The sequence below is a fragment of the Gordonia sp. NPDC003422 genome (genome assembly GCF_053588675.1).
The window spans coordinates 57,672-115,342 of record NZ_JBSFQL010000019.1; the positions used below are offsets into that span (position 1 = coordinate 57,672).

Here is a 57,671-nt window from a genome sequence, read left to right on the forward strand (position 1 = left end):
TCCGACGAAGAGGTACACCGTGGCGACATGCCAGAACTGGGCGTTCTCGTCCCACGTGAGCATCGCGAACAGCAGACCGATGATGCAGGAGGTATAGCCGCACAGCAGCGTGAATCGGGAACCCTTGGCCTCCACCAGCTTTGCCGACCGCGGCGCGGCGACGATCATCGCCGCGGCGCCGACGAGGATCGTGGCGCCCGACGCCAGCGTCGAATAGCCGAGCACGTTCTGCATGAATTGCTGGCCGATGAACATCGCACCCATCAGGGTGCCGAACACGATGAGGCCACCGACCGCGGCCACCCAGAACGTCCGCCGGGACGCAATCCGCAAGTCGAACAGCGGAACCCGCACGTGAAGCTGGCGGAACACGAATGCCACCACGGCGATCAGGGCGACGCCGAACAGGATCAGCACGACGGTCCGCATGTCCGCGTCGGGAGCGAAGTTCAACGCGAGCACCAGCGCCCCGACCATGAGTACCGACATCACGCCACCGAGATTGTCCACGGGCGCGGCGTCGTCGCCACCGTCGGACGGGATCAGCCGCCAGGCCGCGACCAGCGCGACCAACGCCAAGGGCAGCGTCACCAGGAACACCGAACCCCAGTCGAAGACCTCGAGCAGTGCACCCGACAGCAGCGGACCCATCGCCGAGATCGCCCCACCGATCGCGGACCATGCGGCGATCGCCTTGGTACGCCGCGGGCCTGACCAGAGCGCGGTGATCACCGCGAGCGTCGTCGGGAAGGCGAGACCCGCGGCGATACCGCCGACGAACCGCGCCCCGAACAGCACCTCGAAATTGCCCGCAAGACCCGCGACCAGTGACGCCGGAATGGTGAGACTCATACCGATGAGGACCATCATCTTGCGGCCGTAGCGATCGCCGAGCGCACCGAAGTACAGGACCGACGAGGCCAAGCCCAACGAATAGCCGACGGCGATCAGGTTGAGCTGCGTCGAACTCGCGTCGAGCTCCTTGCCGATGTCCGGGAGCGCGACGTTGGCCACGGCGAGGTTGATGTTGGCGACGCCCGCGACGAGGATCAGCGCGGTCAGCACCAGCTTCGCCTTGGGGGGCGCGGTTCCTGCGTCGACGGTGTCGGTTGTCGAGGTCACGTGGAGAGCCTACGACGCGAAGGGCTGGTGAAACACCATACTTTCGGTATGGCGTTGCTAAGGTCGGTCGGGCCCGTGGCGCTCACTTGTGTGTCGAAAGGTCGGCCATGCTCGCACTCATCCCGCCAACACAGCGTCGAACTCTTGACGAGCTGACCGATCGGCTCGATTTCTCGGTCGGCGACAGTTCCTCGAAGCGGTCCGCGTTCTGGATCATGCTCACGTTGTCCGGGATCATCGCCGTGTCGGGTGTGGTCGCCGACAGCACCGCGACGGTCATCGGAGCGATGATCGTGGCTCCCCTGTCGACCCCGATCCTGGGCATCGGGCTGGGCATCGTGACCGCCCGCGGCAAACTCATCCTGCACAGCGTCGGCTATGTGCTGGCCGGTGTCGTCCTGGTGACCCTGCTGGGCGTCGTGATTGCCCAGTTGCTCCCGAATCCCACCAATGTCCTGTCGAACTCGCAGGTGCTCGGTCGGACCTCGCCGACGATCGTGGATCTGCTTGCCGCCATCGCGACCGGCTTCGCAGGAGCGATCGCCATCACCCGCCGCGACGTCGGCGACGTACTGCCGGGCGTGGCCATCGCCATCTCGCTCGTACCGCCGCTCGGTGTGGTGGGTGTCTGCCTCGGCTCCGGCGCACCGTCGTTGGCGCTCGGCGCTTTTGTCCTGTTCGCGTCGAATGTCGTGGCCATGGTCATCACCGGGGTGCTCGTCCTCACGGTCGCCAGTTACGGTCGCGAGGCGATCGCGGAGGCCGCTGAGGGACAACGACATCCGGCGCGGCGGGCCTACCTCGTGCTGGCGGCAGCGCTGGTGGTGGTTGCAGTTCCGATGGTGATCAACTCGCTGACGTCGTTGTGGGCCAGGCAGGTTGCGACGGCCACCACCTCGTGGCTCGAAGCCGGCGGCGCCACCAACGCCGAGGTCACCGGCGTGAGCTGGAGTGGGCAGACGGTGACCGTGAGTGTGCTTGCGCCAGGAGAACTACCACCGGTGAACACGCTGCAACAAACGGTCGACGATCTGGTGCCGTGGAGTCCGGAAGTGGTGGTCATCCACACCACCGGGCAACGAGAGTCGGCGAGCTGAGCACCTCGGTGCCCAGACTCGTGTAGTACGGATTGAAGAACAACCGCAATCCACATCGAGGTGATCAGCATGGGTAGCCCCGAGGCCGCCACCGCAGCAATTTCCGACGCCAACGCGCAAGCTCGAAGCGATTTGCCGTTCTCCGACACCGCCGATTTCGACGCGACGACCAAGGGATTCATCGCAGCCCTCGACACCGCGGTCATCACCGACGACAACGGAAAGCCGGTGTGGGACTGTGCCGAATTCGACTTCCTCGCCGAGGACTGCCCACCCACCGCGAATCCCAGCCTCTGGCGGCAGTCGGAACTCGTTGCGCGCCACGGGCTCTATGAGGTCACCGATCGCATCTGTCAAATCCGAGGCCTCGATCTCTCGAATATGACACTGATCGAGGGCGACACCGGTGTGATCGTCATCGATCCGCTCATCTCGGCGGAGACCGCTGCAGCCGGGCTGGCCCTCTACCGTGAACACCGTGGTGACAAGCCCGTCACGGCGGTCATCTACACCCATTCCCACATCGACCATTTCGGCGGCGTCAAAGGTGTGACGACCCAGGAGTCCGTCGATGCCGGCGACTGCGTGATCGTCGCCCCGTCGGGCATGGTCGAACATGCGGTTGCCGAGAACGTCTATGCGGGAACGGCTATGGGCCGACGCGCCGCGTACATGTACGGTGCTGCGCTGCCGCGTGGACCGCAGGGTGCGATCGGTGCGGGTCTCGGACAGTCCACCTCGACCGGTACGCCGACGCTCATCCTGCCGACCCTCGACATCACCACAACCGGACAGACCGAGACCATCGACGGCGTGGAGATCGAGTTCCAGCTGACGCCGGGCACCGAGGCGCCGGCGGAGATGAACTTCTACTTCCCACAGATGCGCGCGCTGTGCATGGCCGAGAACGCCACGCACACCCTGCACAACCTGCTGACGCTCCGCGGCGCTCTGGTGCGTGACCCACATGTGTGGTCGAAGTACCTGACCGAATCGATCACCACGTTCGCCGGGCGCAGCGACGTCCTGTTCGCCTCGCACCACTGGCCGACGTGGGGCACCGACGAACTCACCGGATTCCTCGCTCAGCAGCGGGATCTCTACGGCTATCTGCACGATCAGACCCTGCGGATGCTGAACCAGGGCCGCACCGGCATCGAGATCGCCGAGGACATCCAGCTCCCGCCCGCACTGGAGAACGTGTGGCACACCCACGGCTACTACGGGTCGGTCAACCACAACGTGAAGGCGATCTACCAGCGCTACATGGGCTGGTTCGACGGCAATCCCGCACGACTCTGGGAGCACCCGCCTGTCGAGTCGGCCAAGCGCCACGTCGAGTTCATGGGTGGCGCCGACGAGGTGATCCGCAAGGCCCGCGAATACTTCGACAACGGCGACTTCCGCTGGGTCGCACAGGTTCTCAACTATGTGATCTTCGCCGACCCGTCCAATGCCGGCGCCAAGGCACTACAGGCCGACACTCTCGAGCAGCTCGGCTACGGGTCGGAAAACGGCACCTGGCGCAACTTCTTCCTCATGGGCGCGTACGAGCTGCGCAACGGTCCGGTCGGCACTCCGACCACCACGGCGGCCCCCGATATCGTCGGCGCGCTGTCGGTGGAACAACTCTTCGACGCAGCTGCGCTCCGGGTCAACGGACCGGCGGCCTGGGATGCACACATCACGCTGGATTGGATCGTGTCCGACGCGGGTGTCACCCACCGCACCGAACTGCGCAACGGTGTCCTCGTGCACCACGAACTCCCGGACGGGGCCGAACCCGCAGCCACCGTATTCACCTTGCCCAGGACGGCACTCCTCGGCATCGTACTCGGTGCGGTGGGTCTTCAGGACGCGATCGACGGCGGTTCGGTGACGGTGTCCGGGCCGGTCGAGCCGTTCGTCGAACTCGTCGGCTACCTCGACAACCCGGATCCCGATTTCGCCATGGTGACGCCCTGATCGGAATGCGGATCAAGCTGTCCCGGCCCCGGCCCGCAGACGCGGTGTCGGGGCTGGTAACTGCGCTGTTCTCGATCCCGGAGGGCATGGCCTACGCCAGCATCGGCGGCTTCAACCCGGTCACCGGCTTGTACTCCGGCATGCTGCCGACGCTCGTGTCGTCGGTGTTCGCCCGCACCGTACTCATGGTCACCGCACTCACCAGCGCGATCGCCCTGTCGGCGAAGAGTGTTCTGGACTCGGCCGGTCTCGACCCGACCCGCGTGGAGAACATCGCGATGCTCACCATCGCGGTGGGCATCATTATGCTGCTGTTCGGTGTGTTGCGATTCGGTGCCGCAATGGATTTCGTGTCGGGCGCGGTGATGACCGGTTTCACGCTTGGCATCGCGGTGCAGATCGTCGCGGGAGTCATCAAGGATGTCACGGGATACAACCCCAGCGTTCACAACACCGTCGGGAAGTTCGTCAACGCCGTCGCCCACATCGGTGACTGGGAGATCGCCCCGCTCGTGGTGGCCGGCGCGACCGTGGCGGCGTGGGCCGCACTCCGACTCGTCAAACGGATCGAATCCTTCGCGACCCTCCTCTCGCTCGTTGTCGTGACCGTGGTGACCGCCATCCTGCACACCGACGTCGAGACCGTCGGCGACATCGCCGCTGTCCCCAGTCACTTGCCTCCGCTGACCATGCCGGACCTGTCGAAACTGCCCGAACTGCTGCCGGGCGCGCTGGCCATCTCGCTGGTCGCACTGGCGCAGGCCGCGGGCATCTCGGCGGCCGTTCCCAACCCGGACGGCTCACGCCCCAACGCTTCTGGCGATTTCTCCGCGCAGGGTGCGGGTAACCTCGTCGGCGGATTCTTCGGCTCGCTACCGGTCGGCGGTTCACTGTCGCGGACCGGCGTCGCGGTATCAGCGGGAGCGGCCACCCGCTGGGCAGGAATCTTCGCCGGCGCTTGGCTCATCGTGCTCGTGTTGCTGGTCGGCTCGGTCGCCGAGTTCATCCCGATGGCCGTGATCGGCGGATTGCTGATCGTCATCGGCGGCGAGCTGGTCGCCGGACGATGGCCCGACATCATGCTCGTGGTCCGGACGGCACCGCTGAGCGCCGTCGCGATGGTCCTGACCTTCGTCATCACCACACAATTCCCCCTGCAGGACGCAATCCTGATCGGCGCCGCCGTCTCACTGATCCTCTACTGCGTGCAGGCTGCCCGGTCGGCCCGCCTCATCTCACTGGTCCGCGACGACGACGGGTGGACGGTCGCCGACGTCCCCGACACCTTCCCGGCCGAGCGCATCACCGTCCTGCACCATTCCGGTGTCGCGCTGTTCGCGGAGGTGCCCCGCCTCGCCGAATCCTGGCCACGCGTCGGCGACGACAGTTCGAGAAGCGTACTCATCCTGAGCGTTCGCACACTGCCCGACGTGCCGTCCACTACGCTGCAGAAGCTGCTTCGGGCCCAAGCGAAACGGCTACGGGACAAGGGTGGACGATTCATCATCGCGGGCGTGACACCGCCACTCGCTCAACGACTTCAGCGATCTGGCTTCACCGAGGAGATAGGTGAGGAGGCCATCTTCATGGCCACCGGAACGATCTTCGAAGCGCTCGACGATGCCTATGCCGAAGCACAGCAATGGCTGGCCGCACCGCAGGGCTCCGACGACGGCTGATCGTCCGTCAGATGCAGATGGAGATGCTGATCGGTCCGATCGGCACGCCGAAGCAGATCGACAGCGAACCAACGGCCGGTGTCGGGGCAGGCGCCTGACCGGTCGGCGACGCCGAGGCGACGGCGGGAGCGGCGAGGGCCAGCCCGAACGCGGCGGCCACGGTGGCAACACTCAGCGAAATCCTGCGTTTCATGCCGGGGAGTCTACTCCCCTCACCGTGGTTGTCTCCCGTCGAGCCGAACGGCCCAACCTGTGCTTGTGTGGTTCGAGTGAGTACGACGCACCTCGGGCACATCTTCCACATCGCCGGGTCACCGACCGTCGAGCGGGCCGCTGATGCGCTCGTCGAATTGCCCGACGGCGCACTCGTGGTGTCCGACACCGGGACCATCGAGTACTGCGGTCCGCGCGCCGAGCGGCCGACGCTGCCCGGCGAGGTGGTGATCGACCACGGCTCCGCATTTCTGATGCCCGGATTCGTCGACACCCACATCCACTTCCCACAGGTCTACTCGACCGACGCGTATGGCGGCGGCCAGCTTCTGGAGTGGCTCAACAACTGCATCTTCCCGGCAGAGGCACGTCTGGCCGATCCGGAGTTCGCGCAACAGGCGGCACGCGACTTCACCGACCGCCGGATCGCTTCGGGCACCACGGCCGCGATGGTGTTCGGGTCGGCCTTCCCGGCCGCGCAAGATGCGTTGTTCGCCGAGACCCAGCGCGCGGGGTTGCGCATCGTCAGCGGCCGCGGCATCCAGACCGCCGGTCCCGAGACCGCGGCCGCGCTGATCACCTCCGAATCCGAGGCGATCGCCCTGACCGCCGAGGAGATCGCACGCTGGCACTGCGCGGACACCGGGAATCCGCGCACCGCGCATCTCCAAGTCGCGATCGTCCCCCGGTTCTCCCTCTCGGTCACCACGCACACGCTGAGGTCCCTCGGGGAGCTCTACGACGACGTACGCGATCGCGGTGTCTACGTGCACAGCCATCTCAACGAGAACAACCGGCCGGGAACCGGTGAAATCGACACGGTCAAAGCACTTTTCGGCGTCGAGTCGTACCTCGACACCTACGACGGCAAGTTCCTGCCCGGCTCGATGGTCGGTGGCCCCGGACTTCTCGGGCGTCGCACCATCATGGCGCACGCGGTGCACTGCACCGACGATGAACTCGCCCGGATGGCGCAGACCGGCACCTCGATCGCGCATTGCCCTGTCTCCCAACTGTTCCTGGGCTCAGGAACGATGCCGTGGAAGCGGACGATCGCCGCCGGGGTGACCGTGGCCGCGGGCACCGATGTGGGCGCCGGTGACGAGTGGCTGATCTCGCGGGTGCTGTCAGACGCCTTCAAGGTCCACATCACCGAACCGGGCGATGACAGCGTCTCGCTACACCCGGCCGAACTACTGTTCACCGGCACTCTCGCCGGGGCCCGCGCCCTCGACATGGAGGACCGGTTCGGCAACTTCGACGTCGGCAAGGATGCCGACTTCCTGGTGATCGAACCCGGCCGCTGGCCACCCCTGGCCGCGACCATCGAACGCGGGATCCGCTCCGACGATCCGGACCATGCGCGCGATCAGCTCTTGTTCGCGCTGCTCATGGGACTGCGCGAGCCCGCGATAGCCGAGGTGCACGTGGCCGGTCGGCGCGTGGAGGTCAGATCCGATGACCATCCCACTCGTGGTCGTGCATGAATCCTTCTGCCAGACCGACCTTGTAGCGGAAGCAACTTCGCAGGATGCCCGCATAGGCGATGGGCAACATGATGGCCGGTTTCTCGTCGCCGCGGCAGGTGATCACATCGTCGGACGACCGGAAGTCCCGCCAGAACTGACGAATCGTGTTGTCCCCCCGGCCCGCTCGACGCCATCCGTAGAGCAGCATGCCGAGCCCGATCATCCGGTTGACGTCGGCGTCGGGCTCGATGACGGGTGCGTCCGGGTCGTTGTCGAAGAAGGCGCGGTCGACGCGGTTGTGTGGCGAGAACATCATGATGCCGCTCGTCGCGCGGGGATTGCACTCGATGCAGAAAAGTCCGTTCTCGTCTTCGATGAAGTCGAAGCCGATCTGCCCGGTGAAGCCGATGTCGGCCACGAAATCGGTGACCCACGAGAAGATTCCCTCGTGCCGTGCCGAGGTGAAGTTGAGGCAGGAGCTGCCGTCGATCGCATAGTCCACCGGATAGGTCGCGTGGGCGCGGACCCGACCCTCGTGGCACACCGAGTAGGTGCAGTATTTGTCCCCGGACGCCCATTCCTGTGCGATCCACGGGTTGTCGGCGTCGTGCTCGAGCCAGGTCAGCGGTTCACCGGGAATCACCTTGTGTACCTTCTGAGATCCGCGTGAGTACACCTTCTTCAGCGCGAATGGGGCCGTGAAGTCCAGTCCCGGAACATCTTCCGGGCCGATCACCTGAGCGTACTTGCGGGTGGGGATACCGCGCTCGGTGAGGAATCGCTGGAACTCGTACTTGTGGTGAAGGCGGTTCTCGAGCTCGAAATCCGAAAGGAACAACCGACATTCCGGCGGAAAGATGTCGGTCACCATCGCGATGATGTCGGTTTCCTCGTGGATCGGGATCAGCAGGTCGATCTTCTCCGCCTCCATGATCCGCGCCAGCGCGTGACAGTACTCACGAGGAGCGAACTTCGGTGGCGGCACTCGATGAAACGACGACACCGCATTGGAGAAGCGCCCGACGCCGATCGGAATGCTGTCCACGAGGGTGACGCGATGGCCACCGGCCGCCAGCAACCGCGCCAGCTCCAGGGTGAGGAATGACCGGCCGAAAGTGATCAGGACGCGTCGAGAATCCCGCTCGTGCGCGCGTTGGAAGGAGTGCACCGGGGCGAGTGTAGACCGAGGGCGTGTAGAGATTATGTAGGGCAGCGGAATATCCAGTACAGCGCTCGCCGTTGTGTTGCTAGGTTGCTCGTCGGTGTCCGATTTGTCGGGGGCACCCGGGAGAATAGGTGGGCGTGGGGACCCAGTAGCCGATGACCTGCGGGTATTCGGGTAACAGCGGAAGGTGGGGTCATGTTCCTGGTCGGTGTCATCTCGGCGTGTCTGGCTGCGGTGGCATATGGTATGTCGACGGTGCTGCGCGCGCTCGGAGCTCGGCGCGTGGCCACCGAGGCACGCGAGGAGGGCGAGGACCACACCAATTCCGCGGGCGGACCCACGCTGCAGTCGACGATGTCGACATTCGTCGACCCGGCGTTCATCCTCGGCACGATGATGGTCGTCATCGGCTTCGCCGGCGGCGCGATCGCGGCCCGATTCCTGCCGTTGTTCCTGTCGCAGACCATCGTGTCCGCCAATCTCGTGGTGACGGCGCTGCTCGGCACGATCATGCTCAACATCGCACTACAGACCCGCGACTGGATTGCTATCTGGTTGGTGGTCCTGTCGCTGTGTCTGCTGGGGGCGTCGTCGTCGCATCAGACCGGCGGCGGCGAGGAACGCGCCTTCCACTGGGGTCTGTTCTTCGCCACGCTGGTGCTCTGCGCATTCGCGCTCTTCGGTGTGTATCGCCTCGGCCCACACGGCGCGATCGTCGGCGGCGCGGCCGCGGGGTTCCTGTTCGGCGTCATCGCGATCTGCGTCCGCGTCTTCGACGGCGTGCACCCGTTCGACGGTGTGGCACTCATCACAGATCCAGCTGCGTGGACGATCGCGGTGGCCGGCGCCACCGGGTTCTTCGTGCAGACAGTGGCCCTCCAACTCGGAGCGGTGAACGGTGTCACCGCGGTCCTCGTCGTCGGTGAGACCGCCGGCCCCAGCCTGGTGGGTGTGCTGTTCCTGGGTGACACCGCACAACCCGGACTGGGCTGGCTGGCCATCGTCGGCTTTGTGGGCGCGGTCATCGGAGCGGTGCTGGTGGCCTGGTACGGCTCGGGCGATCCCGATCACTTCGGGGAGGCACCGCCGATGAAAGGCGGCTGGCGGCGCGGCCGCGAAGAGGCACCCGAACCCGCCGTGTCGGCCCGCGAGGACGACATCGACAGCCTCCCCCTCGACCCCTTCGGAATGCCGATCCGGCTGACGCCGCGCACCGAACCGGGGTCCACCCGCGACGGGGACCCCGAGCCGGACTGATCCGACGGTGTTGACACGGTGAGCAGTCTTGACGACTGTGGGAACCGTGTCAGATATCACCGCGTCGCGCAGCGCCTATGAAACCCTTGAACCGTTTCACGTCCTCGCCTACTTCAGCCCGCTGTTGCGGGATGCCCAGCGCGACACCGGACTCGACCCGCACGCCTTCTACGTCGGTGCACGCGGCGCCCCGCTCGGCGCATGTGTCCCGGCCGTCGTGACGTCGACGTTCTACAACTTCGCTCCCGAACTGATCGAGAAGAGCTGGACCGCCGCGCTCGACGTCGGGCTCGATCGCGTTGCCGCCCGACGCGACGCCATGCTCGACGAGCAGCTACGCGCCATCCTCGGCGACGGCGCCGACGATCCGTCCATCACCGAGCTGACCGCCGGTTACCGAGAACTCGCCGTCGGACTGCCGATCGGGGGTCGGGCGCTGGCTGCCGGGTGGTCGACCGCAACGCCGCCCGAGTCCAGCGTCGTAGCGCTCTGGTACGCGGTCGCGGTTCTCCGAGAGTGGCGCGGGGACAACCACATTGCTGCGCTCGTCCTCAACGGATTGCACGGTATCGACGCCGTCGCATTCCACGAGGCACAACTCCCCGATCCGACGGTCAAACGCCGCGTCCTGGGCCGTAAGCTCGTTCAGCTCACGCGCGGCTGGTGCGACGACGAGTGGGAGGCCGGCGTCGACCGGCTCGTGGCGGCCGGGCTCGCCGAACGGACCGACGACGGCCACCGCCTCAGCGCCGACGGCGGGGCGCTCTACGACGACATCGAGGCCACCACCGACGCACTCGGGGAATCGCTCTGGTCATCGGACGGTGCCGCAGACCTCGTCGAGCGGACGAGACCGATCGTCAAGGCCGTCATCGACGCGGGCGTGCTCCCGGGGACGAAGAAGAAGGGCTGAATCCGCCACGGATCACGGCTGCGCGCAGTAGATGTTGACTTATGACCGACCTCGCCGACGACATCGCCGCGATCAAGAACCTCAAGTACCGGTACCTGCGTGCCCTCGACACCAAGGACTGGGACGCCTTTGCCGACACCCTCACCAAGGATGTGACCGGAAACTACGGGGAGAGCCTGCAGTTCGGGGATCGTGACGAACTGGTCGAATACATGCGCACCAACGTGGGGCCCGCGGTGATCACCGAGCATCGCGTCGACCACCCGGAGATCGACATCGACGGCGACGAGGCGTCGGGCCGCTGGTATCTACAGGATCGGGTCATCGTTCCCGACTTCTCGTTCATGCTGATCGGGGCGGCCTTCTACGCCGACCGCTACCGCCGCACCCCGGACGGCTGGCGCATCAGCGCAACCGGGTACGACCGCACCTACGAGGCGACCGTCGCGCTCGGCGACCTACCGAGCTTCACCGTCCGGACCGGACCTGCCATCCACCTCTGAGGCTCCGAGCGTCATGTCGCAGCCGCCGCCGCTCAGCGCCGACCACGTATTCCGGAATCGGCGGGACGCGGGAGTGGATCTCGGACAACGGGTTAGGGCTGCCGTCGACTCCGACGACCGCGGCCCGATCATCGTGCTGGGTCTGGCCCGCGGCGGCGTCCCGGTGGCGCGCGAGGTTGCCGACGCCGTGGACTGCGAACTCGACACTCTGGTGGTACGCAAGATCGGGGCACCCGGTCAACCCGAGTTCGCGATGGGCGCGATCACCCACGGCAACCACGTGGTGGTCAACGACGACATCCCCCGCAGACTCGGTGTGACCACAGCACAGTTCGACGCCGCGCTCGCTCGGGAGAGCCGCATCCTCGCCAACCGCGAGGCGCGCTATCGTGCAGGGCGCGAACCGCTTTCGCTTGCGGACCGGGTGGTGATCCTGGTCGACGACGGGCTGGCCACCGGGACGTCGATGTCGGTGGCCATCGACGCGGTGCGTGCGGCCGGGGCGTCGCGGGTGATCGTTGCGGTGCCCACCGGACCCACGGACATCTTCGAACAGATGGGGGCGGCGGGCGCAGACCAGGTGATCGTCGCGGTGACTCCGACGCCGTTCCACGCGGTCGGACAGTCGTACGCCGATTTCACCCAGGTAGGTGACGACGAGGTGGTTGCCACGCTGGAGAGGCGCTAACCGTCCTTGAGGAGCAGCGCCGCGATGTCGGCGCGATCGGTGACGTCGAGTTTGGTGCAGGCACGGTAGATGTGGCCTTCGACGGTGCGTACCGACACGGTGAGTCGCTGGGCGATCTCCTTGTTCGACAGTCCGGCCGCCACCAGGTTGGCGATCTCACGTTCGCGCGAGGTCAGCGGCAAGGGGCGGGCAGCCTCGACGAGCGCCGGGGTCCGCAGTCCTCCGCACTCCGACGCGAGGCGGTTGGCCACCGCCGCCGAAGCGACTGTCGCCGAACGATTCTCTTCTTTGTCGTGCATGACGCTGGCCTGGGCGGCGGCGTCTGCCGCGGAGAGCCGAATGCCGAGTTGCTCGAAATCGGCTGCGCACACATCCAGTTCGACGGCGTCGCCTTCGGCGAGGGCAGTCGCGTGCCGCGCGTACACGGCGACGACCGGCCCGTCGACCTGCTGCGCCAGCTCACCGAGCCGCTCGCCGACCGTTTGGTCGCCGAACCGGGCGGCCGTGTGCAACGCCTCGGCCTCGATGGCGAATTGCCCAGTGGTCCTAGCCTTGTCCGCCGCTTCGTGGGCGAGTTCGACTGCGCGGGTGAGAGTTCCGGCCGCAGCCGACTGCCATGCCTCGGCGATCGCGAGCATCGGACCGAAGATCGCCACGTTCTTCCCGTACTTGGCGCGCGCCTTCACGAGGACGGCCTCGGCCTTCTCGGTCTGCCCGAGAGCGCTGAGCGCCTGCGCGAGGTAGATACGGGCGGGGTAGTTCCACGACAGTGAGAAGCCCTCGCCGTCGAGGATCGCCAGCGTTTGCTCCATGCGTCGGGTGACCGAGGTGCACGCCCCCTGCGGCATCTCGACGGCAGCCACCAGAATCCCCGACATCGCCCACCCCAGGTACTGCGCGGTGTTGGCGAAATCGACGTAGCGCGCGGCGGCCAGATTGCCGTCGTCGAGCCGACCGGTGAGCGTGAGCGCCAGCATCTCGCCGAAAGCGGTCGGGAAGCGCAGCATTCCGTCGACCTCGAGTCCACGACCGCGGCCGGCCACCTTCTCGACGGCACTGCCCTGACCTCGCAGCGCCCGCGACAGACTGCCCCCGAAGACCGCCCACTCCACCGCCCACGGCAGCGTGTGCTTCTCGGCGAACACCTCGTCGGACAGGCGAACCGCGTCGTCGATCCGGTTCTCGAACAGCGCGCACGCCGACGCGATACCGGTGACGATGGGACGCAGGCCCGGATCCTGGATGCGTTCGAACAGGATCTCCAAGAACTCTTCGGCGCGGTCGGCGTCGCCCATCGCCCAGAACATGTTGCCGACGCGCAGCCCGCCCCAGCGCAGGATCTGCGCCTCGTTGTCGAAGTCGTCGGGGTCGAAGCGGCTGAGGATCTGCTCGGCCTCGTCGGGATGGCCCTGCCACATCAGGGCCCGGGCCAGCATCTCCGCCTCGTCGAGTCCGCCGCCCTCCTCGAGCGCTGCGCGCGCGAACCGCTCGCCCATCGGGATCTGCGCCAGGTTCATCGCGTCCCGAGCGGCCGCACCGAGGAGTTCGAGGTCGATGTCGACGTCGCTCTCGATGGCCAGGTCGGCCAGCCGGATGCGTTCGGCGGGCGTCGTCCGCGGTCGTTCACGCAAAGCCTTGACGAGCTTGCCACGCAGGCGCCGCGAGGACACCAGACCCAGGCGGCGGCGGATGACCTCGCCGAACAGCGGGTGATGGAAGCCGACGTTGAGGCGGCGGCCGTCCCGGACGATGCGTACGAGCCCGGCGATCTCCGCCTCTTCCACGGCTTCTTCGCCGGCGAGTTCGGACAGGACGTCGATGTCGAGGGGCTCGCACAGGCTCAGGTACTTCAGTGCGGTGAGCACGGTGTCGTCGAGTTGCTCGATGCGGCCTTCGAGCAGCGACGCGAGTTCGGAGGTGATCGCGGCGCGGCCGCGCAACTGCCAGATCCCCTTGACCTGCCGCAACGTATTGGCCTGCCGTGCACCGTCGACCATGTGCCGGAGGAAGAGCGCGTTACCGCCCGACGCCTCCCACATCAGGTTGGCCGAATGCTCCTCGAGTTGCCCGCCGAGCACCGACTCGATGAGGTCGACGCTCTGCTCCTTGGTGAAGGGTGACAAGGTGATTCGAGTGAGGTGGTTGTCTTTCCACAGCGAGGTGACGGCGTCGGGCACCACCTCGCCGCTGCGCACCGTGGCGACGATGTGGACGGCGCGGTCGATGGCAAGCTGATGCAGCAGCGTCGCCGACAGTTCGTCGAGCAGATGGGCGTCGTCGACGCCGATGACCACGTCACCGTCGGCGAGTAGCGATTCGCGGGCCGCGGCGAGGTAGGTCACGGGATCACTGGACGTGGCCGGACCGACGAGATGCGCGAAGACGCCCAACGGAATCGACCGGGCCGACTCGGTGCCCGCGACCCACCGGACGCCCGACGACAAGCCGGCCGTGACATGACGCGCGAGCGTGGTCTTGCCGACGCCGGAATCGCCGGTGAGGACCACGCCGCACCCGGTGGTCTCCCCGCGCAGGGCAGCCTGAATGGTTCGGAACTCGCGTTCACGCTCCACCAAGGGCCAATTCCCGGACATGCCTGCAGATTTTAGACTCATCGGTAAGTCTCGGCACCAGCCGCGGTCAAGTCTGACCGAACTGTTCACATCAGGCGTCGCGTTTGTTGACCACGGCGATCGCTGCGCCGAAAATCACCAGCGCGACCAGGGCAAAGTAGACCAGTGAACCGTAGATGTTCCAGTGGAAATCGCCGGTGTCGCCGGTGAGGAACCGCCAGCCGTTGGTGAACGGGAGGAACGGCACCACCGGCTCCCCGACCTTCGGCAGCAGAGGTATCACGACCGTCTCCACGAGGAGCGTCCACACCAGCACGATCGTCACCGCACCCGCCGTCTGCCGGATCAGTGCACCCACCGCCACGCCGATCAGCATCGCCAACGCGATGAAGATGGGCGTCCCCCAGAGCTGACGGATGGCATCCGAACTGGTGAGGTCGAAGTCGTCACCGGCAAAGAGCTTGGCGATGACCAGACCCAGCAGGCAGATCACGAAGGTCACCACCAGGCCGACGATCGCGAACACCACCCCCTTGGCGACGAGCACCTGCCAACGGCGGGGCGTTGCCTCGAAGGACAACCGGATGGTTCCGAAGCGGTACTCCGTGGTGATCCCCAGGACCGCCATGATCAACAAGACGGCGAGACCGAACTGGTTCACGCCCAACAGGTAGACGTTCGCCGGGTTGTCGGTGAGCTCGTCGACCGGACCGCCCGACGAGATCAGCGCGGCCAGACCCAGACCCAGGACGGCCACGATCGCCACGCACCAGTAGGGCGAGCGCGTGCTCATGAGCTTGATCCGCTCCGAGTCGATCGTCGCGATCATGCCACGACCCCCGTTCCACCCTGGTATTCGACGTCACCGGCGGTGACCTGCATGAAGACCTCCTCGAGCGATGCGGTCTCCTCGGTCAGTTCGTGCAGGACCACCCCGGCCGCAGCGGCCAGGTCGCCCACCTGGTCGGTGGTCGTGTCGGGCACCACCATCACCGGTCGGCCCTTGGCGTCGGCGGGACCGGGCGCCGGCGCCAGGCCTGCCGCGGCCAGCGCGACGTGCAGATCCTCCAGCTGCGGACCGCGCACCCGAACCGAAGTCTGTGCACGCGAGGTGAATTCGCTGACCGAGCAGTCGGCGATGAGCCGCCCGCGGCCGATGACAATGAGATGGTCGGCGGTGAGCGCCATCTCGGCAAGGAGGTGGCTGGAGACGAAAACGGTGCGCCCCTCCGAAGCGAGCTGTCGCATGAATCCGCGAATCCAGACGATGCCCTCGGGGTCGAGGCCGTTGACCGGCTCGTCGAACATCAGCGTGTGCGGGTCACCGAGGAGTGCGCCGGCGATGCCGAGCCGCTGCGACATGCCGAGCGAGAAGCCACCCGCGCGCTTGGTGGCCACCGACGTCAGACCGACCATCTCGATGACCTCGTCGACCCGACTCGCCGGAATCCGGTTGGCCGCCGCCAGCCAGCGCAGATGCGACCGCGCACTCCGGTTGGGATGGACCCATTTGGCGTCGAGCAGCGCCCCCACCTGCCGGATCGGATCCTCGAGATCCTGGTAGCGCTGACCGTCGATGGCGACCGAACCCGAGGTGGGACGGTCGAGGTCGAGCATCATGCGCATCGTGGTCGACTTGCCGGCACCGTTGGGGCCGAGGAAGCCCGTCACGTGCCCGGGTGACACCTCGAAACTGAGGTTGTCGACGGCGCGCTTGTCGCCGAAGTCTTTGGTGAGCTTCTGGACTGTGAGCACACCCCGACCATAGCGTGACCCACTCAACTGCTGGTCGCGCGCTCGGGCGACGACGCCTCCGCCCAGAAGCGACGCGGGATCCGTCCCGCCTGCGCCGCGAACCGGCCCGCGAGAACCGCGTGGCGCATGGCGGCGGCCATCCGTTCCGGGTCGTCGGCCCGGGTGACCGCCGACGCCAGCAACACTCCGTTGCAACCGAGTTCCATCGCGAGGGCCGCGTCGCTTGCGGTGCCGATCCCGGCGTCGAGGATCACCGGCACCTGCACCCGCGCGACGATCATCTCGATGTTGTGCGGGTTGAGGATGCCGAGGCCAGTGCCGATCGGGGAGCCGAGGGGCATCACAGCAGCGACGCCGATGTCTTCGAGCCGGGCAGCGAGGACGGGGTCGTCGTTGGAGTAGGCCAGCACGGTGAACCCGTCCCGGACCAGCGCCGACGCGGCGTCGACCAGTTCGATCGGATCGGGCATGAGGGTGCGTTCGTCGGCGACCACCTCGAGCTTGACCCAGTCGGTCTCCATGGCCTCGCGGGCCAGTTGCGCGGTCAGCACCGCCTCGGCCGTCGTGTGGCAGCCTGCCGTGTTGGGCAGGGGTGCGATGTCGAGGCGCCGGAGCAGGTCGAGCACTCCGGTGCCCGACGCGGCGTCGACCCGCCGGATCGCGACGGTGGTGAGTTCGGTGCCCGACGCGATCAGTGCGCGTTCGAGGACCGCCAGGCTCGTCGCGCCGCCGGTACCGGTGATGAGTCGTGATCCGAACTCGCGGTCCGCGATCCGCAACGGATCTGTGCAGTCAGCCACCCTGCACCGCCGTCACGACCTCGACCACCGAACCATCCGGAATGGATTGCGCCCACGAGCCTTTCGGGACGACCGCGCCGTCGACGGCGACCGCAACCCCGCGGTCGGGCAGGCCCAGATGCGTCAGCAGCGCGGCCACCGACGTTTCCGGGGCCACCGCTGTCGGTTCGCCGTTGACCGTGATCGTCATCTCTCGCCTCCCGAAGTCATTGCCGCCGGTGTGGGTGCCCGCCGCGGATCACCGAGCAGCCCCACCACCTCGTCGGCCGTGAGTGGTGCGAGCACAATTCCGTTGCGGCCGTGGCCGGTTGCGACCACGGTCCGCTCGTCGAGACGCCGAATGATCGGCAGTCCGTCCGCCGTGCATGGACGTAGGCCCGCGCCCGCCTCGACGAGTTCGTACGTACGCAGCCCCGGCATCACCTCGGTGGCGTCGGCGAGCAGGTCGAGCACTCCGCCTGCCTCGGGAAGGATATCGCCGGCATCGACAGGAGCTTCGTATTGCGTTGCGCCGACGACGATTCCATCGGCACGAGGCACCAGGTACACATTGCGGCCGCCGACCGCCGCGCGGATCACGTGGCGCGGCGGTGGCACCGAGGACCGCGTGCGCCGCAACCTGAGCACCTCACCCTTGGCGGCCTGGAGTTGCGCCTGCGGCCATAGTGCGTTGGTGCCCAATCCGGCGGCGAGGACCACCTGGTCGTCGTCGAGCGCGTCTCGCGAACCGATTCGCGTGTCGTCGAACACGACGCCCGACGCGCGGGCCGTGTCCCGCAGCGCTGTCAGGAGCCGCCGATTGTCCAGTGCCCATTCGCCTTCGGCGCGGTAGCCGCCCACGAGCCGGGTACTCAGCGCCGTCTCGAGTGCGCGGATGTCGCGGCCGGTGATCGAGGTGAGCACCGTGCGAGCGTCGGTCTGCTTAGACCACACGAACCGGGCGAGATGGTCGAGACGGTGCAGGTCGGCTGCGGTACCGGCGACGAACAGCGAATCGGTGGCGGTCACGACGTTCGGGTCGCCGAGCCGGTCGATGAGGGCGGGCCAGCGTCGAACCGATTCGACGGACATCGCGAGCAGCGTCTCTTCGCCCGGAATGCCCTCGCCCAACGATCCGAGCATGCCGCCGGCCACATGTGAGGCACGGTCGGCGACTCCCGCGTCGACGACCCGCACACGCCAACCGGCGTCGGATGCCGCAAGCGCAATGGACAGCCCGATGACGCCGCCGCCCACAACGGCAACACTCTGCACGTGCAATCACCTTCCTTCGCCGGCATTACCCGGATCAGGTCAGACGGTCTGCGGCTTCTCCGCACTCTCAGCCCGGCCGGGCTCCCGTGATGTACTCCGATCATGAGCCTACGCGGCCGGTCGGTCTTGACTTATCGAAGGTAGCGTCTACCCGATGACCATCTCGCCCCGACAGCGACTCGACACGGCGACGCTCTACCTGTGCACCGACGCACGGCGAGAGCGCGGCGATCTGCTCGATTTCGTCTCGAAGGCCATCGACGGTGGCGTCGACATCGTCCAGTTGCGCGACAAGGGATCGGTCGGCGAGGAGCGATTCGGGACGCTGGAGGCGCGTGAAGAACTCGCGATCCTCGCGGAGCTGCGTCGGGTGGTCCGTGCTCGCGGAGCGCTGCTGGCCGTCAACGATCGCGCCGACATCGCGGCCCTGGCTCAGGCCGACGTCCTGCATGTGGGCCAGGGTGATCTCGCGCCTGCTGCCGCCCGGCAGATCGTCGGGCCCGACGTGGTCATCGGGCTGTCGACGCATGATGTCGACCAGGCCGCAGGCGCCGCGGCCGACGACGACGTCGACTACTTCTGCGTCGGCCCGTGCTGGACGACGCCCACCAAGCCGGGACGGCCGGCGGCCGGGCTGGATCTGGTGACCTCGGTCGCCACGACGAACCCGGTAAAGCCGTGGTTCGCGATCGGCGGCATCGACCTCGCCCGGCTCCCCGAAGTGCGGGCAGCCGGGGCGGAACGGATCGTCGTCGTGCGTGCCATCACTGCGGCGGACGATCCGGAATCGGCGGCGCGGGCGCTGATTCGACGCTGACCAGCTGCCCTCAGACCTGGAGGCAATCTGTACGTGGCGGCCCGACCACGTGCACGGTGCATTTCGTCGCGCCGGCAGGTACAGATTCCCGACGCGGCGAATAGTCATTTGCCGCCCGGCGAACGGCGGGTCTAAGGTGGTCGCCATCATGCTGTACATCGCGAACGCGCTCGTAACCCGCCGCAGCGGGGTCTGAATCTGACCGACCCCCCGCTGCGGGGTCTATCGTGCGCACGTCGGTCATCTTCACTTCGACCGAAATCGGTACACGCGATGCACAGCCTTCATCTTTCTCAACGATCCTGTTCGTGCGATGAGCACGCCGGTCGGCCCATGGGCGACCCGTTCGCCCGCCGGTACGGCTCACCACTGCCCCGGGGTATGCGCGAGGAGGCATCCGGCATGACCTTTCCAGAATTCATCGATCACTACTCCCCCGGCGGAAGCATCCGACTCGGGTCATGGTCCATGGAGCCCACCCACCACGACCTCGTCGAGTGCCGCGCGACCTTCGCGCTCGAGGACCGGATCATGTCGCTGTCCGCCGTTGCCAGCGGTCCGGTCGGCGCGATGACGTCGATGCTGCACGAGATCGGCGCACCCATCTCCATCGTTAAATCCCACCAGCGCGTCAGCGACGGCCAGATCACGGCATTCCTGCTGTGCGAAAGGGACGACCGGCAGGTGTGGGCGCTCGGTGACGGCACGACGTGCGACGAGGCCAACGTCAACGCGCTTGTCGCGGGTGCGAACCGGCTGCTCGCCGGGAGCGAGTGAGTCTGGGCGGGCCGCCTACCCGCCGAACGCGACGCCAGGCACGTGCGCCCACAAAAGTAGGGGAAGAAGTTTCTTCCCCGGCCCTTGGTGTCTTCCCCGAGAAATTTCTCGCGGACGACTACAAACCCCGGGGAAGAAACTCGTCCCCTAGATTTTGCGGGCACGACGCTGGCTCATTTCCGCAGGTCAACGGGATTGGTCGCCAAATTCTTCGAATCAGGTCTGCAGGTCGAGACGGGCGATGCGCTCGCGGAGGCCGGGCCAAGCCTGACCGAATCCCGGGTGTAGTGGCAGTGTGTCGACGTCATGTTCGCCCACCCAACGCAGTTCCGCCGATTCGCCGTTGGCGACCGTGCGGACCGGTTCGGACGTATCGGCGATGACGGTGGTGTAGGTCCACCCGCTCGGCGATTGGTGGGTGACCAGCGCCGCGACAACCGTGAGCTGGTCGGCGCGGACCCCTGCCTCTTCGTCGGCTTCGCGCACGGCGGTGTCGATGGCGCTCTCGTGGGAGTCCCGCGCACCTCCGGGGAGACCCCAGGTGCCGCCCTGATGAGACCAGACCGCTCGATGTTGCAGCAGTATTCCGGTCGCACCGCCGTCGAGTGGCGCCCGGAGCAGGAGTCCCGCCGCGCCGTGGACACCCCAATACCGTGAGCCGTCCGGATCGATCACCCAACCGTCGCCGTCCCCGCGCACTCCGCCTCCTCGCATACCGGTTGTCGTGATGCAACCGGGCATCTCCACCGTATGTGAGTCAGACAACCCTCGCCAGGGTCATTCGGTCCGACATATCGGACCTCGATCTCGGGCAGTGTCGAACCCGGTCGGGTACCCCCGACATGGCCTAGGCTGAAACACATACAGGACTGAGAAGGGATCTTGAGGTGACCGGCGACGCGTCCCCGATGCGGACCGTACTCACCCGCGCCGGAAGGACGGTGCGGCCCGGACAGTCGTCGCCCCCGATCCGGCAGGTACTCGCCGACCGCCGCGAACTCGTCGCCGCAGCTCGCGAGCGCGCCCAATCCCCCTTCGCCACCCTGCGCCACTATGCGGTGACGACACCCGGCAAGCTCGTCACCATCCTGATCGTGCTCGCCGCGGCGTCGGTCAGCACCGGGTTGTACGCATCGACCGTGCTGGAGAACCGCACCCAAACCCTGCAGCGCATGATCGACCGGGCCGAGCCCCTGGCCGAAGCGAGTCAAGTGTTGTACTCATCGCTGTCGGTCGCCGATGCGTCGGCCAACGCCGCGTTCATCTCCGGCGGGCTGGAGACCCCCGAACTCCGTACTCGCTACGCAAATGCGCTGGCCACGGCTTCGTCGTCGCTGATCCTCGCGACCGGCAGCTCAGGTGAGCCCGGCGCGGACGGCACACCCGATCGAGACGACAAAGCGGTCGCCGCCGATCTCAACACCCTCGCGGTCTCCATCCCGGTGTACAGCGGACTGGTCGAGACGGCGCGGACCAACAACCGGCAGGGCAACCCGGTCGGCTCCGATTACCTCGGCCAGGCGTCGTCGATGATGCAGGACCAGATCCTGCCGGCCGCGCAGCGCCTCTACGAACAGCGATCGCTGGCGATCGCCGACCCCCAGCGAAGCCTGAGTCGTCCGCCCTGGACCGTCTACGCGGCGCTGTTGGCCGTGCTCCTGGCCCTGATCCTCACCTCCCGCTACCTGGCCAGACGTACCCGGCGCCGCTTCAATCTCGGCGTGGTCGCGGCGATCTTGGCGATCACCACCGGCACGGTGTGGCTCTTGGCGTCGGGGCTCATGTCGGTGGCCGCGACCAGCGACGCCCGCACCGGCGGGGCCGACCCCCTCCGCGAACTCACCGCCGCGCGCATCCTGACCCAGCAGGCGCGGTCGGCGGAAACCCTGGCACTGGTGCGGCGCGGTGATCAGGGTGGGCTCGAACGCTCCTTCGCCCAGTCGACCGAAGGCATCACCGCCACCGTCGCACGCCTGCGCGACAACGAGGACGTGCGACGTTCGGTGAGTACCGAGCAACTCGACGCTGTCGCGTCCGCGGTGGAGCGCTGGAAGGCCACCGACGCCGTGGTGCGCGGGTACATCGAATCCGGCGCCTTCGGACGCGCACGCACGATGACCGTCGGCGACGACGAGAACAGTTCGGCGACCAGCTACAGCGCGGTCGACAAGGCCTTGGTCGACGCCATCACATCGGCGCGAACCTCCTTCCGTGACGACATCAACACCGCCCAGCGGGTCCTCGGTTTCACCGGCACCGGCATCTTGATGCTCACCATCTTCGCGGCCGCCGCAGTCATTCTCGGCCTGATACCGCGCATCAGGGAGTACCGATGAACACGAATACGATTCGGCGCCGCAGCACGGTCTTCGGCATCCTCACCGCCGCCGCGCTGATCCTCACCGGGTGCGTCACCTTCCCCGCACCCGACGCCCCACCCCCGACCGCCACCGCGATCACCCCCATGCCCGCGGGAGTGCAGACCAACGTCCCTCTCGAACCGCCGCCGAATGCCGAATCCTGCAACGCCACCGAGAGTCTGCGGCCACCGGCCCGGATGCCGGCGCCCGGCCGGATGCCGCCGAGATCGTCGATGGGCGAGATCGTCGCGCATGGACGGCTCATCGTCGGGCTCGACATCGGGTCCAACCTGTTCAGCTTCCGAGATCCGATGTCGGGTGACATCAAGGGATTCGACGTCGACCTCGCCCGCGAGATCACGCGCGCGATCTTCAACGATCCGGGGCGCGTGGAGTTCCGGGTGCTCAGTTCGGCCGAACGCATCGAGGCCCTCAAGACCGGGGCGGTCGACGTCGTGGTCAAGACGATGAGCATCACCTGCGAGCGCCTTCGTGAGGTCAGCTTCTCCTCGCCGTACTATGTTGCCTCGCAACGTATTCTGGCACTGAAAGAATCCGGCATCACCGGTCCGGAGAAACTGGCGGGCAAGCGGGTGTGTTCGGCACGCGGTGCGACGTCGATCGGACGAATCCAGTCGATCCAGCCGCGCGCACATCTGATCAGCACCACGACCTGGGCGGATTGCCTGGTGTTGCTGCAGCAGGGCCAGGTGGACGCGGTGACCACCGACGATGCGATCCTGGCCGGCCTTGCCGCGCAGGACCCGTGGGTTCAGGTCGTCGGCCCCAGTCTCGGCGAGGAATACTACGGAGTCGGAATCCCGCACGGCAAGGACGATCTGGTGCGCTTCGTCAACGGTGTCCTCGAGCGCATTCGCGCGGACGGAACGTGGTGGCGCATGTACAACCAGTGGCTCACGGTCCTCGGGGACAGCGGCGGTTATGGTCCCCCACTCGTGACCTATCGGGACTGATGCGATGACGACCGATCCTGAACCGCACGGGGATTCGCCGACGCAGGCAAGTGACGCCGACGAGTCCGAGCACATCGGCACCCAACGTGTGTCGCTCGACGCGCTGCTCGACGACGAGACGCCAGAAGACGAACACGTCGGCACACAGCAGGTCAGTCTCGCCGACCTGATGGGCGACGACGATGACGATGACGGTGGTCCTGCCGATGGCGACGACTACCAGACGATCGGAAACGAGGACGCCGACACCGATCCACAGGGCGATGCACCAACGCAGGCAACCGAATTGCCGGGTGCCGACGCCCAGACCGATCGGGTCTTCGCGACTCGGCCGCCGGTGGCCGACGACGCGCCGGTCGGATCGGGGCGCCAGACCCGACGCCTCGTACCCAGCCGTCGCGCAGCGGTCCACGAACGGCGGCTCGGCAGCGGGCTGGTCGAGATGCCGAAGATCGTCGACATCGAGCCTGAGGACGCCGTCCTCGACCATCCGGTCATCGTCGAATCCAAACGCGTGTGCTGGCGTTGCGGAAAACCGGTGGGGCGCACCTCCGGTCCGGGGAAGGGCGAGGTCTCGGGCACATGCCCGCATTGCGGTGCGCGCTACTCGTTTGTCCCCGGGCTCGCACCGGGCACCGTGGTCGCCGGCCAGTACGAGATCACCGGCGCCATCGCGCACGGCGGACTGGGATGGATCTACCTCGCGATCGACCGAAACGTGTCGGATCGGCCGGTGGTCCTCAAAGGCCTGCTGAATTCCTCGGATTCGGAGGCACAGCGGGTCGCCGTCGCCGAGCGCCAGTTCCTGGCGTCGGTGAATCATCCCGGCATCGTGAAGATCTACAACTTCGTCGAGCACATCGGCGAACAGGGCGAGCGCTACGGCTACATCGTCATGGAGTACATCGGCGGACGGACGCTCAAGCAGATCACCTCGGATCATGAAGGTGCCGAACTACTCTCGGTGGAACAAGCACTCGCCTACATTTTGGAAGTGCTGCTCGCCGTCGGGTACCTGCACTCGGTGGGCCTGGTGTACAACGACGTCAAGCCCGAGAACATCATGGTCGGCAGCGACGAGGTGAAGCTGATCGATCTGGGCGCGGTGTCGGCGATCAACGGTTACGGACATCTCTACGGCACACCCGGTTTCCAGGCACCGGAGATCGTGAAGACCGGACCACAGGTGGCCACCGACATCTACAGCGTCGGACGGACCCTCGCCGTGCTGACCGTGCCGATCGAGATGCGCAAGGGCCGCTACGTCGACGGCCTCCCCGACCCGTCGACCACCCCGGTGTTCGAGGAGAACCCGTCGTACTATCTTCTGCTGCAACGAGCTACGGCCACCGATCCCGGTGATCGATTCGCGTCGGCCGAAGAGATGACCACCCAGGTACTCAATGTGCTGCGCGAAACTGTCGCGGTGCACACGGGTGTTCCCCGGCCCGCGTTGTCGACGGTGTTCACGCCGCAGCGCTCGACATTCGGGACCGATCTGATGCTCGCGCCGGTCGACGGCTTCTTCGATCCCGACCAGGCCGCCTTCTACGATCCGGTCGACATCGCCCGGGCGCTGCCGGTTCCGCTGGTCAATCCGATGGATCCGGCTGCGGGCCTGCTGACCTCGGCCGCGCTGTCGGACCCGCGGCAAACCCTCGACTCGATCAATGCCGCGCGCGCTGAGGGTTTCGTGTCGCTGCTCGGCCGTCGTGCCCAGGAGGGCCACCCGTCACTGGAGATCGATCTGGCCGAGGCAAGAGCACACCTCGAACTCGACGACGTCGACACCGCCTTGGCGCTGCTCCGCGAAGTATCTGTACACCACGGCAATTCGTGGCGCGTGCAGTGGTACATGGGTATCTGCGCGTTGATGAACGACGAACCCGAACTCGCCTACGAGCGATTCGACGAGGTGCTCAGCGCGATGCCCGGCGAGATCGGACCCAAACTCGCGGTCGCCGGCACCGCCGAATTGATCGGCCGGTGGCTGTCCGACGAGCAGGGCGAGTCACCGGCGTCGGAACGGCGAATCTCGGAACTCTTCGATGTGGCGCAACATCACTACCACGACCTGTGGCTCACCGACCATGGAATCGTCACCGCTGCTTTCGGTCTCGCACGGCTGTCGGTGGCTGTCGGAGACTACGACGAAGCGATCCGCCCACTCGATGAGGTTCCCGCAACCAGCCGGCATTTCAACACCGCCCGCGCCACGGCGGTCATCGCGCTGGTGCACGGTCGGTCACCATCGGAGGTCACCCGCGAGCAGATCGTCGAAGCTGCCCGGCGGCTCGAGCAGATTCCCGACACCGAACCGCGCAAATCCCGGATGCTGCTCATCGTCCTCGGTACCGCGCTCGGCTGGATGCATGAGAACCCCGACGCCGCAAAAGATTCCAGCGAGCCATCGACCCTGCTCGGCTTCCCGTTCACCGAGTCGGGTATCCGCGCAGGGACGGAACGCTCACTGCGTCATCTCGCCCGGCAGACCCGAACCAACCGCGACCACCGCTTCATGCTCGTCGACCTCGCGAACTACGTCAGGCCGGACACGCTGTTCTGATCCGGCGGACTCTCAGGCCACCACGGCGGCAGACTGCCGGGCGATGGCGAGTTCTTCGTTGGTCGGGACCACCAGCACGTCGATCTCCGAGTCGTCCGCCGATATGCGCCGTGGCTCCTTGCTGCGCACAGCGTTTCGCTCCGCGTCGATGATGATGCCGTAATGCTCGAGGCCCGCGAGGGCATCGGTGCGAACCGGGGTCGAGTTCTCCCCGACACCGGCGGTGAAGGTGATCGCATCCACCCGGCCGAGCTCGATCATGTAGGCACCGATGTAGCGGCGGAGGCGATGAATGTAGACATCGTAAGCCCGGCGGGCATTCTCGTCACCGGCCTCGATCAGCGCCGAGATCGCGCGAAAGTCGTTCTCGCCGCACAACCCTTTCAACCCCGACTGCTTGTTGAGCAGGGTATCGATCTGATCGACGGACAGCTTGGCGACGCGGTGCAGATGCAACACGAGGCCCGGATCGAGATCGCCACTGCGGGTACCCATCACCAGCCCTTCCAACGGTGTCATCCCCATCGAGGTGTCGATGGGATGGCCACCGGCAATAGCCGACGCCGACGCACCATTGCCGAGGTGGAGAACGATCTGGTTCAGCTCGTCGTAGTCGCGGCCCAGGAAATCCGCGACGCGATGCGACACGTAGTCGTGGCTGGTGCCGTGAAAGCCGTAGCGGCGGATGGCATGGAGGTCCGCAACCCCCCGGTCGATGGCATACGTGGCGGCGGCGTCGGGCAAACCGTGGAAGAAGGCGGTGTCGAAGACCGCGACCGACGGGACGTCGGGCAGAAAGGTCCGGGCGGCCTCGATACCGATCAGATTCGCCGGATTGTGCAGCGGCGCAAGGGGTGAGATCCGGGTGATCTCGCTGATCACCTCGCGAGTGATGATGGTCGGTTCGTAGAACGTCCGACCACCGTGCACCACCCGATGGCCGACGGCGGCCAGACCCGCTGCCGCGAGATCGGTGCCGTTGTCGGCGAAACATCGGATGGCCCACTCGATCGCGGCGAGGTGGTCGGCGATCGCCGCGGTCTCGCGGATCTCGACATCCCCCTGCTCATGGGTGATCGACGAGTCGTTCTCACCGATCCGTTCGACGATGCCGTCGGCCCACACCTCACCGGTATCGGGGTGTAGGAGTTGATATTTCAGCGACGACGAGCCGGCGTTGAGGACGAGAACGGCACCGGTCAAGCCGCTCACTGCTCGCCTCCTGCGGGCTGCTGGGCCTGGATCGCAGTGATTGCCACGGTGTTGACGATGTCGGACACGAGTGCGCCACGGGAGAGATCGTTGATGGGCTTGTTCAGCCCCTGGAGCACCGGTCCGATCGCGATGGCGTTCGCGCTGCGCTGCACCGCCTTGTAGGTGTTGTTGCCGGTGTTGAGGTCCGGGAAGATCAGCACGGTCGCCCGACCGGCCACCGCCGAATCGGGCATCTTGGTGACCGCGACGCTGGGCTCGACCGCCGCGTCGTACTGGATCGGCCCCTCGACGAGTACCTCCGGGGCACGCTCACGCACCAAATCCGTTGCCACCCTGACCTTGTCGACATCTGCGCCCGATCCGGACTTGCCCGTCGAGTAGGAGAGCATGGCAACGCGCGGCTCGATGTCGAACTGCGAAGCGGTCTGCGCCGAGCTGATCGCGATGTCGGCGAGTTGTTCGGCGGTGGGATCGGGCACGATGGCGCAGTCGCCGTAGGCGAGAACCTTGTCGGCCAGACACATGAAGAACACACTCGAGACGGTCGACACACCCGGCTTCGTCTTGATGATCTCGAAGGCCGGCCGGATGGTGTGCGCGGTGGTGTGCGCCGCCCCCGACACCATCCCGTCGGCGCGGCCGGTGTGCACCATCATGGTGCCGAAGTAGGAGACGTCGCGCATCATCTCTTGTGCGCGTTCGAATTCCATACCCTTGTGCTTGCGCATCTCGGTGTAGGCCGCGGCGAACTCGTTCAGGTGATCCGACGACGCGGGATCGATGATGTCGACGCCGGTGAGGTCGACGCCGAGATCCGCGGCACGGGTGTGCACGGCGTCGCTGTCGCCGAGGAGCGTCAGATCCGCGACGTTGCGTCGAAGCAAACGCCCTGCGGCGCGCAGGATCCGGTCGTCGTCGCCCTCGGGGAGCACGATGTGTCGGCGCTGCGCGCGGGCCCGCGCGATCAGCCCGTACTCGAACATCTGCGGGGTCACCACGGTCGGGGTGCCGACGTTCAACTTCTGCAGCACCTCTTCGGGATCGACGTGCTCTTCGACGAGCGAGAGCACCGCCTCGATCTTGCGAGCCGAACCCTTTGCCAGCCGACCGCGCGTATGCGCCGCCGTGCGGGCGGTCTCGTAGGTGCCCTGTTGGCAGACCAGAATCGGCAGGTTCGGCCGGAGTCCTTGGACCAAAGCCTCGATCATCGGATGCGGTCGCAGTCCACCGTTCAGAATGATCCCCGCCAGCCGCGGAAACCCTTTGGCCGCATTGGCATTCACCAGCGCCAGCAGGACGTCGGACCTGTCGGCCGGGGTGATGACCACGGTGCCCTCGGTGAGACGCTCGAGGATGTGCTCGACGGTCATACCGCCCACCATCACCATGAGCGCTTCCCGATCGAGGAGTTCGGTGTCGCCGCTGTACATCTCGGCGCCCAGTTCCTCTTTCAGCTCGGCCATCGTCGGCGCGACGAGGATCGGCTCCTCGGGCAGACACAGTGTCGGGATACCGGTCTTCTCGAGTTCCTTCTCGATCACCACCAGTTGGTCGGGCGGACAACGATTGGCCACGAGCGCCACCGTCGTCGCATGTGACGCGGCGATCTCCGCCATCAACAGTTCCGCCAGACCGTGCACCTCCTGAGGAGTCCGGTCGGCGGCCTTGAGCGCCAAGATGATCGGTGCCGATAGGTTGGCGGCGATCCGCGCGTTGTAGCTCAACTCCGACGGGCTGCCCACGTCGGTGTAGTCGGAGCCGACGATCACCACACGATCGCACCGCGCCTCGACCGCGTGGAAACGAGCGACGATCTCGGCGATGGCCGCTTCCGGGTCCTCGTGCACCTGGTCGTAGGTGACCCCGATGCAGTCCTCGTAGTCGATGTCGACCGAGTCGTACTCGATGAGAAGGTCGAGGATGTAGTCGCGTTCACCCGCAGCGCCACGCGAGATGGGGCGGAACACCCCGACCCGGCCACCTGTTGCGGTGAGCAAGGCCAGCAGGCCCAGCGCGACCGTCGATTTTCCGGTGTCACCCTCCGCGGATGCGATGTAGATGCTGTGCGAGGTCGGAGTTGCGTCGTCGCCCATGCGTGCCAGCCTAGCCGTTGGGGGTGGGTACGGTCGTCAGAGCAGGATGCCGGGATTGCAGATCCCGGCCGGGTCCACAACGCGTTTCGCGGCGTTCAGCAACTCGACACCCAGGGCACCGATTTCGTCGTGATAGGCGGCGCGATGATCGCGGCCCACCGCGTGGTGGTGGGTGATGCTGGCGCCGGCGGCGCGGATCGCGGCGTTCGCGGCGGACTTGGCGGCCGCCCAATCGGCCAGCGGGTCCTCGCCGAACGGCGCGACGACGGTGAAGTACAGCGACGCACCCGAGTGGTACACGTGACTGATGTGGCACATGACCAGCGGTGGTGTGCCCGACGCGGTCAAGGCATCGGTGAGCGCTCCGGTCACCGACGCCTTCAGGTCGGCCAGCCCCGACCAGAACGTGACCGTCTCCAAGGTCTCCACCAACACACCGGCGTCGAGCAACGGGTCCCGGAGGTACGGCGCCCGGAACCGTCCGGTACGCCACGACTCCCCCGGTTCGGTACCGAGGGGGGTGGCGCCGCAGTCGGTGAGGAGCGCGGCGGCCGCGGCGCGACGCCACCGGACGTCGTCGGGCCCGCCTTCGAAGCCGGTGATCGCCAGGCAGCCGGACGATTCGCCGCCGAGCCGGTCGGGATCGGCGAGGTTGAGGGCGGTCTCGACCTCGTCGGAGAGCCGTAGAACCGTCGGCAGCGGACCGTCCTGGGCCAGGCGTCGGAGGGCACGTGCACCGTCGTCGAAGGAAGCGAATCGCCACCCCTCGAAGACCCGCACCGCGGGAAGCGGGTGAATGCGCAGCCGTACCCGGGTGATCACCCCGAGCACTCCCTCCGATCCGAGAACGAGCTGTCGAAGATCCGGTCCCGCAGCCGATTTGGGTGCGGTACCGAGTTCGATGGTGCCGCGGGGGGTGGCCAGCACCAGGCCTTCGACCATCTCGTCGAAGCGTCCGTAGCCGGCCGACGACTGGCCCGCGGACCGTGTCGCGGCATATCCGCCGATCCCCGCCCCCTCGTAGGACTGCGGGAAGTGGCCGAGGGTGAATCCGCGCTCACGCAAACCCATCTCGGCGTCGGTGCCACGGATTCCGGCCTCGAACGTTGCGGTCCGGGAGATCTCGTCGACCTCGACGAGACGGTTCATCCGACGCAGATCGATGCACACCACACCGTCGAGGCCGGAACGCTCGGGTTCGAGACCACCCACCACCGACGTGCCGCCGGTGAACGGGACCGCCGCGAGCCGATGGTCGGTGCACAGCGCCAGGATGCCGAGCACCTCGTCGTGGCTGCCCGGGAAGACGACGACGTCGGGGGCCGCGCTGACGTCGCCGGCGCGCAGCCGCAGCAGGTCGGGGGTCGAGAAGCCACGCGTGTGCTGGACGCGCTCACCGGTATCGACGACGACGTGGTCGGCGCCGAGCAGCTCGGTGAGTGCGGTTCGGGCGGCGTCGGGGATGGTGGATTCCGGTACCGGGATGTGGTCCGGGTCGACGCCTCGATCGGTTGATCCACCGGCGGTGAGGGCTTGCGCGGCGTCGGGCAGGTGACCGGGATTGTCGGGGTCACCCCAGCGGGGTCGGTGCATCCGCACCGTTGCCAGATCGGTCTCGTCTGTCGCGGTCTCGTCGGACATCTGCTATTTGACGATCGCGCGGACCACCAGATCGGCGATCTCGTCGTCGGTGAGGGCGGTGTCGGGGATGAGCATCAGCGAGTAGATGGTGCGCACGAGGAACTCGGCAGCGCCGCGGGGATTCGGCGTCAGCTGGTCGCCGATCTGCGGCTCGATGTCGGGCAGGGTCTCGTTGACGATCTGGTGGATCAGCGTCGGGCCGCTGCCGGTCGAGGTTGAGACGAGCGCGCCGACGACCTCCTCCGGCTCGTTGCGCAGCACGTACTGCAGCGCCTCGTGCTCGCGGATGTAGGGCAGCACGTTTCTCACCTGAGCACGGACCTTGCCGGCCGCGTCGGACTCGGCGTCGGACCATTCGCGCAGCTTGACCCGCAGCAGCGAGACCTCGCGTTCGACGATCGCCGCGACCAGCGCGTCGCGACCGCCGAACATCCGGTAAGCGGTCGCACGTGCCACTCCCGCATGCCGCGCGACCGAGGTGAGGCTGAGTGCCTTGGCGCCGAAGCGCGACACCATCGCCACGCCGACGTCCACCATGCGGTCACGATCCATAGGAGAAACCGTATCCAACCGTTCGCGGCGCGCGTACCGCGGCCGGTCAGGAAGCAGTCGTGGTGGTTGTCGTCGTGGTGGTGTTGTGGGGTCGCGGGTTCGACGTCTGTGGTCGCGGCGCGCCGGTGGGCCGGACCGTCGTGGTCGTGGTGGTTGTCGTCGGGGTCGGGATCGGGTGGGTGTTACGCGTCGGACGGCCCTCGGGCGGCCGTTGACGCGTGGGCGGTCGGTGGTGCGTCGTGGTCGGGCGCTTCGGCGGAGTGAACGTCGGCCGCGGCGGGGCGACCGTGAACCGCACCCGGCGGTCCACCTCGGGGTAGCCCCGCGTCAGGCTTCGGCACGACACGAGGAACGAGCGCGGCACCCTCGGGGTGAGGCCGGCCGACACGCTTCCGCGGCGACCGGGGCCGAGGATGGTCGAGTCCAGCGGGTACTGCCGGCCTGCCGAGAACAGGTCACAGCGCACCGGAGTGCGTCGGTATCCGTTGTTACGCAAGAAGATCACCACGGTGTTGCGATCGGCCACGTAACTGCACGATGGGGCGGGGCCGCGGCCGGCGAACTGACCACAGTATTGCGGCCTCGGTGGTGGCGGTGCCGCGTCGGACGACGATGTGCCGACGATCGCCACGGTGCCCGCGGCACCTGTCGCGAGGGCGACGCCGACGATGATGCCGGTGGTGAGCTTGCGCATGTGTAGGGCTCCTCGGCCGATGACGGGTTGTCTCGCGCGGTCGACCCCCCGACGCCGCGCACTGAAGATTACCCGTCCCCACGTCCTCGGCTCAATGAAATGCGGCTGCTCAATGGAAGGAAGCGACGGGGAATGAAGCGACGGGGAATCAGATTGCGCGTGATGGCGACCCCGACGAGGCACAGCGCCCCGCCGATCAGCCCGGCCGTGGTCGGCAGTTCGCCGAGGAACAACCACGACATACCCACAACGATCGCCGGAACCACCAGGGTGGTCGCGGCCATGGTGCTCGCACGCGTACGGGCCAGCGCATATGCCCAGGTCGTGAAGGCAATCGCGGTGGGGCCCACGCCGAGGTAGATCAGCCACCACACCTCGGCAGTCTCGGCGCCGGCGAGTTCGGAGTAGGCGGTGGGGGCAAAAGGCAGCGTCACCACGAGACCGGCAAGCGCACCCAGCCACGTGGCGGTGAGGGCGTCGACGGTGTGCAGCGCCTCCTTCTGCAACAAGACGCCCATCGCGTAGAGGACCGCGGTCGCAAGGCCGAGCACGATGCCGAGCCAATCCGCGTGCGCACCGTTCGACGCCGACGGCCCCACCGCGATGAGCACCACACCCGAGAACGCGAGCGTCATGCCGACCACGAGGCCGCGCGGGAACCCGTCGCCCATGAATGCTCCCGCGTACACGGCCACCATGATCGGGGCCAGATTCACCAGCAGGGCGGCAGTGCCCGCGTCGAGGTGCTGCTCAGCCCAGTTGAGCAGCACCGTGTACAGCGCGAACCACGCGACGCCGTTAGCGATCACGAGTGCGAGCGCACGGCCCCGCGGGAACCACGGTGTGCCGCGGGTGCGCCACCGCACCGCGATGAGGATCACCGTCAACGGCACGACAGCGGCCAACAGCCGGCCGAATGCCATCGACCCCGGCGAGAACGTGTCACCGAGCGCGCGGATCGCGACGAAGGCCGACGCCCACAGCACCACCGTCACGAGCGCGGCGACAGACGGCAACAAGCGGGAGGTCATGTGCGCCATTGAAACCGACAGCACCGGGTGCCGTCGACTGGTGGCCCAGCAAGATGACTGAGATCGGGCCTGTGAGGGTGTTCCTCCGGGAATATCCCGAAGCTCGGCCCTGAGCGGCCCGATCTCAGTCACACCGCTGAGGGCGCCAAAAGTAGGGGATGAAAACTCGTCCCCTACCCTTGGTGTCTTCCCCCAGGAATTTCTAGCGGAAGACTATAAACCCCGGGGAGGAAGCTCTTCCCCTAGATTTTGCGGGCACGACGCCATGGTGTTTCCCCAGGTCAAAAGCCGACAACCGAAGTCTTCGGCTCAGACGGACAACTTCCGCAGTCGGGGTTCGAGGTCGCGTTGGAAGTACTCGAGGAACCGTCGCTGATCGTGTCCAGGGGCGTGGAAGACCAGATGGTTGAGTCCACAGTCGGTGTAGAACTTGACCTTCTCGACCGCCTCGTCGGGATCGGATGCGACGATCCACCGCTTGGCGACCTGCTCGATCGGGAGTTCGTCGGCGAGGCGTTCCATCTCGGTGGAGGAGTTGACGCTGTGCTTCTGTTCGGCGGTCAGCGACAACGGTGCCCAGAACCGGGTGTTCTCCAGGGCGAGTTCGGGATCCGGATCGTAGGAGATCTTGATCTCGATCATCCGGTCGATCGCGTCGAAGTCGCGCTCGGCCTTCTCCGCTCCTTCCTTGACCGCGGGAATCAGCTTCTCCTGGTAGAGGTCCGCCCCCTTGCCGGAGGTGCAGATGAAGCCGTCGCCGGCCCGTCCCGCATACCGTGCGACGACGGGTCCGCCGGCCGCCACGTAGACCGGGATCGGTTGTGAGGGAACGTCATACATGTACGCACCCTGGGTGTGGTAGTACTCGCCGTCGAAGTTGACCTCCTCGCCGGTCCACAGTTCGCGCATCAGCTTGATGGCCTCGCGCAGGCGCGCGAAGCGTTCCTTGAACTCGGGCCACTCGCCCTGGAATCCGGTGGCGTACTCGTTGAGCGCTTCGCCGGTGCCGACGCCGAGCATGATGCGGCCCGGGTACAGGCAGCCCATCGACGCGAAGGCCTGAGCGATGACGGCCGGGTTGTAGCGGAAGGTCGGGGTCATCACCGAGGTGCCGATCTGCACGCGCTTGGTGCGCTCACCGACCGCGGCCATCCACGCCAGCGAGAAGGGAGCATGGCCACCGTTGTGGCGCCAGGGCTGGAAGTGGTCGGAGACCGCGACCGAATCCATGCCGTGTTCCTCGGCGGCCACCGCGATCTCCACGAGCTCACGCGGGTCGAACTGCTCTGCCGACGCTTTGAAACCGAGTCTGAGTTCTGCCATGCCTCCAACCTACTCACGGAGGGTCGTCGGGCGTGACGGCGGCCACGTCGAAGCGCCCGGTCAACGGTGTTGGGCGCACGGTCAACGCGGCAGGAGTGGACTTCAAGTGAACTTGAAGTTCTAACCTGGCGGCATGAGCATGGAATCTGTCGCGTGGGACATGATGTACAAATCGTCGAACTCCCCGTCCGAGCGTCGTCTGCGGGGCGACCGGATGGCGACGCTGCGCCGCATCGGCGGGTTCGCCCGGCCGCATCGCCGACGCATCGCCGCATTCCTGGTGTTGTCGGTCTTCACCGCGGTGCTGACGGTGGTGACGCCACTGGTGGCCGGACGGGTGGTGAACCTGATCACCGCCGGCGCCGGGAGCGCAGCGAGCGGGCCGAATCACAACGGCGGGGATGGTTCGACGATCGTCGGGTTGGCGATGCTGATCGCGTTCATCGCCGTGGTGGAGGCGGCCGTCGGAGTCGTCGTCCGCTGGCTGTCGGCGAACATCGGTGAGGGTCTGATCCTGGATCTGCGTCGCGCCGTCTTCGACCACGTGCAGCGGATGCCGGTCGCGTTCTTCACCCGCACCCGCACCGGCGCTCTGGTGAGCCGGCTGAACAACGACGTCATCGGCGCGCAGCGAGCGTTCAGCGACACGCTATCGGGTGTGGTGTCCAACGCGGTGACCCTGGCGCTGACGCTCGGCGTGATGATCGCGATCAGCTGGCAGGTCACGCTCCTCGCATTGATCCTGTTGCCCATCTTCGTGATTCCCGCCCGGGCGATGGGTGGCCGGATGGCGGCACTGTCGCGGGAGGCGGCCGAGCACAACGCTCGGATGTCGACCCAGATGACCGAACGGTTCTCCGCGCCGGGTGCGACGCTGGTGAAGCTGTTCGGGCGTCCGGAAATCGAGTCGAAGGAGTTTTCCGGACGCGCAGATCGGGTGCGCGACATCGGAGTTCGACGCGCCATGCTGCAAGCAGCGTTCATGACCGCGCTCACCTTGGTGTCGGCTTTGGCGCTCGCCCTGGTCTACGGTCTCGGCGGTTGGCTGGCCGTACATCAGCATCTGTCGGCGGGCGCGGTGGTGTCGCTGGCACTCCTGCTCACCCGGATGTACGCGCCGCTGACCGCGCTCGCCAATGCACGGGTCGAGATCATGAGTGCGCTGGTCAGTTTCGAGCGCGTCTTCGAGGTGCTCGACCTCGAGCCGCTGGTCGCCGACCGGCCCGACGCGATCGACGTGCCCGGCGCGGAACTCAGCGGGGTCGTGCCCACCTCGGTGCGACTGTCCGACGTCTCGTTCGGGTACCCATCGGCCGACAAGGTGTCGCTCGCATCGCTGGAAGAGGTTGCCCAACTGGACAACCGGGGTGGCGAGACGATCCTGCACCACATCGACCTCGACGTCGCACCGGGACACATGCTGGCCCTGGTGGGCAGTTCCGGCGCGGGAAAGTCGACCATCGCGGGGCTGGTCACCCGGCTCTACGATGTCGACTCCGGATCGGTCCAACTCAACGGGGTCGACGTGCGAGATCTGAAGCTCGAATCGGTGCATCGCACCGTCGGGCTGGTGACCCAGGACGGCCATCTGTTCCACGACTCTATACGTGCGAATCTGGCTCTGGCACAACCCGATGTCACCGACGACGAGATCTGGGCAGCCCTACGGCGAGCACGGCTCGCCGAACTGGTGGAATCGTTACCCGAGGGCCTCGACACCGTCGTCGGCGAACGCGGGTACCGACTGTCGGGCGGCGAACGTCAGCGCATGACGATCGCGCGCATCCTGATCGCCCAGCCGTCGGTGGTGATCCTCGATGAGGCCACCGCACACCTGGATTCGACGTCGGAAGCCGCCGTCCAGGAGGCGCTGGCCGAAGCGCTCCACGGCCGCACGTCGATCGTCATCGCGCACCGCCTCTCCACGATCCGCGCGGCCGACGAGATCGTCGTCCTCGAGCAGGGCCAGATCGTCGAGCGTGGCGATCACCCGACGCTGCTCGCCCGCGGCGGACGCTACGCCGAGCTGTACCGCACCCAGTTCGCCGACGAGGTCACCGGTGAGCGGTGCTGCCCGGAGTCGTTGAGCGCCTGAGTATCTCGCCAGCCCTTCGAGGCTTGTCGACTTCGAGACAGGGGTGGCGTCGTGACCAGGGCAAATGCGCTACTTGCAGATCAGCGACCCACCGACCGCCTGCGCGGCGATCGTGGAGGCGGGAAGAGTGAAGCCGTCCAGAACGGACCGTCGATTCGCCGGTGCGTCTCCAAAAAAGTAGGGGAAGAAACTCTTCCCCTACCCTTGGAGTCCTCCCCGCGAATTATCTGGGGGACGACTCCGAACCTCGCGGAAGAAACTCTTCCCCTAGATTTTGCGAGCACGGCCATGACGTATTCCTGCAGTTCAGGAGGCCGAAGGCAGTACTCTTCGGATCAAGGAGCGCAAGGGGCTCTTCGCGCCGATCGCGCCTCAGGCGGCGAGTCTCAGTCGTCGAGGTCGTCGAGAGGGTCGATGAGACCGCGGCGCGGTTTCTTGCCCTCGACCACCGGCGGTGTGAGCTTGCGGCGACGGAACTGGAGGTAGATCAGCGCGATGTTCACCACGATGATCGCGATACCCAGTGCGACCCATAGCCATCGGCCGTCGCGCCACCAGGTGTAGGTGAGCGCGCCGACGCAGACCATCAGGATGATGGCGCCGACGATCGTGAGGATGCTCGCGAAATTCTGTGCGTTGCGCTGGTATTGGTGGTAAGTCATCGGAAGGCGTCCTTTCCGGTCAGGGCCTTGCCGATCATCAGCTGGTGCATCTCGCTGGTTCCCTCGTAGGTCAGTACGGATTCGAGGTTGTTCGCGTGCCGGATCACCGGGTACTCGAGGGTGATCCCGTTGGCGCCCAGTATCGTTCGGCATTCGCGCGCGATCGCGATGGCCTCCCGGACGTTGTTGAGTTTGCCGAGGCTGATCTGCTCGGGACGCAGGCCGCCGGCGTCCTTGCGTCGGCCCAGATGAAGGGCGAGCAACTGCGCCTTGCCGACCTCGAGTGCCATGTCGGCCAGTTTGACCTGGGTGATCTGGTAGCCGGCGAGAGCCTTGTCGAACACTTCGCGGTCACCCGCGTAATCGATTGCGGCCTCCAGGCAATCGCGCGCGGCGCCCACCGCGCCGAAGACGATGCCGAACCGCGCCTCGTTGAGGCAGCTGAGCGGTCCCTTGAGTCCCTCGACCTCCGGCAGCATGGCCGACGCCGGAAGACGGACGTCCTCGAGCACCAACTCGGCGGTGACCGACGCCCGCAACGACATCTTGTGTTTGATCTCGATACCGCGGAAACCTGGTGTGTCCGTGGGCACCACGAAGCCGCGGATGCCGCGCGACCCTTCACCGAGGTCGGTGCGGGCCCAGACCACGGCGACGTCGGCGACACTGCCGTTGGTGATCCACATCTTGGCGCCGTTGAGAATCCAGTCGTCGCCGTCGCGTTTCGCGGTGGTACGCATGCCCGCCGGGTTGGAGCCGAAATCGGGTTCGGTGAGCCCGAAGCAGCCGATCGCCTCCCCCTTCGCCATGCGGGGCAACCACTCGTCGCGCTGTTCGTCGCTACCGAAGGCACGGATCGCGAACATCGACAACGACCCCTGCACCGAGACGAAACTCCGCAGCCCGGAGTCCACGGCTTCGAGTTCGAGACATGCGAGACCGTAGGCGGTCGCCGACGTCCCGGCACACCCATACCCGTCCAGGTGCATGCCGAACAGACCGAGCTCACCGAGTTCGAGAGCGAGGTCACGCACCGGCAACGCGCCGTCCTCGAACCACCCGGCGACATGAGGCCGGAGGCGGCGGGCGCCGAACTCGCGGACGGTGTCGACGATGGCGCGCTCTTCGTCGTCGATGAGCACATCGAGCGCGAACAGTTCTTCAACGGACTGTGCGGACATCTGTCTCCTCAGTTCTGCAGCACGATCGACACCGCGATCGCAACGGCCACCACCACTATCGCAGCGACCACGAACAGCACTTGAGATGGCCCCGGCATCGGGCCGCCGCGTTCGAGTGCGTTGGTGACCCGGCGCCAGCGCCACGCGCCGATGATCGTGACCACGCAGCCCAGCGCGACCATAATGAGCCCCAGCGAGGTCTCCACGATGGTGTCGGTGACATCGGGTGCGATGTAGACGATCGCGACACCGCCCGCCAGAAATCCGAGGGCGGTTCGGATCCAGGCCAGCAGGGTGCGTTCGGCCGCGAGGCTGAACCGGGCGTCGACTGCGCCGGGGACAGCCGATCCGGATTCGCGGTCGTCCTCAGCCGGCCCGTTCGGTTCGGTCGTCAGCGTTCTTGCCCTCTCTCATCGCCTGGACCACGAATGCGGCGGTCACCTCGATGGCGTGCAATGTGTCCGGATGGTGCACGGCGAGCACTGGGAACGCGTGTACCTGCCACGAGTAGCTGTGGACCGCGGCGTCGACGCCTGCTTCGTCGAGCCCTTCGACCAACTCGATGGCGTCGGGCTCGAGCAGTTCGTTCTCGGCGGTGATGAGCACCGTCGGCGGAAAATCCTCCGCTGCGATGTCCCGGATGCGCCGGACGCCGGTCAACGGGACCGGCCCACGGTCGAACAGCGACTCGAGCTTGCGCATCTTGGACAGCGGAATGTAGGCGTCCGAACGGCTGGAGCGGTCGGGGTTGTCGGCGATGTCGAGGTCGAGCAGCGGCGAGAAGCCGATCAGCGCGACCGGCGCCGGGAGGTCGCGTTCCGCGGCCGCCTCGACGATCTTCGCGGCCAGGAAACCACCCGCCGAGTCGCCGGCCACGACCACCCGCCGGTAGCCACGTTCGGTCAGCAGTTCGGTGTAGGCGGCGACCGCGTCGGCCACCGATGCCCCCACCCCCGCGTTGGGGAGCTGCCGGTATTCGAGTGAGAACACCGGGATCTCGCAGGAGCGCGCCATCCGGGCCGCGATCGAGCGGTGGGTGCCGAGTCCGCAGACGACGAACGCACCGCCGTGCAGGTAGAGCATGGCGGTGTCACTGTCCCGGCGTGACGGTCCCGCCGGGACGATCAGCTCGACGGGACGGTCGGCGAGGGTCATCTGCTCGCGAACCACGCCGCGCGGCTTTGGCCCGACTGCGAACAGCAGGTCGATGAGAAACAGTCCGGCCATCCCGGTCTTGTTCAGCGGCCACAGTGCGAGGGTGGGCTTCAACAACAGCCTGGTGCCCAGCCACATCGGGTACGACCGGAGACTCGGCTTGCGGTGTTCCACGATCGGCATTCGTCTCCTCCTGACCCAACCGGCGGCAGAAATCCCTGTGGCGGAAATCTTCGAGGATCTCTTGTCGGGACCCTGTGGTGAAACTACACCCGCATGCCGCGAGAGGCCGCGAAATACGGCCGGTTTCGGGCGGAAGGTCACCGTCGGCGACGGTCGAGACACGGACCACGACACCCGCCGTTCGCACTGGTGGGCTATATTCTCGAACTCGTGTCGAGATGGTGGCGGTGACCGTGCGGATACCCGAGCAATTCTTGCTGTCTGCGCAGGCCAGCGCGCCGAGGACGCTGTGCGATGTGTTGACCGAGACAGCGATGAACTTCCCCGATGCACCGGCCATCGACGACGGTGATCAAGTTCTCAGCTACACGCAGTTGCTCGCCGTCGTCCGCCGGGCGGCCGCGCGACTCGGCGACGCGGGCGTGGGGCGGGGATCGCGCGTCGGAATCCGTATGCCGTCGGGCTCGCGTGATCTCTACGTGGCGATCCTGTCGACGCTCTACGCCGGCGCCGCGTACGTGCCGGTCGACGCCGACGACCCCGACGAACGCGCCGCCCTGGTCTTCGGCGAGGCGGCCGTGGACGCGATCGCCGACGCCGACGGCATCCACGCCACCGGCAACGGCGCGGGCGATCACGGTGGTCCGGAGTACCCCACGGTGGACGACGACGCGTGGATCATCTTCACCTCGGGCTCCACCGGTACCCCCAAGGGCGTGGCCGTCAGCCACCGCAACGCAGCCGCCTTCGTCGACGCCGAGGCGCGGATGTTCTTGCAGGACAACCCGATCGGCCCTGGCGACCGGGTCCTCGCGGGGCTCTCGGTCGCGTTCGACGCATCGTGCGAAGAGATGTGGCTGGCCTGGCGTAACGGGGCCTGCCTGGTGCCTGCGCCCCGGTCACTGGTCCGCAGCGGCATGGATCTCGGCCCGTGGCTGGTGCAGCGCGACATCACCGTCGTCTCGACCGTCCCGACCCTCGCGTCGCTGTGGCCGCCGGAAGCCCTCGAAGCCGTCCGGCTGCTGATCTTCGGCGGCGAGGCCTGCCCGCCCGAACTGGCCGAACGACTCGCCGTCGGCGACCGCGAAGTATGGAACACCTACGGCCCCACCGAGGCCACCGTGGTGGCCTGCGCTGCACCGCTCACCGGCACGCCGCCCGTCCGGATCGGGCTACCGCTGGCCGGGTGGGATCTCGCCGTCGTCGGGCCCGACGACAACCCGGTCGCCGAAGGTGAGGTCGGTGAACTGATCATCGGCGGCGTCGGACTCGCCCGGTACCTCGATCCCGCCAAGGACGCCGAAAAGTACGCTCCCATGCCGACGCTCGGCTGGGAGCGCGCCTACCGCAGCGGCGACCTCGTCCGCCTCGATCCCGCCGGTCTGGTGTTCATGGGACGGGCCGACGATCAGGTCAAGGTGGGCGGTCGGCGCATCGAACTCGGAGAAATCGACAATGCGCTGCAACATCTTCCGGGAGTGTCAGGCGCGGCCGCGGCGGTCCGGCGGTCGGCGGCCGGCAACAGTCTCCTCGTCGGATACCTGGTGTCCGCGGACCCCGACTTCGATCTGAAACGAGCACGCGACGAACTGGCCCGAGCACTGCCCGCCGCGATGGTGCCGAGACTGGCCGTCGTCGACGAATTGCCCACGCGCACATCAGGAAAGGTCGACCGCGACGCTCTGCCCTGGCCGCTGCCCGGCGCACCCGCCGACGAGGCCGCACCCACACTCGACGAACACACGGCGTGGCTCGCGCAGTGCTGGACCGACGTCCTCGGCGTGACGATCACCCACCCCGACGCCGATTTCTTCGCCGAGGGCGGCGGCTCGCTGTCGGCCGCGCAGCTGGTCACGGCCGTGCGCGCCCGGTACCCCGACATCACGGTTGCCGACCTCTACGACCACCCGCGGCTGGGTTCGATGTCGGAGATGCTGGCCGCGCGCCGGCCGGCCGCGGTCGTCGTCGAACGCGACGTGACTCCGACCCCGCGCAGCACCGGTCTGGCCCAGATCCTGCTGTCGGTCCCGCTCACCACTCTCACCGGCCTGCAGTGGGCCACCTGGCTGGGCGTCGTCAACAATGTGGCGATCCTGGTCACCGACCGCGTCGACCGTTCGGTGCCCTGGCTGATCGAGGTCAACTGGGGGGTACTGCTGGCGGCCTTCCTGATCTTCATCACCCCGCCGGGCCGGATGCTGATCGCGGCGGCCGGCGCGCGCCTGCTGCTCTCCGGGGTGGGACCGGGCAACTACCCGCGCGGCAGTGGCGTGCATTTGCGGCTCTGGGTCGCCGAACGCCTCCTCGACGCCAGTGGCGCGGCCAACCTGTCGGGTGCGCCGTGGATGATCTACCTGGCGCGCGCGCTCGGCGCCCAGATCGGGCGGGGCGTCGACCTGCACACGATCCCGCCGGTGACCGGGTTGCTGACCGTCGGCGAAGGTGCATCGGTGGAACCCGAGGTGGACCTGTCGGGCTGGTGGATCGACGGCGACGTGGTCCACATCGGTGCGATCGAGATCAAACGCGGGGCATCCATCGGCGCCCGTTCGACCCTGATGCCCGGCTCGGTGGTCGGACGCGACGCCGAAGTCGAGCCGGGTTCGGCCGTGTTCGGCCGGGTCAAGGCACGACAGCAGTGGGCGGGCTCCCCGGCCGTCAAGGTCGGCAAGGCCGATCATCCGTGGCCCGACCATCGCCCCGAACGCAGTCCGTTCTGGGTACCCGTCTACGGGCTGTCCTCGCTGGTGCTGGCCGCCATCCCGCTGATCTCGCTGGGCGCCGGTCTGGCGGTGATCGGTACGTGGGCGCTGCACGCGGACCGATTGCGTGACGTCGGACGTCGGGCACTGATCCTCCTGCCCGCCGCCACCCTGACGAGTCTCCTGGTGTTCGCCGTCATCACCGTCGTCCTGGTGCGCCTCCTCTCGCTGCGGCTGGAGAAGGGCTACTACCCGGTGCGGTCGAGGGTCGGCTGGCAGGTGTGGATGACCGAGCGGCTCCTGGACTCGGCCCGCACCTACCTGTTCCCGCTGTACGCGAGCCTGCTGACCCCGGGCTGGTTCCGACTCCTCGGGGCCAAGGTGGGCACCGGCACCGAGATCTCCACGGCACTGGTGCTGCCCAAGTTCACGACGATCGGCGACGGCGCGTTCCTCGCCGACGACACCATGGTCGCGTCGTACGAGTTGGGCGGCGGCTGGCTGCACATCGACGAGGCGAAGATCGGCAAACGCTCGTTCCTCGGCAACTCGGGTATGACCGCACCCGGCCGCAAGGTGCCCAAGAACGGTCTCGTCGCGGTGCTCTCGGCGACCCCGGACCGCGCAAAGTCGGGGTCGAGTTGGCTGGGCAGTCCCCCCGTTCGGCTGCGTCGTACCGCCGCCGAGACCGACACGTCACGCACCTTCGATCCGCCGATGCGACTGAAGGTGGCGCGCGCGGTGATCGAGACGCTGCGGCTGGTGCCGGTGATGGTGTCCTTCGGCCTCGGTATCTTCATGCTGCTCGGGCTGCAGTACATCGCGAGCCAGTCGCACTACGGGATCGCCGCGCTGGTGTCGGGGCTGATCCTGCTCGTCGCCGGCATGTGCGCCTGCTGCATCGCGGCGTGCGCGAAGTGGCTGGTCGTCGGGCGTATCACCGTCAGCGAGCACCCGCTGTGGAGTTCGTTCGTGTGGCGCAACGAGCTGTCGGACGCCTTTGTGGAGACGGTTGCCGCACCGTGGTTCGCCAACGCGGCCACCGGAACCCCGATCCTCAACCTGTGGCTGCGGATGCTCGGTGCGCACATCGGGCGGGGAGTCTGGTGCGAGACCTACTGGCTGCCCGAGGCCGACCTGGTCAGCCTCGGCGACGGCGCAACGGTCCAACGCGGCTGCGTGGTGCAGACCCACCTGTTCCACGACCGCGTGATGGCCATCGACCGCGTCGTCCTGGAAGCCGGTGCGACGCTGGGTCCGCACTGCGTCGCGCTACCGGCGTCCGGCCTCGGCGAATCGGCGACCGTCGGACCCGCGTCGCTGGTGATGCGAGGCGACGTGGTGCCTGCCCACACCCGCTGGCAGGGCAACCCGATCGCACCGTGGGATGGGGACTGAGCGCTGCGGGTGTCGGGTCAGGGAGCGGGTGCGGCGTCGACCTTCTTCGGCAGGGTCAGAAGGGTGACGACGCTGATGATCATCAGCATGATTCCGGCGATCCAGGTCAGGACGAAGAGCGAGGCCTGCGACGCCACGATCATCACGATGCCGGCGAGGATCGCGATGACGCCGGACAGCACCAGGAACCAGGTGGGTGCGTGTCCCGATTTCGAGACGGCGCCGTACAGATCCGCCACGCCCTGGAAGATCCAGCCGATGCCGATGAAGAGCGCCAGGAGCCAGATGGCATCTTCGGGGCTGAACAGCGCGAAGATCCCGGCCAGCAGCACGATCACGCCCATGATGCCGAGCAGGAACCGAATTCCGCCACTGAGGAATGTCGCGGCGAATGCCTGGTAGATGCGGAAGATGCCCGCGATGATCAGCGAGATCGCGAACAGGATCGCGACCGTCAGGACGGCGGCGGGCGTCCAGATGACGGCGATGAGGCCGAGCACGATGCCGATGATGGCGGTCACGATCATCGCGGTGCGCACGGCGCCGATGAGTTCGTCGGGGAATTGTTTGGTGTAGACGGCGAAGGTCATGGCGGAGAGATTATCCCGTGCAGACGCCGGAGGGCGGTGAATTCTTGCCCAACTCGCCTGGGACCGCCCGAGAAGGGTGAGAAGGCGACCGGGTAGGAACTATGTGTGGTCACCATCGCATTCTTCGAACGCCGCGACTCCGCTGCGCATCCCGACGTCGAACTCCTGCATCCGACGCGCTTCTCCCGCAGCCTGTGGGTGCCCGGCACGCTGAACGGTCCGGCCGTGTGCGCGATCGCCGCGCGGCATACCGAGAAGGCACACGGCGAGGAAGGTTTTCGGCCGGCGCGGTTCACGATCGACCTTTTCAAGGCGGCACGTGAACAACCGACGACCACTCGTGGCCGACTCCTCCGCTCCGGTGGCCGGATCCGGGTCGCGGAGGTCGAGGTGGTCCAGTTCGCTACCGAAGACACCCTCGACGACGGGGTCGTCGTCGCACGCGGCACCACGGTGTTCCTCAAGGAGTCGGCCAATCCGCCCGGCGACCGCTGGGTGCGGCCCGACGATGCGGTGACCTTCACCCCACCCGACGTGTCCGACGACGACTACTTCCCCCGGTTCTCCTCGGATGGCCCTGGCACACCGGTCGGTCCGTGGAACTCCGACATGGCCACCCACCAGGACGGATATCGCAAACGTCTGTGGTCGCGGGCGGCGCCGGCCGTAGCGGGCGAGCCGCTGACCCCGTTTCAGCAGGCGGTGATCAGTGCCGAGTCGACCAGCCTGGTCTGCAACTGGGGAACCACCGGCATCGGGTTCATCAACTGCGACCTCACCGTCGCCCTGGCTCGGCTGCCCGAGGGGCCGCGGGTGGGCGTGGAGGCCGACGCGCACGTCGAGAACGACGGCATCTCGGTCAGCACTTCCGGGCTCTATGACCGAAACGGGATGATCGGCACCGCGACGGTCACCGCGGTGAACAATGCCGCGGCCGAGATCGACTTCACCACCGCGAACAGCTCTGGACGCTACCGAGACGCGTGAGAAATCGGACATTTCGGTACCGGAAGTCGTATCGCCGCGCGCGCACCACACCGCGGCCTTGATATGGTCTCGCCATGAAACGGAGCCTCGCCCGACTGCGCGTGGGATTGGCCGTGACCGGCCTGGCCACAGCCATGACGCTCGGACTCAGCGTGAACCCCCAGGTCGCGTCGGCCGCCAATGCCGCTGGTCCGGCATCGATCGTGTCCCGCCTGACCGGCCCATTCGCCCAGAACGACACCATCGGCCGATACAACATCTTCGGCACCGACCTGGGCATCATGTGGGACAACGGGCACGGCGAGATCCTCACCGCCTTCGGTGACACCCAGTCGATCAACGGCTGGTCGTGGCTGTACGGGCAGTTGTTCTACTGGCGCTCCAATGTTCTGCTGCGCAGCAACGACCGCTACCTCGCCGACGGCATGACCTTCACCGGACATTCGGGTCCGCCCGGACATGCCAAGCGCCTCCTCAAGCCGAACGTGCGCAAGGAGATCACCATCATCCCGACCGCGGGCATCGCGGCGAACGGCGCGCAGTACATGACGGTGATGTCGGTGAAGAACTGGGGCAGCCCCGGAAACTGGCTGACCAACTGGTCGGCGCTGGTGAAATCCACCGACAACGGTCGTAACTGGAAGCCGGTCAACGCCTTCCGGCCCAACGGCGGCGGCAACAAGAAGTTCCAGATGGGCGCCTTCCTGAAGGTCGGCAAGACGCTGTACTACTACGGCACTCCCGACGGCCGGTGGGGTTCGGTGTACCTCGCCCGCGTCGAGGAATCCGATATCGAGAAGCTCGGCCGCTGGGAGTACCTCTCCTACGGAAAGTGGCTGCGCAACAACCCGGATGCGGCGACCCCGATCATGGCCCGTCCGAACGGCGAACTGTCCGTCGCATGGAACGACTACCTCGGCAAGTACATCTCGCTGGCACAGGGCGATCTCGGCGTGAAACTGCGGACCGCCGACCGGCCGGAAGGGCCATGGTCCTCCGGCGAACTGGTCATCCCGAGCGCCGACCCCTACACCGGTTACGCGCCCTACATCCACCCGTGGTCCAAGGGCAGCACGCTGTACTTCACCTACTCGATCTCGCTGGGCTACCAGGTGTACCTCATGCGCCTGCCACTCAAGAAGTAGGCGAGGCGAACTACGACGACGCTGGGCTCCCGGAAGAATCCGGGAGCCCAGCGTCGTTCTGTCGTCAGGCGAGGCCGAGCATCCGCCTCATCTGTGCGATCTCCCGCTGCTGCGCTGATTTGATCTGCGCCGCAAGAGTTTTCGACGCAGGATCGGAGCCCTCGCGGAGTTCGGTGTCCGCCATGGCGACGGCACCCTCGTGGTGGCGGATCATGGCCTGCAACCACAATCGGTCGAACTGCTCGCCCGACGCGGTGCGCATCGCCGACATCTCGGCGGCCGACATCATGCCGGGCATTGCCTGGTGACCTCCGTGTCCGGCGTGATCACCCGTGGGCGGCTCGACGCCCCAGGACCGCAGACGCGCAGTCATCTGGTCGATCTCTGGCTGCTGCGCGCCTTTGATCGCGGTCGCCAGAGCGATCAGTTCGGCGTTGCCGGTCCGACCGGTCACGAGATCAGCCATGTCGAGGGCCTGTTCGTGGTGCGGGATCATCCCGGTCGTGAATCGGACGTCGGCGTCGTTGTGCGGCGCCGCCTGCGAGACGGCCGTCGAACTCGACGGCCCGGCCGGCGAACCGGAGTTCGCGCAGCCGGCGACTCCGAACGCGACGGTCGCGGCCAGTGCCGCTGCGAGCACAGCGCTGCGATGAGATAGGTGATGCATGGTCGAACTTCCTTACGAGACAAGTGTTTCTGCTGATTTCGGGCATGACTGATTTCGGGCATGACAAAGTGACCGGAGTACATCCGGTCGTTTCGTGATGCTCAGCAGCGAATCACCTGGAGCTCGAGATGCGTGCGTATCGCCCACGGGGGTGGTCTGCCGAGGACGTGGACCGCCGGGAATCCGCGTCGACACAGACCGGCGGCGAGCAGGAACGCCCAGACGAGCAACACCAGGACCACGACCGGCGGATCCGCGTCGTCGGCCCGGACGAAACTGCAGGGGTGACCGTGTGCGTCGCAGTGGTCCCCTGGCCCCATCGAATCGTCCGCGCTCGACACCACTGCGGTGAGAGTCGGTACGCCTGGGGTCGGGGTATGCGGGGCCGGTGTGTTTGGGGTCTGTGTGTTTGGGGTCTGGGCATGCGCGGTGTGGTCGACGTGCGTAGGTGACACCGCGTGGGACCCGCGCCCGTGATCCGCACACACCGCCACGACCACGTGCATGAGAGGGATGGCGACGACCAGCGCTATGAGAACGACGGGCCAGGCCCGCGGGAGGTGTCGTCGCACGGTCGTGATGCTACGCACTACGACGTCGCGGCGACCTTGTCGGCCGCGGACTCGTCGTCGGAGGCACGGGCCGCTTCCTCGGCGAGTCGCTTCTGCCGGGGTATCAGCCAGGTCCGGTCGGCCACGCGATACGCCACGATCACGATGGCGGCCAGGCCCCAGCCGAGCAGGATGTCGAAGACGTAGTGCTCGGCGGTGTAGACCAGCGCGAAGGCCATGGCGAGCGGGTAGGCCATGAACAGCACTTTTCCGAGTGCCTTGACGCGCGGCCACATGAACAGGGCCAACAGCATGCTCAATCCCGCGTGCAGCGACGGTATCGCCGCGACCAGGTTCGACTTGCCCTGTCCGACCTCGACCAGGCTCGACGCCACGGCGATGCCGAGGAAGTCCCACCCACGCGACGAGATCCGCTCGACGTACGGATTGGCCCCCTCGTGTGTCGGCTCCACGTCGCCGAGCAGGTTGTCCTCGACCGGACCGGCCAGTTGGTACATGCAGGGCGGGTCGTGCGGATGGTCGACGACGTCGGCCGCCGTGCACTTCGCCGCCGCCCACGGTGGAGCCGCGGGCACCAGCGTGTAGCCGATCAGCGCGAGGAACGATGTCGCGATGAAGCACGCGGCGTAGCGCCGCCAGGCCATGCGGTCCCGGAGCCACAGCACCCCGGCCACCGCGTACGGGATGACGAAGAACGACATGTAGACGATGCTGACCACGACCTCCCACCATGGCGCGGTGGGTTCCTTCAGATGCGTCTGCAACCACACGGTGGGGTTGACCCCGAACATCCACTGGTCGACGTCGACAGCCAGGTGCCACTGCACCGGCATGTCGATGGCCTGCGCGAAGTTGCGGACCAGGTCGTAGAGGATCAGGATCAGCGCGAACGGCAGCCAGTCGATGATCACGGTGATCGCCTTGCGCCGGCCGATACATCCGGCCAGCAGACCAAGGCACATCAGGATGATCAGGCTGGTCCGATCGATGGCGAGCCCCTCCAGCAGGAATTCGCCGATCAGCAGGATCACCCACGCACCGATCGCGATCCGTCGGACCACGGTCAGGTCACGTCGCTTCTCCGGCTCGGCCTCCATCTCGGCGGCGGCGGCGAAATCATCGAGGATCGGTTCCAGGCCAGGGATCGGTTCGGGTGCCGAAGAATCTGGGGTAGGGGGATCTGCTCGAGACTCACCGACTGTGTCGTCCACACTCACCGAAGAAGTTCCTGCCCGTCACACCCCGCGGGGCACCCACCCTCGTAACCTGCCGTCAGTCTAGTGGCCATCGGGGGTTCGTCGAGGGGCCACCTGTCGGCTGCGTGTCCGATTCTCGTTCTTCCATGCCCGGACGCGTGTTGTGCGTCACACTGGCTGCAGTGGTCGACGCCGTTGAAGCAGGAGGTCAGGTGCCCAATCGGTATCTGCGCTATGGAGATCAGCGCTACATCATCACCAAGGAGGCCGAAGCCCGGCTGAACCGCACACTCGAGTCGGTGTACGGCACCGGAAGCCGTGGTCACGAATGGCTGAACCTCTACCACGACAGTCCGGCCCCCTGCCGGCTGCTGATCGCGCCGGGCGTCCCGATCACCATCGAGACCGAACCCTGTCCCGGGGACTGACTATCGTCTGATTCATGCGCATTGGAGCACACCTTCGCGAGGACGCAGACCCGCTGGCCACCGCCGAGGAACTCGGGATAGACGTCTTCCAGATGTTCGTCACCGATCCGCAGAGCTGGAAGAAGCCCGAACCCAATCCGCGTGCTGCGGACATCCGCGATTCCGACGTCGACGTCGTGGTGCATTCGAGCTATCAGATCAACGTCGCGAGCCTCAACAACCGCTTGCGGATGCCGTCCCGCAAGGCGGTCGAGCAGCAGGCCGCTGCGGCCGCCGAACTCGGCGCGTTCGGACTCGTCGTGCACGGTGGTCACCTGCGCGACGGTGAGGCTTCGGCCGAGGGATTCGCCAACTGGCGCAAGCTCTTCGACCGCCAGGCCGACAAAGGCGGGTTCGGTGTGCCGATTCTGATCGAGAACACCGCGGGCGGCGACCACGCGATGGCGCGCACCCTCGAATCGATCGACCGGCTCTGGGAGGCGGTGGGTGACTTCGACGCCGCGGGCTTCTGCCTGGACACCTGCCACGCGTGGGCCGGCGGCGAGGACCTCGTCGGACTCGTCGAGCGGGTCAAGGCGATCACCGGACGCATCGATCTCGTCCACCTCAACAACTCGCGCGACGAGTTCGACTCGGGACGCGACCGGCACGCCAACCTCGAGTCCGGTCACATCGATCCGGACGTCCTGGCGGCGGTGGCCAAGGCCGCCGACGCCCCGGTGATCCTGGAGACCCCCGCCGAGGGAATCCCCGCCGACCTGGCCTATCTGCGCGACGCGCTCTGACGCTTGCAAAAGTAAGCACCTTCACAGCCAGACGAGTTGTCGGCAACGCTACTCGGGCGTAAACTGAGGTTACCGACGAGTAACTTATGCGTTCGTCGATCTCAGACTTGCCCACCGAGCCAGCCAGATAGGAACACCATGGGCCATTACAAGAGCAACATGCGCGACCTCCAGTTCAACCTCTTCGAGGTCTTCGAACTCGACAAGGTCCTCGAGTCGGGCGAGTTCGGCGATCTCGATCACGAGACTGCTGTCGACATGCTGCGCGAGGTCAAGGCCCTGGCCGAGGGACCCATCGCGGAATCCTTCGTCGACGCCGACCGCAACCCGCCGGTCTTCGACCCCGAGACCCACTCCGTGACGATCCCGGAGGGCTTCACCAAGTCCTACAACGCCCTCGTCGAGGGTGGCTGGGACAAGATCGGCATCGCCGAGGAACTCGGCGGCCTGCCTGCTCCGCGTTCGCTCTACTGGGCGATCGGCGAGATGATCCTGGGCGCCAACCCGCCGATCTTCATGTATGCAGCGGGTTCGGGTTTCGCCAACATCTTCTTCAACAACGGCACCGACGAGCAGAAGAAGTGGGCTGCGATCTGCTCCGAGCGCGGCTGGGGCGCCACCATGGTCCTCACCGAGCCCGACGCAGGTTCCGACGTGGGCGCCGGCCGCACCAAGGCCACGCAGCAGGAAGACGGCTCCTGGCACATCGACGGCGTGAAGCGTTTCATCACCTCCGCCGACCAGGACATGACCGAGAACATCTTCCACCTCGTCCTGGCCCGCCCCGAGGGTGCCGGCCCCGGCACCAAGGGCCTGTCACTGTTCTTCGTTCCCAAGTTCCACTTCGACCCGGAGACCGGTGAACTCGGCGAGCGCAACGGCGCATTCGTCACCAACGTCGAGCACAAGATGGGCATCAAGGCGTCGGCCACCTGTGAGGTCACCTTTGGCCAGCACGGCGTCCCGGCCAAGGGCTGGCTCGTCGGCGAGGTCCACAAGGGCATCGCGCAGATGTTCGAGGTCATCGAGCACGCGCGAATGATGGTGGGCACCAAGGCCATCTCGACTCTGTCGACCGGTTATCTCAACGCACTCGACTACGCCAAGGAGCGCGTGCAGGGTGCCGACCTGACCCAGATGACCGACAAGGCCGCGCCGCGCGTGACCATCACCCATCACCCGGATGTGCGTCGTTCGCTGATGACCCAGAAGGCCTACGCCGAGGGTCTGCGTGCCGTGTACCTGTACACCGCGTCGCATCAGGATGCCGTTGCGGCAGAGATCGTCTCCGGCGCGGACGCGTCGATGGCACACCGCGTCAACGACCTGCTCCTCCCGATCGTGAAGGGCGTCGGCTCCGAGCGGGCCTACGCCAACCTCGGTCACGAGTCGCTCCAGACGCTCGGTGGTTCGGGCTTCCTGCAGGATTACCCGATCGAGCAGTACATCCGCGACTCCAAGATCGACTCGCTCTACGAAGGCACCACCGCGATCCAGGCGCAGGACTTCTTCTTCCGCAAGATCATCCGCGACAAGGGCCAGGCGCTCGCACACGTCGCCGGACAGATCCAGTCGTTCATCGAGTCAGAGGCCGGCAACGGCCGCCTGAAGGCGGAACGTCAGCTGCTGAAGACCGCACTCGAGGACGTGCAGGCCATGGCCGCGTCGCTGACCACCAATCTCATGGCGGCACAGGAAGATCCGAAGGAGCTCTACAAGGTCGGGCTGGGTTCGGTCCGCTTCCTGATGAGCGTCGGCGACCTCCTCATCGGCTGGTTGCTGCTCAAGCAGGCGCAGGTCGCACTCGCCAAGCTCGACGCCGGCGCGGCGGGCGACGAGAAGTCGTTCTACGACGGCAAGGTCGCGGTCGCCACGTTCTTCGCCAAGAACATGCTGCCGCTGCTCACCTCGGTGCGCGTCACCGTGGAGAACGTCGACAACGAGATCATGGAGCTCGACGAAGCCGCGTTCTGAGTTCCGTTACACCTGAAACTCCCACTTACACACGAAACCTCCTGTGTAAGTGGGAGTTTTGTGTGTGCGGACTGGTCAGCGGTAGCAGGCCCGCCACCCCTGCGACCTCAGTACCACCACATCGCAGTAGGTGGCACGCGGGTAGTAGGCGCCCATACTGACGGCGGGATCACCGCCCTTGCTCTGCGCCGCCTGCACCGATGAGGGGTAGAAGCCCGACGACGGCAACATGTTTCGCAGAAAGACCACTTTGGTCGGCACATTCGTGTCACCCCAGCCGATCACCGTCGCCGTCGGGTCCGACGAGCGACTCAGGTCTGCGGGTGCGGCGACCACGTATGTGTAGTAGCCGTCGCTGTCGAGGCGCGTCTGGAAGTCGGCCGCACACGCCACCACCGGATACGGGGTCATCTTGTCGTTCTGGCACATCGACCAATAGCGCAGGCCGACTCCAGGTTTCGCGGGTGATGCACCGGCGCGCGTGTTCGGATAGGTCGGCGCCTTCCCGCGGATCACGACGACGCGTCCCTTCCGATAGGTCAGACCCGCACCGATGTACTTGTTGTCGCCGTTCGGAAACAGGCCGGCGGTCGAGTTCGGATTGACGAAGGTCGCCTCCGGCGATCCGGCCGGGAAGGAGTTCGCGGCCGCGCCCGCGATCGCCCGATCGAACACCGACGTGAGCGCCGCGGCGATCGGACCGCTGTAGTTGCGCGGGTTGAACGGCACTGCGCACGGCCGGAGCGTGACCTGCGCTCCGCCGAGATGCATGACGACCGTGGGAAGTTCGACACCCCCACTCAGCGACGAAGGATCGTCGGGAACGTACACCCGGACGATGAGGAACCCGACCGGCACCCGCTGTGCACCCGCCGCGGGCAGGCCGCGAATCTCGTTGCGGGAGCGATTCGGTGCACGATTGACCACCGTGGCCTGCCATGAACCACCCGCGGCCGCCGCTGGATCCACGAACGGGTTGACATCGTTGCCGGCAGGCCGGATCTGGTTGTCCCGCAACGTGTCCACCGTGTTGAAGTCGGTGCCGTAGGTGTTCAGCGAGAAGTACCGCGCGTGCGGGTAGCGGCCCGACAGCGAGATCGAATCGCCCGGCCCCAGCGCATACGGCAACACCCAGTAGGTCGCGTTGACGTCCGGGAAGGCGACATTGAGGTCATCACGATTGGACATGATCTGCCACGCGCAGACCGGTCCCGGGGTGTCGCCCTGACCGACCGGCTCGGCCCGGCCGACCGCTGTCCCGAACGTCGTGAGCGTCGCTGCGACGACGCTCACGATCACCACCACCGCGCTACGCCACGACCTCATCGGAGGGCTCCGGCGCCTAGTCTTCGGTCACCGTCAAGCAGTAGCTCAGCTCGGGCGACCTGGTGTAATGCAGCGACTGCTGACCGGAATCGCAATTGGGTGGGCCCGACTGCCGGGAGTCGATCTTGACCGCCACGAAGGCGCTCTGTGGCGCCGAGCCGCAGCTGATCTCTCGCACGTCAGAGAGCGATCCGGCCACTGAGGGCCACTCGTAGCACTTGCCGACCTGCATTTCTCGGGCGAGGCACAGCGTCTTGCTATCGTCACCGGACCCGCGGAACCACACTGTGTCATACGATTCGCCGCATTGGCTGCTCACGTCGACCTTGGCGGCCACCGACCAATGGAAGTCGGACGTGCCGCAGTCGATCTTCACCGGCTTGATGCTGGTGCCGGAATCCTTCTCGATTCGTACGCAGTCGCCGACCGCCACATCATCGGAGTCATTGACGTTGTCCTTGTTCGCCCAACCCAATGCGAACAGGCCGATGATGCCGATCACGACCAGGAACACAAAGATGCCCAGGCCGATCCACAGCCACTTCAGACTGGACTTCTTGGGCGGCGGCGTGAACCCACCGCCCGCCGGCGCGGGGTACGGCTGATAGGCGCCCGGCTGGGCCGCCGGATCGGGTTGATACGGCTGCCCGGCCTGGTATGGCTGGCCGGGTTGATACGGCTGCCCAGGCTGATACGGCTGGCCGGGCTCGTTCGGCGGAACACCGGGCTGACCAGGATAGGGCGGTGGAGTCGTCATGGACAGAGATGCTACTTCTTCTCATGTCCGATTCAGCGCATTGGTTGTGATGCACCGATTCCGACGCCTACTTGAGGAGCAGGCTGTCGCGGATCAGCTGGTTCGGATCGAGAGTGCAGAACACAGCCACAAGGCGATAGGCGTTCTCGTTCGACGAGAGCAGCGGCCGGTCGTGGCGCTGCGCGTAGGCCCGAATGGTCGCCTGCTGCTGTTCGGGAGTCAGCGAGATGTAGGTGCCACAGGTCATCTGATCCGGATCGGTCGCCGCCCCGGATTGCGGCGGTATCGACGTCGACGTCGTCGTACTCGTTGTAGTCGTCGTCGACGTGGTGCTGGTGGTGGTCGACGGTGAACTCGACACCACCGAGCCGGACGTCGGTATCGCCGTGCCTTCGACGTCGCGCGAACAACCCCCGACCACGAGGCCGAGCGCTGCGGCGGCGGCCATCACCGCCGCAGCGCGCCTCGCGTTGTTTCCCCCAACAGGCATAGCGCCAGATTACTTCGGTGGCATCCGGATGCCGCCGTCGACGCGGACAACTTCGGCGTTCATGTACGAGTTGGTGGCCAGTTCGACCACCATCGACGCGAGTTCGTCGGCCACACCGAGACGATGCGGGAACAGTACCGACTCGCCCAGCTTTGCCTTGAACGCCTCGGCGGCCTCGCCCTCGCCGTAGATCGGGGTGTCGATCAGGCCCGGAGCAACGGTGTTCACCCGGATGCCGACCGCCGCCAGGTCACGAGCGACCGGCAGCGTCATGCCGACCACACCGCCCTTGGATGAGGAGTAGGAGGCCTGGCCGATCTGACCGTCGAAGGCCGCGACACTGGCCATGTTGACGATCGCGCCACGTTCGCCGTGCGCGTCGAGCGGCTCGTTGCGGCTCATCGCCGTCGCGGCCAGACGGATCGCGTCGAAGGTGCCGATCAGATTGATCGCGATGACCTTCTTGTAGGCGTCGAGGTTGTGCGCCGACGCGAACTCGCCGTCGCGGCCGATGGTGCGCTGCGCCCAGCCGATGCCGGCCGAGTTGACCAGGACCCGCAGCGGGCCGAGTTCGGCGGCCTTGTTGACCGCGGCCTCGATCTGGTCGGTCTGGGTGACGTCGACGCTGACGAACGCGCCGCCGATCTCCTTGGCGAGTTCCTCGCCCTTTTCTGCGTTGAGGTCGGCGACGACCACCTTCGCGCCCTTGGCCGCCAGCTGGCGGGCCGACGCCGCGCCGATGCCCGACGCGCCGCCCGTGACAATTGCACTAGCTCCGTTGATATCCACGTTTCGGAGGATAGCCACCCCGCGTATGACTCGGAACACATGCCCCTCGATGTTTCTTCATGGTCACTTCGGAAGCTGCACCTGCGCGGGCGTCCATCGGTTGGTCGTGGAACCGTCCCCCACTTGTCCATAGGTGTTGGCACCCCAGCAGAAGACGCCTCCGCCGTCGACAGCGCACGTCGATCCCTCGGCGGTACTGATGTCGGTCACGTCCGCGACACCGGACAGTTTCTGCGGCGTGCTGACGCTGCTGGGACCCTCCTGACCGAACTGTCCGGTGGAGTTGGAGCCCCAGCAGTACGCATCACCGCCGCTGACCGTCGCGCACACCGTACCGGCATCGGTGGTCACGGCCGTCGCCTTGCCGATCCCGTCGATCTTGGTCGGCGTGACCACATCCGACGTGTTGCCCGGACCCACCTGCCCCTCGTCGGCACGACCCCAGCAGTACACGTCCCCGCCGGCAATCGCGCAGGTCGTACCGTCGTCGGTGTCGATCGCGGTCACATCGGCCAGTTGCGAAATCTGCCGTGGCATCGCCACTTCCCCTGTGGCACTGCCATTCCCGAGCTGGCCGTCGCCGTTGTCGCCCCAGCAGTACGCCTTGCGGTCCGCGACCGCGCAGGTGGTGTCGTAGCCCGTCGAAACCGCCGTCACACCTGATAGACCCGCCACCATGAGTGGAGTTGCGCTCGACGTCGGGGTTTCACTCCCGAGCTGGCCGAAACCGTTTGCGCCCCAACAGTAGAGCTCACCGCGCGACACGGCGCAGACGTTGCCCCGTTCCAGGTCGACGTCGTAGTCGCTGGAGATCACGGAGACACCGGTCAGGTCGGGGACCAGTGTCGGCTGATCTGTCACGGCCGGGTTGTCGTCGGCCAGACCTTGCGCGCTCTTGCCCCAGCAGTAGACCTTGCCGCTGCTCAGGACACATGCGGCGGGGCCCGCACTGACGGAGGTGTCGGGCTTCGCGTCGTCACCGCCGACGAGCAGCAACACAGTGGTGGTCGCCGCGACCGCGACGATGATGACCGCAGCGACCGCGCCGAGGACCCACCACAGTCCGCGACGGCTCTTTCGCGGCGTCGGACCCGGATACCGGTTTGCATTCGGCGGGGGTGGCCATGGGCCGGGCGGGGGTCCGGTGGCGACCGTCGAGGGATAACTCGCGCGGACAGTTGACGGATCGACGGGGTCGACGGGCGTGAATTCGTCTGGCAGTCCCCCGCGCAGTCCGGTCGTCAGTGCCGCAGCGAAGGTCGAACAGGAGGGGTAGCGCAGGTCTGGATCGTCGGAGAGTGCGGCCGCGAACACCGGATCGAGGTTCACCGCGTCGGCCCGCAGGGCACCGATCGGCGCGATGTGCGGTGCCGTCGGAGCCGTGCCGGTGAGCCGCTGGTAGGCAATCGCCGCCAGCGAATACTCGTCTGCGCGTGCCGTCGCCGGACCCGTCGCGGTCTCGGGCGCCGCGTAGGGCGACCCGGTCGATCCGGCAACGGCGGCGCCGATTCCGAAGTCCGACAGCAGAACCCGCAACGTCGACGCCGGTCCATCTGAACCGACGAAGATGTTCGCGGGCATCAGGCGCCCATGCACAACCCCGTGCCGGTGTGCGTGATCGAGCGCGGCTGCCGCCTGCTCGATCACCGCCCCGACCTCGCCGACCGACAGCGGTTCGGCGTCGAGTCGTCGGCCGGCGATCCGATCGGTGACGAACCACGGCACACCGTCTTCCACACCGTGCCGACGAACCGCGACGATCCCCGGATGCTCGAGTTGTGCCCAGGCGCCGAGCGCCTCCGCTACCCGCGACTGCATGTCGACATCGACCGCACTGGTGACGACAGTCAGCACTCGCGGCTCCGACCGTTCGGCCTCCACGAGGTAGTTCTCACCGAATTCGCCGACACCGGCCGAGGACACCACCCGATTGTCGGCGAAGACATCACCCGGGCTCAGCGGCATGGTCATCCCCTGTCGGTGTCGCCGCCCAGATTGGCGCTACGTATCGGACGGCTCGTGCGTCAGATCGTATCGGAGGCGCGAATGTCCGACCCTCCATGCGAAAGACTTCATCCGTTCCAGAACACCTC

The 57,671-nt window shown here is 66.7% G+C and carries 50 protein-coding genes and 1 riboswitch (1 of these 51 only partly in view); of the genes, 20 read left to right on the top strand and 30 right to left on the bottom strand.

The window, feature by feature from the left end:
* Window positions 1-1,122: the 5' portion of an MFS transporter gene (locus tag ACWDTF_RS16695; protein ID WP_355276412.1), read on the bottom strand. Its footprint begins 474 nt before the window's first position; the window shows 1,122 of its 1,596 coding nt (coding positions 1-1,122); its start codon is at window positions 1,120-1,122; its stop codon lies off the left edge, out of view.
* A gap of 107 nt (window positions 1,123-1,229) precedes the next feature.
* On the opposite strand from ACWDTF_RS16695, the gene ACWDTF_RS16700 reads away from it, so the two are divergent.
* The 3 genes from ACWDTF_RS16700 to ACWDTF_RS16710 all read left to right on the top strand — a co-directional run bounded on the left by ACWDTF_RS16700 (window position 1,230) and on the right by ACWDTF_RS16710 (window position 5,863).
* Complete coding sequence (locus ACWDTF_RS16700; RefSeq protein WP_355276410.1) at window positions 1,230-2,219, top strand: TIGR00341 family protein; 990 nt, start codon at window positions 1,230-1,232, stop codon at window positions 2,217-2,219.
* 69 nt (window positions 2,220-2,288) lie between these two features.
* Window positions 2,289-4,184, top strand: a complete 1,896-nt coding sequence (locus ACWDTF_RS16705; protein ID WP_355276408.1) for an alkyl/aryl-sulfatase — start codon at window positions 2,289-2,291, stop codon at window positions 4,182-4,184.
* 5 nt (window positions 4,185-4,189) lie between these two features.
* A complete protein-coding gene (locus tag ACWDTF_RS16710; RefSeq protein ID WP_355276406.1) occupies window positions 4,190-5,863 on the top strand; it encodes a SulP family inorganic anion transporter in 1,674 nt (557 codons plus the stop codon).
* Between the two features lie 7 nt (window positions 5,864-5,870).
* Here ACWDTF_RS16710 and ACWDTF_RS16715 read toward each other — a convergent pair whose 3' ends face one another.
* Window positions 5,871-6,056 carry a hypothetical protein gene (locus tag ACWDTF_RS16715; RefSeq protein WP_355276404.1) on the bottom strand — a complete coding sequence of 62 codons (186 nt, stop codon included), beginning with the start codon at window positions 6,054-6,056 and terminating at the stop codon, window positions 5,871-5,873.
* A 76-nt stretch (window positions 6,057-6,132) separates the two neighbouring features.
* Between ACWDTF_RS16715 and ACWDTF_RS16720 the strand changes: the two genes are divergently transcribed.
* A complete protein-coding gene (locus tag ACWDTF_RS16720; protein ID WP_449754687.1) occupies window positions 6,133-7,563 on the top strand; it encodes an amidohydrolase family protein in 1,431 nt (476 codons plus the stop codon).
* Here the strand turns inward: ACWDTF_RS16720 and ACWDTF_RS16725 are convergent.
* Window positions 7,526-8,713 carry an ATP-grasp domain-containing protein gene (locus ACWDTF_RS16725; protein ID WP_449754688.1) on the bottom strand — a complete coding sequence of 396 codons (1,188 nt, stop codon included), beginning with the start codon at window positions 8,711-8,713 and terminating at the stop codon, window positions 7,526-7,528. The two genes, ACWDTF_RS16720 and ACWDTF_RS16725, sit on opposite strands and share 38 nt — an antisense overlap.
* Window positions 8,714-8,905: 192 nt before the next feature.
* On the opposite strand from ACWDTF_RS16725, the gene ACWDTF_RS16730 reads away from it, so the two are divergent.
* Genes ACWDTF_RS16730 through ACWDTF_RS16745 form a run of 4 tightly spaced genes read left to right on the top strand, consistent with a single transcriptional unit; the run spans window position 8,906 to window position 12,071 of the window.
* Window positions 8,906-9,967 (top strand): EamA/RhaT family transporter, encoded by a 1,062-nt coding sequence (locus ACWDTF_RS16730; RefSeq protein WP_449754689.1) that lies wholly within the window; start codon window positions 8,906-8,908, stop codon window positions 9,965-9,967.
* 28 nt (window positions 9,968-9,995) lie between these two features.
* On the top strand, window positions 9,996-10,880 hold the full coding sequence (locus tag ACWDTF_RS16735) for an SCO6745 family protein (RefSeq protein ID WP_449754690.1): 885 nt from the start codon (window positions 9,996-9,998) through the stop codon (window positions 10,878-10,880).
* A gap of 41 nt (window positions 10,881-10,921) precedes the next feature.
* Window positions 10,922-11,383: a nuclear transport factor 2 family protein gene (locus ACWDTF_RS16740; protein ID WP_240860637.1), complete on the top strand. Its 462-nt coding sequence runs from the start codon at window positions 10,922-10,924 to the stop codon at window positions 11,381-11,383.
* Between the two features lie 13 nt (window positions 11,384-11,396).
* Window positions 11,397-12,071 carry a phosphoribosyltransferase gene (locus ACWDTF_RS16745; RefSeq protein ID WP_240860635.1) on the top strand — a complete coding sequence of 225 codons (675 nt, stop codon included), beginning with the start codon at window positions 11,397-11,399 and terminating at the stop codon, window positions 12,069-12,071.
* Here ACWDTF_RS16745 and ACWDTF_RS16750 read toward each other — a convergent pair.
* The 6 genes from ACWDTF_RS16750 to thiO form a co-directional block, all read right to left on the bottom strand.
* On the bottom strand, window positions 12,068-14,665 hold the full coding sequence (locus tag ACWDTF_RS16750) for a LuxR C-terminal-related transcriptional regulator (protein ID WP_449754691.1): 2,598 nt from the start codon (window positions 14,663-14,665) through the stop codon (window positions 12,068-12,070). The two genes, ACWDTF_RS16745 and ACWDTF_RS16750, sit on opposite strands and share 4 nt — an antisense overlap.
* Before the next feature lie 70 nt (window positions 14,666-14,735).
* Window positions 14,736-15,473, bottom strand: coding sequence for an ABC transporter permease (locus ACWDTF_RS16755; protein ID WP_449754692.1), 738 nt, complete (start codon window positions 15,471-15,473; stop codon window positions 14,736-14,738).
* Window positions 15,470-16,399 (bottom strand): ABC transporter ATP-binding protein, encoded by a 930-nt coding sequence (locus ACWDTF_RS16760; protein ID WP_355276393.1) that lies wholly within the window; start codon window positions 16,397-16,399, stop codon window positions 15,470-15,472. The genes ACWDTF_RS16755 and ACWDTF_RS16760 overlap by 4 nt, the downstream gene beginning before the upstream one ends.
* A 23-nt stretch (window positions 16,400-16,422) precedes the next feature.
* Window positions 16,423-17,199, bottom strand: coding sequence for a thiazole synthase (gene thiG / locus ACWDTF_RS16765; protein ID WP_449754693.1), 777 nt, complete (start codon window positions 17,197-17,199; stop codon window positions 16,423-16,425).
* Window positions 17,192-17,389: a sulfur carrier protein ThiS gene (gene thiS / locus ACWDTF_RS16770; protein ID WP_240860630.1), complete on the bottom strand. Its 198-nt coding sequence runs from the start codon at window positions 17,387-17,389 to the stop codon at window positions 17,192-17,194. Before thiS ends, thiG begins: the two co-directional genes overlap by 8 nt.
* Entirely contained in the window at window positions 17,386-18,453 is a 1,068-nt protein-coding gene (thiO, locus tag ACWDTF_RS16775) for a glycine oxidase ThiO (protein ID WP_433256741.1), read from the bottom strand. The genes thiS and thiO overlap by 4 nt, the downstream gene beginning before the upstream one ends.
* A riboswitch (TPP riboswitch) is annotated at window positions 18,448-18,551 on the bottom strand. Its footprint overlaps the gene before it by 6 nt.
* Window positions 18,552-18,607: 56 nt before the next feature.
* On the opposite strand from thiO, the gene thiE reads away from it, so the two are divergent.
* On the top strand, window positions 18,608-19,270 hold the full coding sequence (gene thiE, locus ACWDTF_RS16780) for a thiamine phosphate synthase (protein WP_449754694.1): 663 nt from the start codon (window positions 18,608-18,610) through the stop codon (window positions 19,268-19,270).
* Window positions 19,271-19,672: 402 nt separating this feature from the next.
* Window positions 19,673-20,047: a 2-isopropylmalate synthase gene (locus ACWDTF_RS16785; RefSeq protein ID WP_355276388.1), complete on the top strand. Its 375-nt coding sequence runs from the start codon at window positions 19,673-19,675 to the stop codon at window positions 20,045-20,047.
* A 216-nt stretch (window positions 20,048-20,263) separates the two neighbouring features.
* Here ACWDTF_RS16785 and ACWDTF_RS16790 read toward each other — a convergent pair whose 3' ends face one another.
* Window positions 20,264-20,746: an NUDIX hydrolase gene (locus tag ACWDTF_RS16790; protein ID WP_449754695.1), complete on the bottom strand. Its 483-nt coding sequence runs from the start codon at window positions 20,744-20,746 to the stop codon at window positions 20,264-20,266.
* Between the two features lie 188 nt (window positions 20,747-20,934).
* Between ACWDTF_RS16790 and ACWDTF_RS16795 the strand changes: the two genes are divergently transcribed.
* From ACWDTF_RS16795 to ACWDTF_RS16805, 3 genes are read left to right on the top strand one after another with little or no spacing between them, the layout of a single operon-like run.
* The gene (locus tag ACWDTF_RS16795) at window positions 20,935-22,383 is read left to right on the top strand and encodes a hypothetical protein (RefSeq protein WP_449754696.1); all 1,449 of its coding nucleotides are present in this window, start codon (window positions 20,935-20,937) and stop codon (window positions 22,381-22,383) included.
* Complete coding sequence (locus tag ACWDTF_RS16800) at window positions 22,380-23,381, top strand: glutamate ABC transporter substrate-binding protein (protein ID WP_240860621.1); 1,002 nt, start codon at window positions 22,380-22,382, stop codon at window positions 23,379-23,381. The genes ACWDTF_RS16795 and ACWDTF_RS16800 overlap by 4 nt, the downstream gene beginning before the upstream one ends.
* A 4-nt stretch (window positions 23,382-23,385) precedes the next feature.
* A complete protein-coding gene (locus ACWDTF_RS16805; protein ID WP_449754697.1) occupies window positions 23,386-25,947 on the top strand; it encodes a tetratricopeptide repeat protein in 2,562 nt (853 codons plus the stop codon).
* Window positions 25,948-25,959: 12 nt separating this feature from the next.
* Here ACWDTF_RS16805 and ACWDTF_RS16810 read toward each other — a convergent pair whose 3' ends face one another.
* The 7 genes from ACWDTF_RS16810 to fgd all read right to left on the bottom strand — a co-directional run bounded on the left by ACWDTF_RS16810 (window position 25,960) and on the right by fgd (window position 34,496).
* Entirely contained in the window at window positions 25,960-27,159 is a 1,200-nt protein-coding gene (locus ACWDTF_RS16810) for an acetate kinase (protein WP_240860617.1), read from the bottom strand.
* A complete protein-coding gene (gene pta / locus ACWDTF_RS16815; RefSeq protein ID WP_240860615.1) occupies window positions 27,156-29,255 on the bottom strand; it encodes a phosphate acetyltransferase in 2,100 nt (699 codons plus the stop codon). The genes ACWDTF_RS16810 and pta overlap by 4 nt, the downstream gene beginning before the upstream one ends.
* Window positions 29,256-29,291: 36 nt before the next feature.
* On the bottom strand, window positions 29,292-30,896 hold the full coding sequence (locus ACWDTF_RS16820; RefSeq protein ID WP_433256750.1) for an FAD-linked oxidase C-terminal domain-containing protein: 1,605 nt from the start codon (window positions 30,894-30,896) through the stop codon (window positions 29,292-29,294).
* A 3-nt stretch (window positions 30,897-30,899) separates the two neighbouring features.
* Window positions 30,900-31,448: a TetR/AcrR family transcriptional regulator gene (locus tag ACWDTF_RS16825; RefSeq protein ID WP_240860610.1), complete on the bottom strand. Its 549-nt coding sequence runs from the start codon at window positions 31,446-31,448 to the stop codon at window positions 30,900-30,902.
* Between the two features lie 46 nt (window positions 31,449-31,494).
* A complete protein-coding gene (locus ACWDTF_RS16830) occupies window positions 31,495-32,142 on the bottom strand; it encodes a hypothetical protein (protein ID WP_240860608.1) in 648 nt (215 codons plus the stop codon).
* A gap of 68 nt (window positions 32,143-32,210) precedes the next feature.
* A complete protein-coding gene (locus ACWDTF_RS16835; protein ID WP_449754698.1) occupies window positions 32,211-33,173 on the bottom strand; it encodes a DMT family transporter in 963 nt (320 codons plus the stop codon).
* A 309-nt stretch (window positions 33,174-33,482) separates the two neighbouring features.
* The gene (fgd, locus tag ACWDTF_RS16840; RefSeq protein WP_355279737.1) at window positions 33,483-34,496 is read right to left on the bottom strand and encodes a glucose-6-phosphate dehydrogenase (coenzyme-F420); all 1,014 of its coding nucleotides are present in this window, start codon (window positions 34,494-34,496) and stop codon (window positions 33,483-33,485) included.
* 133 nt (window positions 34,497-34,629) lie between these two features.
* Here fgd and ACWDTF_RS16845 point away from each other — a divergent pair, with 133 nt between their 5' ends.
* Entirely contained in the window at window positions 34,630-36,591 is a 1,962-nt protein-coding gene (locus ACWDTF_RS16845; RefSeq protein ID WP_449754699.1) for an ABC transporter ATP-binding protein, read from the top strand.
* Between the two features lie 386 nt (window positions 36,592-36,977).
* Here the strand turns inward: ACWDTF_RS16845 and ACWDTF_RS16850 are convergent, their stop codons facing one another.
* From ACWDTF_RS16850 to ACWDTF_RS16865, 4 genes are read right to left on the bottom strand one after another with little or no spacing between them, the layout of a single operon-like run.
* Window positions 36,978-37,253 carry a hypothetical protein gene (locus ACWDTF_RS16850; RefSeq protein WP_240860601.1) on the bottom strand — a complete coding sequence of 92 codons (276 nt, stop codon included), beginning with the start codon at window positions 37,251-37,253 and terminating at the stop codon, window positions 36,978-36,980.
* A complete protein-coding gene (locus ACWDTF_RS16855) occupies window positions 37,250-38,434 on the bottom strand; it encodes an acyl-CoA dehydrogenase family protein (RefSeq protein ID WP_355279741.1) in 1,185 nt (394 codons plus the stop codon). The genes ACWDTF_RS16850 and ACWDTF_RS16855 overlap by 4 nt, the downstream gene beginning before the upstream one ends.
* Before the next feature lie 8 nt (window positions 38,435-38,442).
* Window positions 38,443-38,829, bottom strand: a complete 387-nt coding sequence (locus ACWDTF_RS16860; RefSeq protein WP_240860688.1) for a YidH family protein — start codon at window positions 38,827-38,829, stop codon at window positions 38,443-38,445.
* Complete coding sequence (locus ACWDTF_RS16865; protein ID WP_240860598.1) at window positions 38,801-39,772, bottom strand: alpha/beta hydrolase; 972 nt, start codon at window positions 39,770-39,772, stop codon at window positions 38,801-38,803. The genes ACWDTF_RS16860 and ACWDTF_RS16865 overlap by 29 nt, the downstream gene beginning before the upstream one ends.
* Window positions 39,773-39,990: 218 nt before the next feature.
* Between ACWDTF_RS16865 and ACWDTF_RS16870 the strand changes: the two genes are divergently transcribed.
* Window positions 39,991-43,872 carry a Pls/PosA family non-ribosomal peptide synthetase gene (locus ACWDTF_RS16870; RefSeq protein WP_449754700.1) on the top strand — a complete coding sequence of 1,294 codons (3,882 nt, stop codon included), beginning with the start codon at window positions 39,991-39,993 and terminating at the stop codon, window positions 43,870-43,872.
* Between the two features lie 17 nt (window positions 43,873-43,889).
* Here the strand turns inward: ACWDTF_RS16870 and ACWDTF_RS16875 are convergent, their stop codons facing one another.
* Window positions 43,890-44,462: an HdeD family acid-resistance protein gene (locus ACWDTF_RS16875; RefSeq protein ID WP_449754701.1), complete on the bottom strand. Its 573-nt coding sequence runs from the start codon at window positions 44,460-44,462 to the stop codon at window positions 43,890-43,892.
* A 105-nt stretch (window positions 44,463-44,567) separates the two neighbouring features.
* On the opposite strand from ACWDTF_RS16875, the gene ACWDTF_RS16880 reads away from it, so the two are divergent.
* On the top strand, window positions 44,568-45,449 hold the full coding sequence (locus tag ACWDTF_RS16880; protein WP_449754702.1) for an acyl-CoA thioesterase domain-containing protein: 882 nt from the start codon (window positions 44,568-44,570) through the stop codon (window positions 45,447-45,449).
* 74 nt (window positions 45,450-45,523) lie between these two features.
* Window positions 45,524-46,594, top strand: coding sequence for a DUF4185 domain-containing protein (locus tag ACWDTF_RS16885; protein WP_449754703.1), 1,071 nt, complete (start codon window positions 45,524-45,526; stop codon window positions 46,592-46,594).
* Window positions 46,595-46,658: 64 nt separating this feature from the next.
* Here ACWDTF_RS16885 and ACWDTF_RS16890 read toward each other — a convergent pair whose 3' ends face one another.
* The 3 genes from ACWDTF_RS16890 to ACWDTF_RS16900 form a co-directional block, all read right to left on the bottom strand.
* Window positions 46,659-47,261, bottom strand: a complete 603-nt coding sequence (locus ACWDTF_RS16890) for a DUF305 domain-containing protein (protein ID WP_240860593.1) — start codon at window positions 47,259-47,261, stop codon at window positions 46,659-46,661.
* Between the two features lie 101 nt (window positions 47,262-47,362).
* Entirely contained in the window at window positions 47,363-47,605 is a 243-nt protein-coding gene (locus tag ACWDTF_RS16895) for a hypothetical protein (RefSeq protein ID WP_240860591.1), read from the bottom strand.
* 245 nt (window positions 47,606-47,850) lie between these two features.
* Window positions 47,851-49,050, bottom strand: a complete 1,200-nt coding sequence (locus ACWDTF_RS16900) for a phosphatase PAP2 family protein (RefSeq protein WP_355277906.1) — start codon at window positions 49,048-49,050, stop codon at window positions 47,851-47,853.
* Between the two features lie 191 nt (window positions 49,051-49,241).
* Here ACWDTF_RS16900 and ACWDTF_RS16905 point away from each other — a divergent pair, with 191 nt between their 5' ends.
* From ACWDTF_RS16905 to ACWDTF_RS16915, 3 genes are all read left to right on the top strand, one after another.
* Window positions 49,242-49,457, top strand: coding sequence for a hypothetical protein (locus tag ACWDTF_RS16905; RefSeq protein WP_240860587.1), 216 nt, complete (start codon window positions 49,242-49,244; stop codon window positions 49,455-49,457).
* Window positions 49,458-49,471: 14 nt separating this feature from the next.
* The gene (locus ACWDTF_RS16910; RefSeq protein WP_240860585.1) at window positions 49,472-50,242 is read left to right on the top strand and encodes a deoxyribonuclease IV; all 771 of its coding nucleotides are present in this window, start codon (window positions 49,472-49,474) and stop codon (window positions 50,240-50,242) included.
* Window positions 50,243-50,380: 138 nt separating this feature from the next.
* On the top strand, window positions 50,381-52,216 hold the full coding sequence (locus tag ACWDTF_RS16915; RefSeq protein ID WP_240860583.1) for an acyl-CoA dehydrogenase: 1,836 nt from the start codon (window positions 50,381-50,383) through the stop codon (window positions 52,214-52,216).
* Window positions 52,217-52,291: 75 nt separating this feature from the next.
* Here ACWDTF_RS16915 and ACWDTF_RS16920 read toward each other — a convergent pair whose 3' ends face one another.
* The 5 genes from ACWDTF_RS16920 to ACWDTF_RS16940 all read right to left on the bottom strand — a co-directional run bounded on the left by ACWDTF_RS16920 (window position 52,292) and on the right by ACWDTF_RS16940 (window position 57,549).
* Window positions 52,292-53,542: a hypothetical protein gene (locus ACWDTF_RS16920; RefSeq protein WP_449754704.1), complete on the bottom strand. Its 1,251-nt coding sequence runs from the start codon at window positions 53,540-53,542 to the stop codon at window positions 52,292-52,294.
* Window positions 53,543-53,558: 16 nt separating this feature from the next.
* Window positions 53,559-54,299: an LppU/SCO3897 family protein gene (locus ACWDTF_RS16925; RefSeq protein WP_240860580.1), complete on the bottom strand. Its 741-nt coding sequence runs from the start codon at window positions 54,297-54,299 to the stop codon at window positions 53,559-53,561.
* A 67-nt stretch (window positions 54,300-54,366) separates the two neighbouring features.
* On the bottom strand, window positions 54,367-54,789 hold the full coding sequence (locus ACWDTF_RS16930; protein ID WP_240860579.1) for a hypothetical protein: 423 nt from the start codon (window positions 54,787-54,789) through the stop codon (window positions 54,367-54,369).
* 9 nt (window positions 54,790-54,798) lie between these two features.
* Window positions 54,799-55,578, bottom strand: a complete 780-nt coding sequence (locus tag ACWDTF_RS16935) for an SDR family NAD(P)-dependent oxidoreductase (RefSeq protein WP_240860578.1) — start codon at window positions 55,576-55,578, stop codon at window positions 54,799-54,801.
* 63 nt (window positions 55,579-55,641) lie between these two features.
* Window positions 55,642-57,549 carry a protein kinase domain-containing protein gene (locus tag ACWDTF_RS16940; RefSeq protein WP_449754705.1) on the bottom strand — a complete coding sequence of 636 codons (1,908 nt, stop codon included), beginning with the start codon at window positions 57,547-57,549 and terminating at the stop codon, window positions 55,642-55,644.
* Window positions 57,550-57,671: the final 122 nt, after the last annotated feature.

What these genes read in the sequence shown, in the direction of transcription:
- ACWDTF_RS16700 (WP_355276410.1), top strand. Translation starts at nt 1,230, where the DNA reads ATGCTCGCACTCATCCCGCCAACACAGCGTCGAACTCTTGACGAGCTG.
- ACWDTF_RS16705 (WP_355276408.1), top strand. Translation starts at nt 2,289, where the DNA reads ATGGGTAGCCCCGAGGCCGCCACCGCAGCAATTTCCGACGCCAACGCG.
- ACWDTF_RS16710 (WP_355276406.1), top strand. Translation starts at nt 4,190, where the DNA reads ATGCGGATCAAGCTGTCCCGGCCCCGGCCCGCAGACGCGGTGTCGGGG.
- ACWDTF_RS16715 (WP_355276404.1), bottom strand. Translation starts at nt 6,056, where the DNA reads ATGAAACGCAGGATTTCGCTGAGTGTTGCCACCGTGGCCGCCGCGTTC.
- ACWDTF_RS16730 (WP_449754689.1), top strand. Translation starts at nt 8,906, where the DNA reads ATGTTCCTGGTCGGTGTCATCTCGGCGTGTCTGGCTGCGGTGGCATAT.
- ACWDTF_RS16740 (WP_240860637.1), top strand. Translation starts at nt 10,922, where the DNA reads ATGACCGACCTCGCCGACGACATCGCCGCGATCAAGAACCTCAAGTAC.
- ACWDTF_RS16745 (WP_240860635.1), top strand. Translation starts at nt 11,397, where the DNA reads ATGTCGCAGCCGCCGCCGCTCAGCGCCGACCACGTATTCCGGAATCGG.
- ACWDTF_RS16750 (WP_449754691.1), bottom strand. Translation starts at nt 14,665, where the DNA reads ATGTCCGGGAATTGGCCCTTGGTGGAGCGTGAACGCGAGTTCCGAACC.
- ACWDTF_RS16755 (WP_449754692.1), bottom strand. Translation starts at nt 15,473, where the DNA reads ATGATCGCGACGATCGACTCGGAGCGGATCAAGCTCATGAGCACGCGC.
- thiS (WP_240860630.1), bottom strand. Translation starts at nt 17,389, where the DNA reads ATGACGATCACGGTCAACGGCGAACCGACAGCGGTGGCCCCGGAAACG.
- thiE (WP_449754694.1), top strand. Translation starts at nt 18,608, where the DNA reads ATGACCATCTCGCCCCGACAGCGACTCGACACGGCGACGCTCTACCTG.
- ACWDTF_RS16785 (WP_355276388.1), top strand. Translation starts at nt 19,673, where the DNA reads ATGACCTTTCCAGAATTCATCGATCACTACTCCCCCGGCGGAAGCATC.
- ACWDTF_RS16800 (WP_240860621.1), top strand. Translation starts at nt 22,380, where the DNA reads ATGAACACGAATACGATTCGGCGCCGCAGCACGGTCTTCGGCATCCTC.
- ACWDTF_RS16805 (WP_449754697.1), top strand. Translation starts at nt 23,386, where the DNA reads ATGACGACCGATCCTGAACCGCACGGGGATTCGCCGACGCAGGCAAGT.
- pta (WP_240860615.1), bottom strand. Translation starts at nt 29,255, where the DNA reads ATGGGCGACGACGCAACTCCGACCTCGCACAGCATCTACATCGCATCC.
- ACWDTF_RS16820 (WP_433256750.1), bottom strand. Translation starts at nt 30,896, where the DNA reads ATGTCCGACGAGACCGCGACAGACGAGACCGATCTGGCAACGGTGCGG.
- ACWDTF_RS16825 (WP_240860610.1), bottom strand. Translation starts at nt 31,448, where the DNA reads ATGGATCGTGACCGCATGGTGGACGTCGGCGTGGCGATGGTGTCGCGC.
- ACWDTF_RS16830 (WP_240860608.1), bottom strand. Translation starts at nt 32,142, where the DNA reads ATGCGCAAGCTCACCACCGGCATCATCGTCGGCGTCGCCCTCGCGACA.
- ACWDTF_RS16835 (WP_449754698.1), bottom strand. Translation starts at nt 33,173, where the DNA reads ATGACCTCCCGCTTGTTGCCGTCTGTCGCCGCGCTCGTGACGGTGGTG.
- fgd (WP_355279737.1), bottom strand. Translation starts at nt 34,496, where the DNA reads ATGGCAGAACTCAGACTCGGTTTCAAAGCGTCGGCAGAGCAGTTCGAC.
- ACWDTF_RS16845 (WP_449754699.1), top strand. Translation starts at nt 34,630, where the DNA reads ATGAGCATGGAATCTGTCGCGTGGGACATGATGTACAAATCGTCGAAC.
- ACWDTF_RS16850 (WP_240860601.1), bottom strand. Translation starts at nt 37,253, where the DNA reads ATGACTTACCACCAATACCAGCGCAACGCACAGAATTTCGCGAGCATC.
- ACWDTF_RS16855 (WP_355279741.1), bottom strand. Translation starts at nt 38,434, where the DNA reads ATGTCCGCACAGTCCGTTGAAGAACTGTTCGCGCTCGATGTGCTCATC.
- ACWDTF_RS16865 (WP_240860598.1), bottom strand. Translation starts at nt 39,772, where the DNA reads ATGCCGATCGTGGAACACCGCAAGCCGAGTCTCCGGTCGTACCCGATG.
- ACWDTF_RS16870 (WP_449754700.1), top strand. Translation starts at nt 39,991, where the DNA reads ATGGTGGCGGTGACCGTGCGGATACCCGAGCAATTCTTGCTGTCTGCG.
- ACWDTF_RS16875 (WP_449754701.1), bottom strand. Translation starts at nt 44,462, where the DNA reads ATGACCTTCGCCGTCTACACCAAACAATTCCCCGACGAACTCATCGGC.
- ACWDTF_RS16885 (WP_449754703.1), top strand. Translation starts at nt 45,524, where the DNA reads ATGAAACGGAGCCTCGCCCGACTGCGCGTGGGATTGGCCGTGACCGGC.
- ACWDTF_RS16890 (WP_240860593.1), bottom strand. Translation starts at nt 47,261, where the DNA reads ATGCATCACCTATCTCATCGCAGCGCTGTGCTCGCAGCGGCACTGGCC.
- ACWDTF_RS16910 (WP_240860585.1), top strand. Translation starts at nt 49,472, where the DNA reads ATGCGCATTGGAGCACACCTTCGCGAGGACGCAGACCCGCTGGCCACC.
- ACWDTF_RS16915 (WP_240860583.1), top strand. Translation starts at nt 50,381, where the DNA reads ATGGGCCATTACAAGAGCAACATGCGCGACCTCCAGTTCAACCTCTTC.
- ACWDTF_RS16920 (WP_449754704.1), bottom strand. Translation starts at nt 53,542, where the DNA reads ATGAGGTCGTGGCGTAGCGCGGTGGTGGTGATCGTGAGCGTCGTCGCA.
- ACWDTF_RS16925 (WP_240860580.1), bottom strand. Translation starts at nt 54,299, where the DNA reads ATGACGACTCCACCGCCCTATCCTGGTCAGCCCGGTGTTCCGCCGAAC.
- ACWDTF_RS16930 (WP_240860579.1), bottom strand. Translation starts at nt 54,789, where the DNA reads ATGCCTGTTGGGGGAAACAACGCGAGGCGCGCTGCGGCGGTGATGGCC.
- ACWDTF_RS16940 (WP_449754705.1), bottom strand. Translation starts at nt 57,549, where the DNA reads ATGACCATGCCGCTGAGCCCGGGTGATGTCTTCGCCGACAATCGGGTG.